Raw genomic sequence first — 55,160 nt, forward strand, 5'->3', positions numbered from 1 at the left:
CCACGGTCTCCACCAGTCGAAACGGCAGGTCCTCCGTCCCCGGACGGCGTTGAGAGCCCAGTTGGTCCAGCGTGTCCGACGCGATGGCCGCATACAGGCCCATGAGCAAGTATCGATGGTCGCGGAAAGTCTCGAAGCGTTCGCTGCGCAGCTCGGGCAGCAGATAGAGCGCGCCGAGATTCCAGGTGGACGCACCGAGTTGGCCGGAGTCGAAGTAGGCGAGTGCGTACATCTGGGTCGCGGGCTCGGCCTGTGAGTCTCGGATGCGCTGCGCGACGGCCAGCGGTGCGTCGACCGTTCCGCTGAGCAGTGCGTCGAGGATGTCGTCCTTGGTCGCGAAGTGGTGGTAGAGCGAGGCCTGACGTAATCCGACGGCCTCGGCGATGACGCGAGTCGAGGTGTTGGTGAAGCCGCGAGTGGTGAACAGTTCGGCCGCGGCGTCGAGTATCTCCTCGCGAGCGGTGTCGCCGGGCCGCTTCTTCGTACTCAGCCTTGGCCTGCCTGCTCCGGTCATGACTGCATCTTGTCAGGTCGATATGACGGTGAGATTTCTGTCATCTGATCAAAATAGACGAAACGAGCTTGTTGCACGACGGACACGATCCGGGAACGACCGTGCCGAAAACTATCAACTGACAGAAAACCCGCCTCGGCGATGCAGCGGGGTCACTCATCCACCCACCTCGCCCGTAGGAGATCACATGAGCTCGACCACACTGCCCGCGTCGGGTCAGGGGTCCGAATCACCCGCCACCTCGGATCATTCGGACCTGGCCGCCCTGGGCTACGACCAGCAGCTCCATCGCAGCCTAGGCAAGTACGCGTCCTTCGCGGCCGGCTTCTCGTTCGTCTCGATTCTGACCACCATCTTCCAGCTCTTCGGCCTCGGCTTCAGCTTCGGCGGCCCCGCCTTCTTCCTCACCTGGCCGCTGGTGTTCCTCGGCCAGTTCATGGTGGCCCTGAACTTCGCCGAACTCGCTGCCCGCTATCCCATCTCGGGCGCGATCTACCACTGGTCGCGGCGCATGGGTGGTGAGCTGGTCGGGTGGTTCGCGGGTTGGTTCATGATCATCGCGCAGATCGTCACCGCCTCGGCCGCCGCCATCGCCCTGCAGGTGGTACTTCCCAGCATCTGGGGCGGATTCCAGCTGATCGGCGAGGACACCGCACTCACCTCACCGAGCGGTGCCGCCAATGCCGTTGTGCTCGGCTCGATTCTGCTGGTGCTCACCACCACCATCAACTGCATCGGCGTGAACTGGATGTCGCGGATCAACAGCATCGGCGTCACCTGTGAGATCGTCGGAGTCATCGCCCTGGTCCTGGTGTTCTTCACCCACGCCGAACGTGGACCACAGGTGGTGTTCGATACCGGAAGTGCCGGGGCCGATCCCGGCTACATCGGGGCTTGGATCGTCTCGGGCCTGATGGCCGCCTATGTCATGGTCGGCTTCGGCTCGGCAGGCGAACTGGCCGAGGAGACCCGCAATCCCCGACGCGTCGCGCCCCGCACCATCCGCCTTGCACTGTCCGCCTCGGCACTGGGCGGTGGCCTGATGATCGTCGGCGCCCTGATGGCCGCACCGAGCCTGACCGACGGTCAGCTTGCGACACAGGGGCTTCCGTACGTCATCGACTCGATCCTCACCTCACCGTGGGGCAAGGTCCTGCTGATCGACGTCGCCATCGCCGTGTTCATCTGCACCCTCGCCATCCAGACCGCGGCATCGCGGCTGATGTTCTCCATGGCCCGGGACGGACGACTGCCCGCATCGGCAGCGCTGGCGAAGGTCAACTCGCGCACCGGAACTCCCATCGCACCGTCGGTTCTGATCGGCGTGGCCTGCGTGGCGATCCTGGCCGTCAACGTCGGCAACTCCGCGATCTTCACCACGCTGTCCAGCGTCTGCATCGTGTTGATCTACCTCGCCTACATGATGGTGACCGTCCCGTTGCTGATCCAGCGGCTCAAGGGATGGCCGCACGGCGGAGTGCAGAAGGACAGCGACGGCGAGAAGCTCTTCACCCTCGGCCGCCTCGGCCTGCCCGTCAACATCGCAGCGGTCCTGTACGGCGGACTGATGGTGATCAACCTGTCGTGGCCCCGCGCCGAGATCTTCGACCCCACCGGCGAATTCCCCATCCTGCGATGGGCCGCACCACTGACCGTCCTCGCCGTGATCGTCGTGGGCATCGCCTGCCTGCCCCGCGGCAAAGCCCACCCCAAGCCCGTCACGATCGGAGCCTGAATCACCATGAGCACGGCAACCGCAACCACCCACTCGGCCAAGGAACACGCACGCTCCCAGGCCACCGTCGCGCCTGCACCCACTGCGCCGGAGGGCATCTCGGAACTCACCTGGGCCGAATCGGTCCCCGGCGGAAGCTACACCACCAAGGTCCTCGCTCGCGGAACCCGGCTGCGCCTCGTCGACGTGAACGGTGACGCCTGCGCCAATCTGCTGCTGTACCGCGCCGACGCACCATGGGAACGGCTCAACACCGCCGACACCGTCAAGGTGCCGTGGCAGGCGTATCTGAGCTCGGGTCATCCCCTGCTCTCGGACCAGGGCCGTGTTCTGGCCACCGTCGTCGGAGACACCTCCGGCCGCCACGACGCACTGTGCGGCACCACCTCGACCGCTACCAATGTCGCCAAATACGGAGACAGCGGACCACATTCGTCGGCTCCGGCCGGTCGAGAACTGTTCACCCTCGCCGCGGCCAAGCACGGACTCGAACCGCGGGACGTCGCGCCGTCCCTGTCGTTCTTCCACGGCGTCACCGTCGCCGCCGACGGCGCTCTGGTCAGCACCGGATCCGCAGGAGCGGGCAAGTCGGTGGATCTGCTGATCCACCTGCCGGTGATCGTGTTGCTCGCCAACACCGCTCACCCACTCGATCCGAGGTCCGAATTCCCCACCACCGCCCTCGACGTGTTGGCCTGGCGGGCACCCGAGGAGCTGCTCACGCTCGACAACACCGAACCCGAATACCTACGCGCAGTGCAGAACACCGAGGACGCATGGAAGGCAGCACAGTGACCACCAGTGCAGTGATCGTGAAAGACGAGATCGCCCCCGCATTCGGTCCGTGGTCCGCGGTCGTCGAAGCCGGTGACATCCTGACGATCGTCGACCTGTACGGCAATCAAGCCGTCGACACTCTGCTGTACAGCGCGCACGATCGTTCCATCCGATACTCCGCCGCCGCGACGGTCTCCGCGCAACAGAACCTGTTCCTCACCACCGGTTCCGTTCTGCGCAGCGATGACTCGACGCCGCTGATGACGATCGTGGACGACGAGGTCGGCAACCACGACACCGTCGGCGGAGCGTGTTCCAAGGAATCGAACACCCTGCGCTACGGCCACCACACTCAGCACCAGCACGCCTGCGTCGAGAACTTCCTGATCGAAGGATCCAAGTGGGGCCTCGGCAAGCGAGATCTGGCACCCAACATCAACTTCTTCATGAACGTGCCCGTCGACGCCGACGGGACCCTCGGCATCGTCGACGGTCTCTCGGCTCCCGGGAAGAAACTCTCACTGCGTGCCGAGATCGACACCCTCGTGCTCGTCTCCAATTGCCCACAGATCAACAACCCCTGCAACGGATTCGACCCCACTGCGGTCCGGATGATCGTGACGCGAGAGTCGGCGGGGGCATGAACGCGACCAAGATGACAGTCCACCGGCCGGGAATGCTCACCACGGTGCAGGACTGGCCGGGCCGCATCGGGTACTGGAAGGTGGGCGTACCGCCATCGGGACCGATGGACGACCTGTCGTTCCGGCTCGGCAACGTCGCCCTGGGCAACCCCGAGGGCACTCCGGGACTCGAATCCACCATGGCCGGGCCGGCATTGACGTTCGATGCCGACACCTACGTCTGCGTCACCGGTGCCGCGGTACCGGTGCGCATCGACGGCCGCGCGGCCCCACAGTGGAAGCCGGTCCTGGTACCCGCCGGTGCCACCCTCGACGTCGGCACCACCACCGGTTCGGGTCTGCGGGTCTACGTGCTCGTCCAGGGCGGCTTCGATGTCGACGACTACCTCGGCAGTGCAGCGACGTTCACACTCGGCAAGTTCGGCGGACATCGCGGCGGCGTGCTCGGCGAGGGCGACGTCATCGCACTGGCCGGCCGCTCCGACAACCCCGCCGTTCTCGGTCCGATTCCCATGGAACACCTGCCGGTGCTGACGTCGAGCTGGGACATCGCCGTCACCGAGGGCCCACACGGCGCACCGGAGTTCTTCACCCGCGACGACATCGACACCCTCTACGCCACCCGCTACGAGGTGCACTTCAACTCCGATCGCACCGGAGTCCGACTGATCGGACCGAGGCCACAGTGGGCTCGGCCCGACGGCGGCGAGGCCGGACTGCACCCGTCGAACATCCACGACAACGCCTACAGCGTCGGGGCGTTGGACTTCACCGGCGATACCCCGATCCTGCTCGGACCCGACGGTCCGAGCCTGGGCGGCTTCGTCTGCCCCGTCACCGTCGTGGCCGCCGAACGCTGGAAGCTCGGTCAACTGAGGCCGGGCGACACCATCCGATTCGTGCCCGTGAAGGCCGCGTCCACGGCGCCGCTGGGTTCACTCGGTCTCGCTCGCCGCGCGTCTCTGCCCGCGGTGTTCTCCGCAGGCGGCGACGGCGACGACGGAGTGATCGCTCGACGCGACGCCGATACGTGCGTCACCTACCGTCGCTCGGGCGACGACAACGTGCTCGTGGAGTACGGCGACATGAAACTCGATCTGGCCCTGCGCGCCCGGGTGCACGCCCTCCATCAGCGCGTCGAGGCCCTCGCGCCCCGTGGCCTGGTTGACCTGACTCCCGGGATCCGCTCGTTGCAGGTGAAGGTGAATCCCGATGTGCTGTCCATCGATTCGTTGATGGGTCTGCTGTCCGAGGTCGAGAACGAACTACCCGCGGCCTCGGAGCTCGTGGTCCCCAGCCGCCAGGTTCGGCTGCCGCTCTCGTGGGACGACCCCTCGACCCGCGAGGCCATCCAGCGCTACATGCACGGTGTGCGCGCCGACGCCCCGTGGTGCCCCTGGAACATCGAATTCATCCGGCGGATGAACGGACTCGATTCGGTGGCAGAGGTGTTCGACACCGTCTTCGCCGCCGACTACATGGTCCTCGGTCTCGGTGACGTGTACCTGGGCGCACCGGTGGCGACACCGTTGGATCCGCGGCACCGACTGGTGACGACCAAGTACAACCCGGCGCGCACGTGGACGCCGGAGAACGCCGTCGGTATCGGCGGAGCGTACCTGTGCATCTACGGCATGGAAGGTCCCGGCGGCTACCAGTTCGTCGGACGAACCACGCAGGTGTGGAACCACAGTGCCGCCTACAGCGGCGGACCGTTCGAGGAAGGCACCCCGTGGCTGCTCCGGTTCTTCGACCGAATCTCCTGGTACCCGGTCGAACCCGAGGAACTGATGGACCTGCGCGCAGATCTGGCGGCCGGCCGCGGCGGCGGAGTGCAGATCACCGACGGTGAGTTCTCCCTCGCCGAGCACGAGAACTTCCTGGACACCAACGCGGACTCCATCGCCGAGTTCCGCGCGACGCAGGCCGTCGCCTTCGGTGCCGAACGCGACGCATGGTCGGCAGCAGGCGAATTCGATACGACGAAAGGCAGGACCGATGCAGCCTGAGGTACGAGAACGAGTTCTGCAGGCATACAAGCGAATTGCCGAGGTCGATCGGCCGGAGGTGTGGATCACCCTGCGTGACGAGGACGACGTGCTGGCCGAGGCCGTCGCCCTCGACGAGGCGGTCGCGGCCGGTGCGGATCTACCGCTCGCCGGAGTACTCGTCGCAGTCAAGGACAACATCGACGTCGCCGGCCTGCCCACCACCGCAGCATGCCCCGAATTCGCCTACACACCCGGCATTTCCGCCGTCGCCGTCGAGCGACTGACGAGCCAGGGCGCACTGGTGCTCGGCAAGACCAACCTGGACCAGTTCGCCACCGGACTGGTCGGCACCCGCAGCCCCTACGGCGCGGTCCGCTGCGCCTGGGATCCGACACTGATCTCGGGAGGCTCGAGCTCCGGTTCCGCCGTCGCGGTGGCACTGGGCATCGCGGACATCGGAATCGGCACCGACACGGCCGGATCGGGTCGAGTGCCCGCAGCCTTCCATGGCCTGGTGGGCATCAAGAGCTCACTGGGTATCGTGCCGAACACCGGCGTCGTGCCCGCCTGCGCCGACTACGACTGCGTCACAGTTCTCGCGCGCGATCTGGACAGTGCCACTGCGGCGATGAAAGTCATGACCGGGCCCACCGCCACCGATCCACGCAGCCGGGCCTGGCCTTCCGACGTACGGCTCGCCGCGTCCCCGCAGTCCCGCGTCGCCGTCCCACGAGGTGAGGATCTGACATCGCTGAGTCCGGCGTACCGTCGGGCATTCGAGGCGACGGTGGCCGGCCTGGCAGAGAAGGGTATTGCCCACGCCGAGGTCGACATCTCGACGCTGCTGGACGCGGCAACACTGCTGTACGACGGAGCGATTGTGGCCCAGCGGTATTCGGCCGTCGGAGAGTTCCTCGACACCGCGCCTGCCGGTGCCGATCCCACGGTGTCCGCGATCGTTCGCTCGGCGGCAACGCCGTCCGCACACCGGTACGTCGACGATCTCGCCGCTCTCGCCGGAGCCGAGACCGCGGCCCGCGCACTCCTGAACGGGTTCGACGGCCTGCTGTTGCCCACCACCACCGAGCATCCGAGCATCGCTGCGGTGCAATCGGATCCGGTCGGCATCAACCGACGCCTCGGTACGTTCACCAACTTCTGCAATCTGCTCGACATGGCCGCGGTGGCCGTTCCCGGAGCCTCGACGCACGACGGCAACCCGTTCGGCGTCATGGTCGTGGTGCCGGCATTCGAGGATCAGATCGCGATCGACCTCGCTGCACAGCTGAGCGGCGTCGCGTCACCCTCGCTGATCGACGACGGTATCGAGGTGTTGGCCGTCGGAGCGCACCTGCGCGGCTTTCCCGTGCACCACCAGCTGACCGATCGCGGTGCACGCTTCATCGGCGAGGTGACGACCACGGCGGACTACCGACTCGTGGATCTGCACACCACCCCGCCCAAGCCCGGTCTCGTGCGGCGTGCGGGCCACGGCGCTCCCATCTCGGGAGAGTTGTATCGCATGTCCGCCGCCGCCCTCGGAACGTTCCTCGCGGGATTGCCCGCGCCGATGGGTCTGGGTCCGGTCGAGTTGTCCGACGGTCGCTGGGTCACCGGATTCTGCTGCGCGCACGACGCAGCCGAGAACGGCACCGACATCACCGAATTCGGCGGCTGGCGCGCATACAGGGCTCAAGCCGGGACCGGTCTGCCTCCGTCGGTCGCCACGCGCACGGCGAGCAGTCCGAGTACCGTGCCCATGACGTAGCGCTGGACCCTCAGCCACGTGGGCCGAACGGCCAGGAACTGAGCGATCGATCCGGCCAGCACCACGATCGCCAGATTGACCGCTACTGCCACGGCGATCTGTACGCCACCGAGCGTGAATCCCTGCAGCAGAAGGTGTCCGGCCGCGGGATCGACGAACTGCGGGATGACCGAGATGTACATGATCGCGATCTTCGGGTTCAGCAGGTTGGTCACCAACCCCATCGTGAACAGCCGACGGGTCGAATCCTGTTGCAGCTCGGTCGGTTCGAAGGCCGACACCGAACCGCGCAGCGCCTGCACAGCCAACCAGGCGAGGTAGGCGGCACCGGCGAGCTTGACCGCGGTGTACAACGCAGGCACGGCCGAGAAGACCGCTGCCAAGCCGAGATTGGTGGCGGTGAGATAGACCAGGAAACCGAGCGCGACGCCGGCCAACGACACCAGTCCCGCCCGCTTCCCTTGCGAGATGCTCCGCGAGACGAGGTAGATCATGTTGGGCCCCGGGGTCAGAACCAACGCGAGAGCCACGGCGAACACTCCGACAACAGCAGAAATCGAGACCATGCGGACAACTCTTCACGCCGACGTACCGACCGAGAAGAGCCAGTTACGGTGTCGTGGTCTCTATCCGGCACGCACGAGGGTGGCCACCCCGTCGGCGATCGCTGCCATCCCGGCTGCCGTCGGGTGCAACGGTGCCGCGGGATTCTGCGGGACGACCCCCTCGAAGTACCGCTGATCGGGGGCCACGCACACGTCGTGGCCGACACTCAGCGCCTCGGTGTCGACGAACTCGGCACCGTGCTCTTCGGCCTGGGTCCGCAGGGCCTCGTTCATCGCGGTGATGCTGCCCTGGATGTAGTCGGCGTCCTCGGGGAGCATCGGTTGGGTGGGGAAGCAGCCGCCGTCCGGCAGGTAGGTGCCGTAGCCGACCACGAGAATCCGCGCATCGGGCGCACGCTCGGCCACCGCGTCGAGCATCGCACCCCAGCTCGGTGCGCTGTCGGCGATCGCCGCGGCCACGGTGTCGACGCCGCCTGCGGTGAGGCGGTCCCTGCAGACGTTGGTGGCCGAGGTGTCCGCGAACGTCAGGCACTGCACGGCCGTCGAGACCAGCCCGATGTCGTTACCGCCGATCGTGACGGTCACCAGATCGGTGTCCGGGCTCAGTGCATCGAGTTGCACCGGTACCTCACCGCTGGACGTGCCCTGCGGAGTGGAGACGATGTTCTCGGTGACGGCACCCGAGCAGGTGACGTCGACGAAGGAGCCCACGGCCAATTCCTCGGCGAGCACGTGCGGATAGTTGGCGTCGGACTGCTGACAACCCGGTGCGCCGACCTGGTCGGGGATCCGTGGGCCGGACGCGGCCGAATCACCCAACGCGACGTAGTTCACCGGCACCGCCGCATCGGACGACCCAGCGGATGCTTCCGACGATCCAGCGGGCGCTTGCGATACCGGTGAATTCGAGGAGCAGCCCGCCAGTACGCAGGCCGACACAGCAAGACCGACGATAATTCCCTGGCTCCTCACAGCTTCGACGCTACAGCTGCCGGTAATCTCGACCGGGTTGTCCGGGACATACAGTCCATCGCATCGAACAGAGGAATTACATGATCACCGCGTTCATCAACCAGATCCTCAGCGGCTTCGGCTCCATTTCCGCTGGTAGCAGCGGCTTCGAGCTGGCACCGGGAACGCTGCCCTTCGGGCTGTAGAGACCACCGGAACGCTCGCCCGCGCGGGGCCGACGATTGTTTCGGTGCCGCGCGGGTACCCCCGCATCATGACTACCCAGAACGACGACCAGAAGAACGCCGACACTGCCCCCGAGGCAAAACCGGATGTGACGTCCGATCCGGCCGCAGCGGCCGAGGACAACGATTGGTCGAGCGAAGGCGGAGCCGTCGAAACCGGTCCGGCAACCGACGACGAGCGAACCGCAGGCAACTAGCCGATCAGACGGCGGGGAGCGGCCCGCAGCGTGCGAACGTCGCCGTCGGCAACGATGTGTTGCACCGTCTCGCCTCGGGTGCGCATCGACTCGTCGACGGCGAAGTTCACGCGAGCATCGCCGAGCCAATCGACGCCGACGACGATTCCCACGGTTCCCTTCGGGATTCCGCTGCGCCACCGCACGTGGCCCAGATTGCGGACCGTGATCACGGTCTCTCCGATCTCGAAGTGCCCCATACGCCCCCCCGGCTCGATTCTTGCCGACCAGTAGACCTCGAGCGAACACCCTGTTCAAGCGGTGCATCCGCGCTTATATCGACCTCTCACAGCCTCGACGCCAGTCGGCACGATCACAATCCGGCGATGTACCGATTTCGGGCGATCTTTCACGCCGAGCGGTATTTTTTGGTTTCATCATTTGCCGCTATGGCAATATTTCTTGCCAACCAACAGCCTCGGTCGGACACTGTCCAGATGACTACAGACACCGATCGACACACTCCGGTCGACGCGATCATCATCGGCGGCGGAGTCGCCGGACTCAGCGCCGCCGTGGCTCTCGGCCGTTCCCGACGCTCCGTTGCCATCGTCGACGCGGGCGATCCCCGCAACGCTCCGGCAGCGCATTCCCACAACTACCTCACCCGCGACGGGGAGTCGCCTCTCGAGCTGGTTCGACTCGGCCGAGACGAGGCGCGGCACTACGGCGCGCGCATCGTCGAGGGCATCGCGACGTCCGCGAATCGCACCGACACCGGGTTCGAGGTGAGTCTCGCCGACGGTTCCGTCGTCCGCGGCCGCCGCCTCCTGGTCACCACCGGTCTCACCGATGTCCTGCCCGACATACCCGGCCTGGCCGGTCGCTGGGGGCGCGACGTGTTGCACTGCCCGTACTGCCATGGCTGGGAGGTACGCGATCGCAGGATCGGCATCATCGGCAGCGCCATGGTCGGGCACCAGGCCCAGATGTGGCGTCAGCTCACCGAGCACGTCACCGTGTTCGCGCACACGGCAACGGAATTGGCGCAGGCAGATCTCGAGCGACTTGCCGCCCGTGGCATCGAGGTGGTCGACGAGGAGATCGCTCGGGTCGATGTCGACAACGACGCCATCGTCGGAGTGACCCTCGCGAGCGGCACGCAGATCCGGCTGGACGCGCTGGTCGTGGGCCCCAACTTCACCTCCCGCGCAGACATCCTGGTGTCGCTCGGGATCGGCACGACCGAGATGGTCATGAACGATCACGTCCTCGGCACGTATGTCGAGGCCGATCCCGTCGGTGCCACATCGGTGCCCGGGGTGTGGGTTGCAGGCAACGTGGCCGCGCCGATGGACACCGTGGTGGCGGCGTCCGCGGCCGGAGTCAAGGCAGGTGCCGCGATCAACGGTGACCTGATCGAGGAAGAGGTCCGCATCGCCGTCGAACGAGCGAAGGCCATCGCTTCCTAGCTACCGAGGGCCGCCACCAGGCCCTCCTCGATCGCCCGCTTGCGAACTCCGAGCTCGGCGAGGTTGGCGTCCTGATCCCGCGTCGAACGGGATAGTTTCACGGCCACTGCCTCGGGTTCACCGAGCAGGCCGAGAATCAGGTGCCCGGTCGTGATTCGGTCGTTCGCTGCGGCCCGCGCCTCGTTCTGCGCGCCGACGACCACGTTGCGAGCCCTCGGGGTGAAGCGCGAGAAACCCTGATCGGCATCGAAATCGGCGGGATCGTCGCCCCCTTGGCGACGAAGCGCTTCTGCACCGCCTGCTTGCCGACCCCCATGAACGCACCGATGGCAGTCCAGGACGCCCCGGAGCGACGCGCTCGGTCGACGAAATGTCCGATCAGGTGATCGGCAACCTCACCGAGGGCCGGTGAAAGCACAACATCTGTTGAAGTTCTTCGCCCGCCAGGTCCGACTTCGTACCCGAACACGCTGCGCAAAGACGTATATTCACCGATGAAGGTGCCGCGAACAGCCATGCGAACGCCACGCGCGAGAAGGAAGTAGGTCCTTCGATGAACACGAAGGTCGCTGCGCCCTTCGCCATGCACACCAAACGGGTCGCCGGACTGGTGGCAGTGGTCGTCGTCGCGAGCACCGTCTTCGTTCTCGGCGACGCCGGAGTGCGGGCCGGTGTCCTCGCGACCGTCGCCGTCGGTTCGGTACTGGCCATCAGCGCCGCGATCCGTCGATACCGTCCCGACGACTCGCGCTGTTGGTGGGCACTGTTCGGCGCCTCGGTGCTGTTCATGTTCGGGGTCTCGCTGCGCAGCGATCCCACCGCACTGAGTCATTCGTTCCCGCTGCTGCCGGATCTGTTCACACTGACCGGGTACGCACTCGTCGGGTACGCACTCTCGCGGTGGATCCGAGATCGTCAGTCGATCGACGACATCACTCCGCTCGTCGACGCCGGCCTGATCTTTCTCGGCACCCTGTTCCTGTCGTGGTTGCTGTTCATCTCCCCGGCCCTCGAATCTCCTCGTTCATCGGCATCGACGGTGGTCAACGGTTTGTATCCGGCGATCGACGCAGCGCTGATCACCTTGACCACCTACCTGCTGTTCTCGTCCAAGCCCCGTACCGTTGCGCTGCAGTGGGCCCTGATCGCACTCGTCGCGACACTGGTCGGCGACGTCTCGTACGCCTTCGCGGCCACCACCGACGACGCACCGTCCTCGGGATTGCTCGACGGCATCTACCTCTTCGCGTATCTCTCCCTGGCGATGGCCGCCCTCGATCCGTCGATGCGCACCGTCTCGCAGCGGCAGACTCCTGCACCGGCGCACAGCAGCCGCCGCGTCGTGTTCGTGGTGACGCTGCTGGTCGTCTGCGCCACGGTGCCGCTGCTGGGCTCGGCAGTGTCCACCGGAGATCTGATCGTCCGGTCCCTGTTGCTCGCATCGATCCTGGTGGGCGCATTCCTACGCGGCGAGCGTGCGCTGACCCGAGTGCAGGTCGGCGAGGAGCACGCGAAGTACCTGGCCGCTCACGACCTGTTGACCGGCCTACCGAACCGCACGATGCTCGACGAGGAGTTCACCCGGCTCGAGCGGACCCAGACTCCGGGACGCACGTGCGTCCTGTTCGTCGACCTCGACAACTTCAAGATGGTCAACGACTCGTACGGCCACCGCGTCGGCGACGAACTCATCGTCGCCGCAGCGGGACGCATCCGCGCCGCAGTCGGTGCCACCGACACCGTGGTCAGGTACGCCGGTGACGAGTTCGTCGTGCTGACCCGCCGCGATCGCGGTGGAGCGGAAGCGTTGGCCCGACGCATCATCGATCGGACGAACGAGCCGTTCCCCCTGAGCGCCGCGACGGCATACGTCACGGCCTCGGTGGGAATCGCAGACGCGGACCGATTGCACGACGCCATCCGCGAGGCCGACACCGCGATGTATCACGCCAAATCGCTCGGTGCGGCGCGGTACGCGTTCTTCGACGAGTCGCTGCGTGCGCGAGCGACGTCCGCGATCGAGACCGCCACCGCATTGCGCGGCGCGATCAGACGCGGCGAGCTCGAGGTGTACTACCAGCCGATCATCGAGACCACCTCGCGTACCACCGTCGTCTACGAGGCACTCGTGCGCTGGAACTGGCAGGGGCGAGTGCGCACCCCCAACGAGTTCATCCCGATCGCCGAATCGACCAATCTCATCAAGGAGATCGGCGAATGGGTGCTGCGCACCTCGATTTCGGATCTGGTGACACTGCGTTCCAACGGGCAGAAAGTCACCATGTCGGTGAACGTGTCCCCGCTGCAGCTTCGAGACGATTCGTTGCCGGTCATCGTCGCCCGACTGCTCGACACGTACGGCCTCCACGGAGCAGATCTGGCCCTCGAGATCACCGAGAGCGTCCTGATCGACGACATGGGCACGGCGAAGAGCGTTCTCGACCGACTCGCCGCGATGGGTGTGCTCATCGTTCTCGACGACTTCGGTATCGGCTACTCCTCGCTGAGCAGGCTGCGCGCGATGCCGATCGCGCTACTGAAGATCGACAAGTCCTTCGTTCACGAGATCGGCAGTTCGGAATCGGACACTCAGCTGATTCGCGCCATCGTAGCCATGGCGTCGGCGCTGCCGGTGGCCACGGTGGCCGAGGGCGTCGAGACCGAGGAGCAGGCTGCGATCATCGAGGCTCTCGAATGCCGCTTCGCGCAGGGCTTTCTGTTCGGTAGACCTGCACCCGTCGCACACTGGCTTCTCGAATCCGCCGAGACCCGTCCCGGCAGGTGATCCGGATGTTAGCGTCGGGCGGTGTCTGCAATAGGAGTGCACCGCTCGACTGTCCTTGCCTGTGCCCTGCTGCTGGTGCCGCTCGCCGCGTGCAGTAGCGGCGAGAGCACCGATCCCGACTCCGCGGCCGAGAACAGCTGTGTCCTCGGTGCCAGTGGAGGTACGCCTGTGAACTCGACGCCGAGCGCGAGTTCGGGCGACATCTCCACCAATCCCGAAGTGGCGACCGGGTATCGATCGAACATGAGCCCGGTGGAGACGCCTTCGTACTCCGTCTCGACGGCCAACCCGGTCTCCACCGAGGCCGCGTGTGCGGTTCTGCGCGACGGCGGCACCGCGGCCGACGCCCTGATCGTTGCGCAGACCGTGCTCGGCCTCGTCGAGCCGCAGTCCTCCGGCATCGGCGGCGGAGCCTTCCTGATGTACTACGACGCGGCCACCGGTGAAGTACAGAGTTACGACGGCCGCGAGACCGCTCCGATGAGTGCCACCGGGGACTATCTGCGGTATATCGACGACGTCAATCGCTCTCTGCCGCAACCCGATGCCCGTTCCAGTGGGCGGTCGATCGGCGTTCCTGGAGTGCTGCGCATGCTCGAGCAGGCCCACGACGACCACGGGACCAAGCAGTGGGGCGACCTGTTTCAGCCCGCAATCGGTCTCGCCGACAACGGAATCGAGATCAGCCCGCGCATGGCGTCCTCCATTGCCGACTCGGCACCGAAGCTCGCCCTCGATCCCGCGTCCAAGGAGTACTTCCTGCAGCCGGACGGCACCGGCAAGCCGGCCGGGACGGTTCTGAACAACCCGGCGATGTCGAAGACGCTCTCCGCCATCGCAACCGGCGGTGCCGACGCCTTCTATACCGGTGACATCGCGCAGGCCATCGTCGATGCGACCGCCGACACCACCGCTGGCCGTACCCCCGGACAGATCACGCTGGAGGATCTCGCCGCGTACGAGCCCAAGACCCGTACGGCCGTGTGTACCGACTACCGCGATCACGACATCTGCGGAATGCCCGGCCCGTCCTCGGGCGGTATCGCGGTGGCGTCGACGATGGGCATCCTGTCGAACTTCGATCTGGCGCAGTACGCGCCGACGGGGATGGACGCCAACGGCGGAACCCCGACGGCCGAGGGCGTGCACCTGATCGCCGAGGCCGAGCGCCTCGCCTACGCCGATCGTGACAAGTACGTCGCCGATCCTGACTTCGTTCCGCTGCCCGGTGGGTCGCCCGATGCACTGCTCGATCCCGAATACCTCAGCGAGCGAGCAGGACTGATCGACGAGGGCAGGTCCATGGGCACAGCGCAGCCCGGCGACTTCGGCCCGGTGCAGTTCGCCTCGTCCACCGATCCCGAGTACGGCACCAGCCACATCTCCGTCGTCGACAGCCAGGGCAACGCGGCCTCGATGACGACGACCGTCGAGTCGGCCTTCGGCTCGTTCCACATGGTCGACGGCTTCCTGCTCAACAATCAGCTCACCGACTTCGCGGCATCACCGGTGGCCGAGGACGGCACGCCGGTGGCCAACCGCGTCGAGCCGGGCAAGCGTCCGCGCAGCTCGATGGCTCCGACGCTGGTCTTCGACCGGGGCGACGACGGTGCGCGCGGCGATCTGGTGCTCGTCGCCGGCTCTCCCGGTGGTTCGGTGATCATCCAGTTCGTCGTCAAAACATTGGTGGGACTGCTCGATTGGGGCATGGATCCGCAGCAGGCGGTGTCGATGGTCGACTTCGGTGCGGCCAACACACCGTCGACCAATTACGGCGGCGAACACCCGAACGTCTCGGGCGAGAACGATCCCGTGGTCGCGGCGCTCCGCGAGATGGGCCACCAGGTGTCGGTCGCAGACCAGTCCAGTGGACTGAGCGCGCTACAGCGAACCGACGGTGGCTGGATCGGTGGAGCCGACCCCCGCCGCGAGGGTGAGGTACTCGGCGGATAGCCGCGAGCGCGGGTAGCGCTCAGGGCACGAATCGGTAACCCATACCGGTTTCGGTGATGAGGTGCACCGGGGAGGCCGGGTCACGTTCGAGTTTCTGTCGCAGTTGGCCGAGATAGATTCGTAGATAGTGTGTTTCGCGCTCGTGGCCGGGTCCCCATACGGTGCGCAGGATGTCCTTCTGCGACACCAGCTTGCCCTCGTTGCGTACCAGCAGTTCGAGTACACCCCACTCGGTGCGGGTCAGGTGCACGTTCGCACCATCTCGCACAACGGTTTTGGTAGCGAGATCGACGGTGAAGTCCGCGGTGACGACGACGGGGTCGGCGACGGAGTGCGGTCCGCGGCGCAGTGCTGCGCGCAATCGGGCCAGCAGCTCGTCCATGCCGAAGGGCTTGGTGACGAAGTCGTCGGCACCGGCGTCGAGCGCTTCGACGGTATCTGCGGAATCGGTGCGCGCCGAGAGCACCAGGATCGGTACGTCGCTCCAGCCGCGCAGCCCGGCGATCACGTCGATTCCGTCGATGTCGGGCAGTCCGAGGTCGAGAATCACGATGTCCGGGTGGAAGTTCGCGGCCACCCGCAGCGCCTCACCGCCGCTCGCCGCGCTGACCACCTCGAACCCACGCACATTGAGATTGATTCGCAACGCCCGCACGATCTGCGGCTCGTCGTCGACGACGAGCACCCGCACCTTCACCTGCCCGCCGCCTTCAACTCGACCGTCATCGTCAGCCCGCCGCCGACGGTGTTCGATGCCGTGACGGTACCGCCCATCGCACGCACGAATCCCCGCACCACCGACAATCCGAGCCCGACGCCCACCGAGTTGTCCCGATCACCGAGACGTTGGAACGCGTCGAACATCGTGTCCTCGGCACCCTCGGCGATGCCGGGTCCGTGGTCGGCGACGGAGATACTGGCCCACTCACCGTGTGCGGCGGCACTGACGGTGATGTCGCCGACGGGGGCGTAGCGGGCACTGTTGTTCACCAGATTCGCGAGCACCCGTTCGAGCAGGCCCGGGTCGGCCAGTACCTCCACATCGCCCACCTCGACACGCACTCGGTCGTCCGCTCCGACCAGTGCGCCACCGAGCACGTCGTCGACGAACACCGGACGCAGGCTCGGCTGCACGACGCCTGCCTGAAGCCGCGAGGAATCGAGCAGATTGCTCACCAGAGCGGTCAACTGATCGGCCGATTCGTCGATGGTCGCGAGCAATTCGTCGGTGTCCTCGGGCGAGAACTGAACGTCGGTGCTGCGCAGAGACGAGGATGCCGCCTTCACCGCCGACAGTGGTGTCCGCAGATCGTGGCTGACGGCCGAGAGCAATGCTCGACGCAACGCGTCGGCCTCGGCGAGAGCGTTGGCTCGGCTGGCCTCCTCGGCGAGACGGCCCTGCCGAACCATGCCGGCGGCCTGGTTGGCCACCGCCGCGAGTACTCGCCGATCGTGCGCGTGTGTGCGTTCGCCGACGAGCAACAACGTGAAGTCGCCCGCGTCGACCTCGGTGTCGGCCCCGGCACGATCGACGGGAGCCTGCGCACCTGCGCTACCGACGATGGACCCGGACTGGTTGTCCCACAGAGCCACTCCGCTCTGGCGATACGTTTCGCGGGCGCGTTCGAGCAGGGCGGTCAGGTCGGCTCCGCGCAGCACCGATCCGGCGAACAGCGTCAACAGTTCGGCTTCCTGGGTCGCCCGCCGTGCCTGACGCGTGCGTCGGGCTGCCGCGTCGACGAGGGCAGCGACGGCGACGGCGACGAGGAGCAGCACGACGGTAACAACGAAGTTGTCGGGCTCGGCGATGGTGAGGCTGTATCGGGGGGTGGTGAAGAAGTAGTTGAGCAGGAAGCCCGCGATCAGCGCCGACAGTGCCGCCGGCGCAACCCCTCCCAGCAATGCGACGCACAGCACCACCATGAAGAACAGAGCGCTCTCACCGCTCGAGTCGAAGTCCGGACCGACCGTGCTGAGCACTGCCGCGGCCAGGCAGGGCACCAGAACAGCGGCGACCCACGCCAGAATGCGGCGCCGTCCCGAGTCGACCTGCACCCCCCATCGCCGGGCCTGCTCGGCGTGAGTGACCATGTGCACGTCGATCTTTCCCGAGTTCTGCACCACTGCCGCGCCGATACCCTCGTCCAGGATTCGGGCGGCACGTGACCGTCTCGAGGTGCCGATCACCAGCTGGGTCGCGTTGACACCGCGGGCGAAGTCGAGCAGGGTCGACGGCACGTCGTCGCCGACGACGCTGTGGACGCTGGCCCCGAGACCGGCGGCGAGCTTGCGCACCGAACCCATCTGCGGTGCCGACACACCCATCAGCCCGTCACCGCGGACGATGTGCAGCACCATCAGCTCCGCACTGGACTTCGAGGCGATCCGACTCGCTCGGCGGAGCAGCGTTTCCGATTCCGGTCCTCCGGTCACTGCCACCACCACGCGCTCGCGTGCCTCCCACGTGTCGGTGATGCGATTGTCCTTGCGGTACTTCACCAGTGCCGCGTCGACCTGATCGGCGATCCACAGTAGTGCGAGCTCTCGCAGGGCGGTGAGGTTGCCACCGCGGAAGTAGTTGCTCAGTGCGGCGTCGACCTTCTCGGCGGCGTAGACGTTGCCGTGTCGCAACCTGCTGCGCAGCGCCTCGGGGGTGATGTCGACCAACTCGACCTCGTCGGCGGCTCGAACGACGCTGTCGGGCACCGTCTCCCGTTGCGGCACTCCGGTGATCTGCTGCACCACGTCGTTGAGCGATTCGAGGTGCTGCACGTTGAGGGTGGAGATGACGTCGATGCCCGCGTCGAGCAGTACCTCGACGTCCTGCCACCGCTTGCCGTGCACACTCCCCGGCGTGTTGGTGTGCGCCAGTTCGTCGACGAGCACCACCTGCGGCTGTCGGGCCAGGACGGCGTCGAGGTCCAGTTCCTGCGCCGAGGACCCGCGATAGTCGACGGTCGCCATCGGCAGCACTTCGATGCCGTCGAGTGCGTCTATCGTCCGCGCGCGGCCGTGGGTCTCGACCACCGCGGCCACGACGTCACAACCCCGGCTCCGCAGTCGGTGCGCCTCGCCGAGCATGGCGTAGGTCTTGCCGACGCCGGGTGCCGCGCCGAGGTAGATCCGCAGCTCACCCCTGTCCGCCACAGCCTGTCTCCTCACCCGGCCGGTATGTGTCCCGTAGTGCCAGGTTCAACTCCGGAACGTTCACCGCTTCGGCACCGAGTACACCGTACTGCGGTCCGTGGGTGTACTCGGCGACCAGAGCCTCGACATCGGTCACCGACGCTCCGTTGACCTGCGCCACGCGCGCGACCTGGATGGCCGCATACGCGGGACTGATGTCGGGATCGATACCCGAGCCGGAACCGGTGACGGCGTCGGGCGGTACCGCCGACGGGTCGACGTTCTCGCGGTCGGCGATGGCGACGCGGCGTTGCTCGACGAACGACGCCAGGACCTCGCTGGACGGTCCCTGGTTGGTCGGCAGCGCAGCCGCGGGATCCCCGGGGGCGAACGGGTCGTCGTCCGACACCGACCCGGTGACGCGGGTGTGGAAGTACGGATCCGGCTCTCCCGGAGCGACCTGCGGATCGACGCCGATCAGCGAGCTTCCGACGACGCAGCCTTCGGCGTCGCGCAGCGGCGAACCCTCGGCGGAGTCGGTGCCGATGCGGCTGATGCCCCAGACCACGGCCGGGTAGCCGATGCCGAGAATGACGGTCAATGCCAGCAGCACTGCGAAGCCTGCCACGACCTGGCGGAGAAATCCCTGTACGAAGCGCATGGTCAGCCTATCCCTGGAATGTGTCGAACGAGTAGATCGATGAGCCAGATCCCGACGAAGGGGCTGATGACGCCGCCGACGCCGTACACCAACAGATTTCGGCGCAGCAGTGCTGCCGCCGAGGCCGGGGTGTACCGAACACCTTTGAGCGCCAACGGAATCAGTGCGACGATCACCAGCGCATTGAAGATCACCGCCGACAGGATCGCCGATTCCGGCGTCGCCAGATGCATGATGTTCAGTCCACCCAGCTGCGGATAGACGGTGGAGAACATCGCCGGCAGAATCGCGAAGTACTTCGCCAGATCGTTGGCGAGGGAGAACGTCGTCAGCGCGCCACGGGTGATGAGGAGCTGCTTGCCGATCTCGACGATCTCGATCAGTTTGGTCGGGTCGGAATCGAGGTCGACCATGTTGCCGGCTTCCTTGGCCGCAGAGGTGCCGGTGTTCATTGCGACACCGACGTCGGCCTGCGCCAGAGCCGGGGCGTCGTTGGTACCGTCGCCGGTCATCGCGACCAGCCTGCCGCCCTCCTGCTCCTGCCGGATGAGCGTGAGCTTGTCCTCGGGGGTCGCCTCGGCCAGGTAGTCGTCGACGCCTGCCTCGGCGGCAATGGCCTTGGCGGTGAGTGGATTGTCGCCGGTGACCATCACCGTCCGAATTCCCATGGCGCGCAGTTGAGCGAACCGCTCGGCGATGCCCGGCTTGACCACATCGGAGAGTTCGACGACGCCGAGAGCGCGGGCAGCAGAACCGGTTTCGCGGACGGCAACCACCAGCGGGGTACCGCCGTTCTGGGCGATGTCGTGCACGGTGGCGTCGAGGTCCGCTGTGCCGCCGCCCTCACGAATCCAGCCGTAGACCGAATCTGCTGCACCCTTGCGGATCTCCATGCCCGGTAGATCCAGACCGCTCATCCGGGTCTGCGCGGTGAAGGCCACGAACTCGCCGCGCCCGGATTCGCTTTCTGCCGTTGCGGATTCGAAGTCACGCTCGACCAGTTCGACGATGCTGCGCCCCTCGGGGGTACCGTCGGCCAACGACGACAACCGGGCGGCGCGCGCCAGCTCGACGGCATCGATGCCCGTAGCCGGGTGCAGTCCGGTCGCGCGCCGATTACCGAAGGTGATGGTTCCGGTCTTGTCCATCAGCAACGTGTCGATGTCGCCTGCCGCCTCGACGGCGCGTCCGGACATCGCGAGCACGTTGCGTTGCACCAACCGGTCCATTCCCGCGATGCCGATCGCCGAGAGCAGTGCCCCGATGGTCGTCGGAATCAGGCAGACCAACAGCGCGATCAGCTGGATGGGATCCTGCTGCTGCCCTGCGTAATCGGACATCGGACCGATGGCCACCACCGCGAAGAGGAACACGATCGTCAGCGAGGCGAGCAGGATGTTCAGAGCGATCTCGTTCGGCGTCTTCTGCCGAGCCGCGCCCTCGACGAGGGCGATCATCCGATCCACGAACGTCTCGCCCTGGGCTGCAGTGATTTTCACGACGATCTCGTCGGAGAGCACGATGGTGCCGCCGGTGACGGCGGATCGATCGCCGCCGGACTCGCGGACCACGGGTGCCGACTCGCCGGTGATCGCTGATTCGTCGACGGTGGCGATGCCCTCGATGACGTCACCGTCACCGGGGATGACCTCGCCTGCCGAGACGATCACCTCGTCGCCTACATTCAGTTCCGCGCCGGCCACCTCGGTGACGACGAATTCGGCACCGGAGGGAGTGCGTCGTCGAGCAACGGTGTCCTGCTTCACTTTCCGTAAGCTTGCCGCCTGCGCCTTGCCGCGCCCTTCGGCGACGGACTCGGCGAGGTTGGCGAAGAGCACGGTGAACCACAGCCACCCGGTGACAAACCACGCGAACACCGACGGTTCGGCGATCGAGAGGACGGTGGTGACGATGGAGCCGAGGAAGACGACGAACATGACCGGGTTGCGGGCCAAGTGTCGTGGATCGAGTTTGCGGAACGCTCCGGGTACGGCCGTTCTCAGTGACAGGTTCATTGCATGGCCTCTGCTATGGGTCCGAGAGCAAGTGCGGGGAAGAAGGTGAGGGCGGCGACGAGGATCGCGGTACCGATCAGCAAGCTGCCGAACAGCGGACCGTCGGTGGGGAGGGTTCCTGCGTTCGGTGCGCTGCGTTTGGTCGTCGCGAGTGAGCCGGCCAGCGCCAGTACGAAGACGATCGGCAGGAAGCGGCCGAGCAGCATGGCGATGCCGAGGGAGATTTGGAACCAGTCGCTGGTCACCGTCAGTCCACCGAAGGCGCTGCCGTTGTTGTTGGACGCCGACGCATACGCGTAAAGAACCTCGGTGAACCCGTGGATGCCGGGATTGCCCTGATAACTCGTGGTGGATTCGAGAATCACGGTGATGGACGTGCCGACGAGCACGAGGATCGGCATCACCAGTACCGACAACGCTGCCATCGTGATGGCGCGTCGGCCCAGCTTCTTGCCCAGGAATTCCGGGGTCCGACCGACGAGGAGCCCACCGACGAAGACGGCGATGACCGCGAGCACGAGCAACCCGTACAGACCGGTGCCGACACCGCCGGGCGCGATCTCGCCGAACAGCATGTTCAGCAGCACGGCACCGCCGCCGAGCGCGGACATGCTGTCGTGCGCGGAATTGACTGCGCCGGTGGATGTTCCGGTGGTGGAGACGGCGAACAAGGCCGATGCCGGGATACCGAAGCGAACTTCCTTGCCTTCCATCATCGCGCCCGCAGCCGTTGCTGCGACTCCCCGAGTACCGGACTCGGCATAGAGGGTGACCGCCAGCAGGACTCCCCACAGTGTTGCCATCACCGCAAGCAACGTCAGACCCTGCTTGCGGTTGCCGATCATGGTGCCGAAGGTGCGGGTGAGTGCAACCGGGATCAACAGCAGAGAGATGATCTGCACGATGTTGGTCAGCGGGGTCGGGTTCTCGAAGGGATGCGCGGAGTTGGCCGCGAGAATGCCGCCGCCATTGGTGCCGATTTCCTTGATCGCCTCCTGGGAGGCAACGGGCGCAAGCGCATTGGTGACCGTCTGTCCGTCCAGGCCGGTCGAGGTGAAGCCGGTGGAGAAGGACATGATGGTGCCCTGCGTCAGTAGGATGACGGCCACCAGCAGCGAGAGCGGCAGCAGAATGCGCAGCGTTCCGCGGGTGAGATCGACCCAGAAGTTGCCGAGTTCACCGCCTGTGGACACACGCACGAAGCCGCGGATGACTGCAATCGCGACGGCGAGACCGACTGCGGCGGAGACGAAGTTCTGCACCGCAAGGCCCAGCGGCTGCGTCAGGTTCGACAGCGTGGTCTCGGGGACGTAGGACTGCCAGTTGGTGTTGGTGACGAACGACGCCGCGGTGTTGAAGGCCATCGCCGGGCTGACCCCCGACAGGCCCCCGTTCAGCGGCAACACGCCTTGGATCCGCTGGAGTACGAACAGGAACACGACGCCGGCGAACGAAAACCCGAGCAGGCTGGTGGAGTATCCGACCCACGTCTGTTCCGAGGACGAATTCACCCGGGCCACCCGATAGAGCAGGCGCTCGACACGCGTGTCGTGGGACGAGTCGAACACCCGGGCCATGTAGTCGCCGAGCGGCACGTACGCCACGGCCAGGACGACGATCACAGCGCAGATCTGGAAGAACCCAACCACGTCAGAACCTCTCCGGATCGAGGAGAGCGACGAACAGGTACACCGCGACGAACGCGGCCACCGTGAGACAGAGCAATTCGGTCATTGCTCGATCCTGAATCCCGCCACCGGCCACAGCCGGTTTCCTTACGCTTTCTTACGACCGCAACCAGCGGCTATGACGCAATATTTACGCCTACCGCTCCTCGATGTCGTCGACGCGTATCTCCACCACATCGCGATCGAGGGTGACGCCGAGCAGATCCGAGACGACATCGATCGCGATGGTCGCCAGCTCGTCTCCCGCAGCCTGCAGATCGTCGCCGTACACCCCGATCACCGCGACGAACAGACCGATGCAGGCGTGGTCGTCGAGATGGAGGTCGATCTCGGTCGGCTGCGCACCGTGAACGTCCGCCAGAGCACGACGGAGCGTGGTCTTGACGATGTGGTCGCTGACCTGCAGCGAGTCCTGCGGATCGGCGCCGGAGCCGGCAGGAAAGGCGCTGTCGACGGGCCACGTACGCCTGGTCGTATTGCGGACCTTCGAGATGATGGATGCGCTGATATCCACCCAATTCGGTTCCTGAGGTGCGTCCCGAAGTTCGGTGGCAGCACGCGCGAGAACCGAATCCGGCTCTACTGGGTTCGCCATGTTGCCAACCTTTCGCTCAATGTTGCTCGTGCTCTGGTCAACTGACCACGTACCGCTCCTGCGGACAACGTCATGATCGCGCCGATCTCCGGGTGAGTCAGGCCCTCGACCTCGCGGAGCAGCCAGCAGGCTCGCTGGCGGTAGGGCAGTTCGGCCAGTGCGACTCCGAGTTCGGCCATGAAGCTGTCGGCCTCGACATCCGCCTCGGGATCACTGCCCGCCCCGGTGCTCTTTCGCTCGAATACCCAATCTTCTGCGGGAGGAACGCTGCGACGTCGTCGATGATCGATCACTTTGTGCGACACCAACGAGAACAACCATGTTCGCAGAGCCGAGTCGCCTCGAAAGTTGTCCAGCCCCTTCCACGCTGCGACGAACGCGTCCTGCACCACCTCCTCGGCCGCACCCTGATCGGACAGCATGTTTCGCGCGTACCGAAACATCTCCGGACCGTAGCGCCGGACGATCTCCTCGAACGCATCCGTCTCGCCGAGCGCGGCTGCGCCGACGAGTACGCGGTCCGATGCATCAACCCACTCCATCGGGCCCCCAGTTCACGTAGCGGTCATCGATCACGCATGTCTTCGATACCGGTTTACCAGCGGACGTAATCTATGACGTAGATCACTTTATTCGGACGTGCGTTTCGACCACCGAGCTACGACCAACTTCTGTCACACACTCTGCACGACATCCAACGAAGAGAGGCATTCATGAGCTCCACGACGGACACCAAGGCAACCGTATCCGCAGCAGGCGAAGGAAAGACCGACATCACCACCAAGTCGGACTCCGTGCTCGTCAGCTCGCAGGGCCGCACCACCATTGCCGACACCGTCGTCTCCAAGATCGCCGGTATCGCCACCCGTGAGGTCCAGGGCGTCCACGCCGTCGGCGGCGGAGCGAGCCGCGCGATCGGTGCCCTGCGCGAGCGCATCCCCGGTGCCCGCGTCAACCAGTCGCAGGGCGTCTCGGTGGAGGTCGGCGAGCGTCAGGCCGCAGTCGACATCGACATCGTCGCCGACTACGGCGTCTCCATCGCAGACCTCGCAGCGGGCATTCGTCGCAACGTCATCAACGCCGTCGAGCGGATGACCGGTCTCGAGGTCACCGAGGTCAACATCGTCGTTCACGACATCTACCTCGACGACGGCTCGGACGACGAGGAGACCACCGAGGCTCCCTCCACCCGAGTGCAGTGACCGATCCGCACATGACGGAGCGTGACAGGTCCGAGGACATCGCCGACGCCGTACTGGCGGTCGACGGTGTCGTCGGGCTGCACGGCGGCATGTTCGGCGAGGCAGCTACCTACCTTCCCGGACGACGCATCGCCGGCATCCGGATCGGCGACGAAGGTACCGAGGTTCACGTCACTCTCGAGTTCGGGGTTGCGGTACGCGAAACCGCCGACGCCGTGCGCAGCACAGTGGCAGCGATGGTCGACGGGCCCGTGCACATCACCGTCGAGGACATTGTGCGAGTCTGACCAGGTGAACGAGCATGCAGCGCAGGACCGAGCCGCCGCCTACAAGGCGGCTCGGCGCGCTGTGGCGCGCGAGCACCACCCGGATCTCGGTGGAGATCCGGCTCGTTACATGGCCGAACTCGCCGAGGTCGACCGACGCTTCGCCGTACTTCCCTCGACTCCGACCAATGCGGCGAGCGCGCCGACGGCATTCCGCGCCTCGCCGATTCCGTCCCCGCTACGCACTCTGCCCAAGCGGATCGCTCGGATCCGCAAACGCGTCACCAGGCGCAACTACTTCGAACTCTGAGTGGAGATCAACACCATGACCACTGCAACCATCGGTTTGTTCGTGGGACTTCTGCTGGCCATCGCCGCAGCGGCCGGCGGTTTCACCGGCTTCCTCATCGCCATCGTGCTCGGCGGCCTCGGATTCTTCGTCGGCCGCTACGTCGACGGCGAACTGGACCTGAACTCGATCATGCGTGGTCGCGGTCGTGACTGAGACAGCTGCTGTAGACCCCGGTGAGCGCGGCTCTCTGGAGATCAAGCACAAGGCCGTCGAGCGACTCGCCGTCCTCGCTGCCCGCAGCACCGACGCGGTCGCCGGACCCCAGCCCGGACTGCGGGTCCTGGGTGGGCGTGACCTGCCCAAGGCCGACGTGACGATCAGCGGCTCCCGCGTTCGCGCTCAGGTCGCGGTAGCGGTCACCTGGCCCTCGCCGCTGGCGAAGGTCGCCGCCGACGTTCGCGCCGCAGTCGCACGAGACCTGTCCGAACTGGGCATCTACACCGTCGACCGAGTCGATGTCACCGTCCAATGTGTACCCGCCGAGACCACCCGTGAAGAAGGGAGAGTGCAATGAGCGAGAAGGCAAGCAAGAAGCCGGTAGCCAATCCCACCGCAGCCGTACCCGCAATCCTGTTCGCGCTCGTCCTCATCGGTGCCGGCGTGGTCCTCGGCCGCGAGGCGCTGCTGAACCTCGGTGCCATCGACGGCCCCGAGTGGGTCGGCCCCGCCGCCACGAGCCTGGACGGACTCACCGCGCAGCCGTGGATGCTGCCGGGAGGAATCGCCGCAGTCGTGGTCGGGTTCGTTCTCGTCATCGCTGCATTGCGTCCTCGGCGACGCACCCACCGAGCCCTCTCCGAGCAGGACGTCTGGCTCCGAAAGGGCGACGTCGCAACCGTTGCCCGCACCGCCGCACTCGACAGCGTCGGCGTCGATTCCGCAACCGCCAAGGCCGGCAACAAGAAGGTCACCGTCGCGGTGGCCACCGTCGCCGGCACGGACACCGCGGAGCTGAAGTCCTCGGTCGTCACCTCCGTGGACGACGGCCTCCGCCCACTCGCGTCGGCTCCCAAGGTCCGCACCCGAGTGCGAACGACAGGACAAGCATCGTGAAACGCGCAACCGCTTCGGTCGACCGAACCAGCACCGCCGTCGTCGGCCTCGCCCTGATCGCCCTCGGCGGCGGAGCAATTGCCTGGGAGCAAGGAAGGTTTCCCGGCCGCGAACGTCTCGACGCGGCCTTCGTCGACACCGCCGTCGACGCAGGCTGGTGGCCCTGGGCTCTCGCGGCAGCCGCCATCGTCCTCGTGCTGCTCGGTCTGTGGTGGCTCCTCGCGCACCTGCCGCGACGTTCGGTCGGCACCGTCGCCTTCGCGTCGTCAGCGGATGCAGATGTCGACGGCCGACTCAGCGTCGACCTGGGAACCGCTGCCCGGAGCGCCGCGAAATCCCTGGCCGCTCACGAGGGCGTCGTATCGGCGACCGGCCGTTCGGTGTCCGATCGCGGTCAGAGAGTCGTCGAGATCACCGCGACGCTCGACCCCGCGGTGACGTCCCTCGACAAGGTGGCAGGCGCAGCGGCGCAGACGCGCAACGACATCGTGACGTCCCTCGACGGAACACCGGCGGCCGTCCGAATCCTGCTGCAGTGCGGCAAGTCTCGGAAACAGGTCGTTCGCGTCAGCTGACGCCTGCGGAGAACTCGATCTCCCCGATCAACCCATGGTGGTCCGATCCGGGGAGATCGATTCGTTCCAGAGAACGAGCACGACCGGTGTTGGTGAGAATGTGGTCGATCCCGACGACGGCGGGTGTTCCCTTGTCGGTGGGGTACGTGGGAATCAGTCCCTTCCCCAATTGCGCTGCGGCGTCGGAATATCCGGCATCGAGTAGGTTGCGGAACTTCTTGTGCGAATACGTCGTGTTGAAGTCGCCGCTGACGATCACCGGTCCGGTGAGCGACGCCGCCGCCAGATCGTCTCGGAGCGTGTCCAATTCGGCGGTCCAAATGTCGGCCGGGGTGACGTAGGCGGGCCCGGGATGCACCGCCAGCAGCGTGACCGGCTCGGAACCGGGGACCTCGACCTCGGTGGCCAGATTCACCGGACCGTATCCGTCGAGTTCACGGTTGCCCGAGATCGGGTAACGGCTGTAGATTCCGGCTCCGCCGCCGCCTGTCACGTACGGCTGGAGGTAGCTGTAGGGGAAGAGCTCCTCCATGCCGGCGTCGCGGAGGCCGACCACCGACGCGTCGGTCAGTTCCTGGATCGTGACGACGTCGACGGAGTGATCGCGGGCCTGACCGACCACGACAGTCGGATCGGCCAGCCCGATCATCAGGTTCGCCTGCATCACGCGCAGCCGCACGCCCTCGCTGCCCGTCGCGTCCTCGGGTGCCGCGTCCGCCACGTAGAGCGGTGCGTAGGCGAATGCGCCTGCGGCAAGCACCAGCGCAGAAACTCCCGCCAGAACCCAGCGCCGACCGATCAGCGCCACCAGGGCACCGACCACGACAGCGATGAACATCAACGGAACGAACGACGCCAGCGCGATCAGGACGTTGACCCGGGTGTCGGTGTAGTAGACGCCCAGTGCGACGAGCCCGGTCACGATGCCCAGAATGGCGATCGTTCCGGTGAGAATTCGTATCCAGGTTCGTTGCATCGAACCGAGGGTAGCTACGCCCGGATGCCGATGACCAACGCTGTGATGGTCGTCCAGGTCAGCGACAACAATCCACGCACCGCCGAGAACGAGAACGCCGTGGACCACACCGTACGCGTCGACGGTTCCTCGACCGGAAGTCCGGCGAATCGATCGGCCAGCCAATCCAGCGTCAGTGGCGCACTGAGCGGGTGCAGCGACAGGTGTTCGCTCAGCCGATCCCGTAGATAGGTCACGTGCGCACCGGCCTCGATGTACCGATCCACCTGCCCGTCCACGTCGTCGACGGCGATGATCTGATCGTTCACCGACTGGACGACCAGCAACGGAGCCGTCGGAGCCGTTCGTCCCGGCTGGATATCCAGGAACACCTGCACGATCTCGGGCAGCGCCAACAGATCGGCCAGCGGAACGTCGATGTAGTGGTCCAGGTCGTGTCGAGCCAGTTTGCTCACCGCACGCACGGTCGTCATCGACTCGACGGAATCGAGAATGCGCATTCCGTCCTCGTTGACGTGCTCGCGAATCACCCGATCGAGCTCGGGGTAGGTGCGCCGTAGGCCCGCCACCACCAGCGTCGGCAACGCTGCGTGCAGCGTCGCATTGAGCCGGGTGAACGCCGACCCCGGATCTCCGACGGGTGAGCCGAGAGCGGCACCGACCACCTCTATCTCAGGCGCGTACTCCGGTGCCATCTCCGCCGCCCAGGACGTCGCGAGTCCGCCGCCCGAGTAGCCCCACAGCGCAACCGGCGTGCTCGAATGCAGGTCGAGCGGCTCGAACGACAACGCCGCGCGAACGGCGTCGAGCGTGCAGAACCCGGGTTCCTGCGGTGAACCCCAATGTCCGTCGGGACCCTCGTGATCCGGGATCGAGATGGTCCACCCACGGCGCAAGGCATGAAGTACCAGCAGGAACTCGAACTGCGGAACTGCACCTAACGCCCGGGAACCACGCCGAAGCGCGTACGACGGGAAACACGAGGACGCGACGCCGTCGATCGCACACTGATACGACAACAGAACCGGTTCTGCGTTGCGCGGACGCAACACCGTCGTGACGCTGGCCTGGGGAAAACCGCCGAGATCAGCGGTGCGATAGAGCAGCTGCCACGCGTCGACTCGCTGGCGTACGCGACCGAACATCGCGACCTCGACCGGCCGCACCTTCAGAATCGTCCCGGGTGGAGCTGCCTCGTATCCCTCGGGCGCTGCATAGAAGGGATCGTCCTCGGGCCTGGTCGCGTCACTGCAGCTCGGTGCTCGTTCCACCGGCCAGGGCTGTTCGTCCCCCAATGATCTGTCGACGCTCATGTCCCACCGCTTCTTGTCCGAGTCTCGTCGTCACACTAACTTGCCCTCGACGACACCGTTTCATGCAGCCCGCTGCCAATTGGTGATCAGGACATCGGTCGCGTAGCTGAGGTCGAGGCCTTCGCCACCCCAGTCCGGAACGATGGCGTCGGGTGCGATACCGCCGTACTGTCGCCTGATTTCGTCGGCGTCTCCCGACATCGCGGGAGCGTGGATGATCTCGGTTCCCGAGGGATGGCGAAACGAGAAGCGTTGATCGCCGAGGGCTTCGATGAAGAAATATCCGTCGTGCAGCGCACGGTGGTGTTCGCCGCACAGCAGGACCAGGTTGTCGAGTGACGTCGCACCTCCCCGTGAGCGATAGGTGACGTGGTGAGCATGCAGAGATCGGGTGCGTCCGCACCCGGGTACCGTGCAGCATCGATCCCGAATGATCAACTGACGCAATTGGGTTCGGCTCGGGACTTTCGCCGTCGAACTCCACCGCACAGTTCTACCCAGCCGGCCGTGGCCGACGGTCCGCATGACCGCGGAACACAGCACCTGAGCGAGGGTCTCGTCGTCGAGGCCCGGCCCGTCGTCGAAATGAGCGTGGTCGGACCCTGCTTCGTCGACCCCACCGATGTGCACCAGCACCTCGGCAGCAGGAGAGACGACCGGTGAATCCAGCGAAGCGCAGACCATCTCGGCCATGGCAATCATCGCCGGCACCGGGTTGGGCGGTGCCGGGGCCGCCCGGTCACCCTCGGATTCGCCGTCGGTCCTGGTGCGCTCGTACTCCGCCCCGGTCAATGCAGCGAGAAACCGCTTGCCGTCCTCGGGCCGAAAGCGGGCCGTCAGCACGAGCGAGCCGTCGTCCTCGTCCCAGCGCCACCGCCCAGCGCACGGGTCGAGGTCGACGCCGTTTCCCTTGGTCGGACGCATCGCCTTCTTCAGACCACGGCAGAGGCGTTCGATGTGCGCAGCCGGGGCGTCGAGCGCCTTCTGCAGCAACGACGCCTCGTTCTCGGCCGTCGCAACGCGAGTCATCGCGCGCACCTTCGAGTACGAGATGGTGCCGCTCCGATACGCCGAGGTGATCAGCGGCAGCTCTCGCATGGCCTTGGCCACGCGCACCTGCTCACGAGCGGTGTGCAGATCGACCCCCGCACGCCACGACAACCAGTGCGCACAGGACCGCACTTCCCAACCCGCCCATCCGCGTCGCGCATCGAACTCGCCCACCAGAATCAGATACTGCGCCGACGCCGCCGCGATCCGACCTGCCAGAGCGCAGATTTCGGTCTCGATTTCCTTCGTCTCGATCCGCCCCGCCTCGGATCCCGCGTCGACCATGTCGATCATGAACGCCCCCATTCATCGAATACATGTTCGAGAAATGTACGACGGGGCACCGACAGAAACCTTCCCACGATGCCCGACGCGTCCCCGCGGGGACGTTGTCACGAGGCGATGCGCCGGGCACGGGAGTCGGCCGCGACACATCCGGCACCCTCTGGGCAGCGAATGCCCTACATGGCCGAAGCACGCATGTCTCTCGCGCGCTTTCCCAGTCCGCTGCGCGGCACGTGGTTGACGTCGCTGTTCGGCGCAGTTCTGCTCGTCGCGCTGCCGATAGTCATCGTGACGGGATTGCTCTCGTACAGCGCGTACGGTCCACAGTTCGGCCAGGCCAGGCCGGGTGCCGTCGGGTGGCTGCGCTTGCCGTTCTTCGACTGGCCGACGAATCCCGCATGGCTCTACCAGCTCACGCAGGGTCTGCACGTCGGACTCGGCCTGATCATCGTGCCGCTCGTCATCGCCAAACTGTGGTCGGTGATGCCCAAGCTCTTCGAACTACCACCGGTGCGATCGCCGGCACATGCGCTCGAACGACTGTCGCTGCTGGCACTGGTCGGGGGCCTGCTGTTCGAGATCGTGACGGGTGTTCTCAACATTCAGTACGACTACGTGTTCGGTTTCGACTTCTACGCCGCTCACTACTTCGGTGCCTGGGTGTTCATCTCCGGATTCCTCGTACACCTCGCGCTCAAGGTCCCGCTGATGTGGAGGACCCTGAGGTCGGAGTCGTTGATGGACGTACTGCGCGCCAGGAACGAAGCTCCGGACGAGCAGAAGAACGATGACCGACCGGTGACCATGGGTCGACGCGGTGCCATCGGATTGGTCGCTGCCGGAATGGGTTTCGTTGCCGTGTTGACGGTAGGACAGACGGTCGGCGGAGTGCTGCGCAAGGCCGCGATCCTGCTGCCCCGGGGACGCTCGTACGGCGACGGCCCCAACGACTTTCAGATCAACCGAACGGCCGAAGCGGCCGGGATCACCGAGGCGCAGACCGGGCCCGACTGGCAACTGACGATCAGCAGCGCGGCCGAGGACGCCGTCCCGATCGTGCTGTCCCGCGGCAGGCTGCTGTCGATGCCGCAGCGCACTGCCGAACTGCCGATCGCGTGCGTCGAAGGATGGTCCACCACGCAGACGTGGACCGGTGTCCCGTTGGCCGAACTCGCTGCGCTGGCGGGCGTACCCGCACCGCGATCGGCTGAGGTGAGCTCGCTGGAGCAGAACGGAGCCTTCACTCGTGCGGTGTTGCAGGGAAATCAAGCGGCGCACCCGAATTCGTTGCTGGCCTTGAAAGTCAACGGTGTCGATCTCTCGCTCGATCACGGATTTCCCGCGCGTGTGATCGTTCCTGCCCTTCCGGGTGTCCACAACACCAAGTGGGTTGCTCGCATCGTGTTCCGTTCGTGACTTCCAGCTGTGGCTGTTCAAACCTCCGTCGATGGTAAAGAATCGGTGATCGGCGGCCCGTGGGGTCGCCGACGAGGGTCACTCCCTCGCCTGGATGAGTTCCGAAGGTCATGACATCATGCTTGCTTTGTCCAGAAGCCTCCTCGTCGCAAGTGCAGCTCTCACGCTGCTGTTCGCCGCAGGCTGTTCATCGTCCGAAGCCGGCAACGCCGTCGCTGCCGACACCACAGCCGCCTCGACGTCCGCCGCTACCAGCACCACCGACGGCGTCTCGGGCCAAGAGGGCATCGACGCCGGCGGCTCCACCGACATCGATGTCGAGATCGGTCAGTGCGTCCAACTCGGCGGGACGATGACGGCCGCCACCATCGACAACGCCGAATGCGGCAGCATGGAATCGAACTACAAGGTGATCGCCAAGGCCGAGCAGAACGAGCAGTGCCCCACCGACGTCAATCAGACCTACTACGAGACGCTCGACGGTGTGGAACAGGGCGCACTGTGCCTCGACGTCGACTGGGTGGTCGGCGGCTGCATGAGCGTGCCCACCGTAGGTATGGACGAGCCCTCACGGGTCGACTGCGGCGACCCCGACGCCACCGACGTCGAACAGGTCACCGAAATCAAGACCGGTACCGCCGATCCCAACGAATGCCCCGAGGGCGGATTCGCCTACGACGCCAGGCAATTCGTCGTCTGCACCACGACGATCTCCTAGTCGAGCTGCGCCGTCACCATCTGCGTGACGTAGCGGTAGTCCACGTAGCCGTGGCGGGCGATGGCCGCGTGCACTGCGCCCAGGACCTCGCCGCGGCGCCGGTCGTCCAGGGCGAGATGGCTCGAGTACGTGGCGGCCATGGCGCAGAACTCGTCTGCGGAGTAGCGCTGGACCCACTCGTACGTCGAGGTCGTCCACGGACCGAAGCCGGCAGCGCGCGCCACGTTGGACTCCGGTTGCGTACCGAGAGAACGCACCAACAGGTGCGCCACTTCGGGCTCGGTTGCGTCGTAGGCCGCCCTGACCGCTTCCCATGCCGGGCCATCGAGGTCGCCCGGCATGTTCCACCACAACCGAAGGGCACCGCCGGGGACCAATGCGCGGGCCGCCACTGCAGCTCCTTGCTCGTGGTTCACCCAATGCCAGGATTGGGCGGCAACGACTACATCGAACGCCGCCGCCGGGGCTGCACAATCCTCGAACCGCGACACCTGCACTTCGACGTCGAGGTTCTCGGTGCGCCGCCGAACCAGCTCTGCCATAGCCGAATCCGGTTCCACCGCAACAACGGACGCGCCGAGTTCAGCCAACGCAACAGTGGCTTTGCCGGTACCTGCCCCTGCCTCGAGCACTCGCATCCCGTCGCCCGCCGCGATGTCCGCGTACAGCTCGGCCGGGTAGCCGGGACGGGCCCGGTCGTAGTTCTCGGCAACCTTGCCGAAGCTCAATGCACGCGATGACTGCTGTCCGTCGGTCACCGCATCGACGGTACCGAGGGTCGACTTGCCAGGAACCGTGCGTTTCGTAAAGAGTGAGACAGGTCACTGAGTAGACCCCGCACGCGAGGAGAATCGATGACCGAGACCACTGCACCTCCGAAGTGGAAGGTGGTCGGCCCCGGACTGGTGGTCGCCGCAACCGGCATCGGGGCCGCCGACCTCGTCGCGACTCTGGTGGCGGGCTCGCGCTACGGCTACGCCCTGCTCTGGGTCATCATCGTCGGTGTCGTCATGAAAGTCGTTCTGGTGGAAGGTGCCGGCCGCTACACGTTGGCGTCGGGCAACACGATCTTCCAGGGCTGGCGTTCGCTGGGGAAGTGGACGACGGCGTATTTCGCTCCCTACATCGTGATCTGGGGGTTCGTCTACGGAGCGGCAGCGATGTCGTCGAGCGCGTTGCCGATCGTCGCACTGTTCCCCGCTTTGGATCTCAAGGTCGTCGCCATCGCGTCCGGACTCCTCGGCTTCGCGCTGATCTGGCTGGGGAGCTACGGATTCTTCGAGAAGATCATCACCGTCTTCGTCGGCATCATGTTCGTGACCGTGATCGGTGCTGCGGTAGTGGCGGTTCCGAACGTCCCCGCGATCGTCAAGGGCATCGTCCCCACCATTCCCGACGGCTCCATCGTGTACGTCCTCGGCCTTGCCGGTGGCGTCGGTGGCACCATCACGCTCGCCGCGTACGGCTACTGGCTGCGCGAGAAAGGCTGGATCACACCGAAATTCATGCGCGTCATGCGTATCGACAATTCGATGGCCTACGTCATCTCCGGCATCTTCGTCCTCGCGATGCTCATCGTCGGTGCCGAACTGCTGTACTCGTCGCAGATCGCGATCTCCACCGGCGATCAGGGCTTGATCCAACTCTCCGACGTGCTCGCGGACCGCTACGGGACGGTGTTCGGCTACGTGTTCCTCATCGGATTCTGGTCGGCGTCGTTCTCGTCGCTGATCGGGGTGTGGAACGGCGTGAGCCTGATGTTCGCAGACTTCGTCGGCAATCTGAAGGGGCTCGAACAGGGTCACCCGAAAACACGAGTGGGAGGCAAGTACTTCAGGTGGTATGTCGCGTGGCTGACGTTCCCGCCCATGGCGTTGCTGTGGCTCGACCAACCGATCGGGCTCGTGCTCGCCTACGGCGTACTCGGCGCGGTGTTCATGCCGTTCCTGGCGGTGACACTGTTGGTACTGCTCAACAGTGATCGCGTGCCGAAGCAGTGGCGCAACGGCTGGTTCACCAACCTGACGCTGGGTGTGTGCGCATTCCTGTTCGCGTGGCTCGCCGTCGACCAGGTCTTGGATGCTCTCGACAAGTACGTGTACTAGTCGGCCGCTTCCAGGCGTGAGCGCAGTGTCGACTCCGTGTGCTTGATCGCCTGACCCACAACGGGTTCCACAACAGCGCCGAGCACCTTGCCCGCGATTCCGCCGGGCAGGCTGTAGCGGAACACAACGTCCAGACGGGTTCCGCCGTCTGCCGTATCCGAGAACGACCACGTGGACGAGTTGGACAGGCCTTCGACCGACTCGAGCGTGAGCCTCTCGTTGTGGACCCATTCGGTGACGTGCACCACGGAGGTGAGGGCCTTCGGACCGATCTGCATCGTCGCGTCGTACGTGGCACCGAGTCCTGAAGTGACCTCGCTCGTCGGCTCGAAACGGGTGATGCCGAACATCCATTGCGGGACGTTCCTGAAGTCGTCCATGTAGGCGAACGCCGCCTCGCGACTGGTCGACGCAACGGCCGAACGATTGATTTCACGCACTCGTGCACCTTAGTACACGCTACGGCGTGTTACGCATACTTTGGTCGTCCGTTTCAGCGGCGTACGTACCCCACCTGCTTGTCCACCACGTTCACCAGAGCCGAACCACGGACATATCGATGGAGGTTGTCCTCGAACAGCGCCCACAGGCGCTCGGCGAAGTCGTCGGCGTCGCCCGCCAGATGCGCGGTCAGGATGACGTTGTCCATGTGCCACAGCGGACTCGTGTCCGGTAGCGGCTCGACCTCGAACACGTCGAGCACGGCCCACCCGATGCCTCCGTCAGCGAGGGCATCGCACAGGGCTCGTTCGTCGACGACCGGTCCGCGGGCGATGTTGACCAGGCCTGCATCGGAACGCATGGCCGAGAGAACCTCCGCGTCGACCAGTGCGCGGGTGGCGTCGGTCAACGGTGTCGCCAGCACGATCACGTCGTACTCACCCGCATACGACGGCAATCGTCGAACATCGCGGATTCGTCCGAACTCCGAGTCACCGGACCGCTCCGACGTTGCCGCCGCATCGACGCGCATACCGAGTGCGCCGAGGACCCGGCCGATCTCGCGGCCGATCGAACCGGGACCGACGACGAGAGCGGCGCGACCGTGAATACCATTGGTAACTCTGTGTTCCCAGACCCGCTCGCGCTGACGAGCAAGCGCCAGCGGCAGCTTCTTGACCGACGCCAGAATGCCGCCTGCGACGTACTCCGCAATCGCCCTGTCGAGGATTCCGCCGGAGTTCGTCAGAATCCATCGGCCCTCGCGCAGAACCGGATCGAGCAGTCGATCGACGCCGGCACTCGATGCGTGGATCCAGCGAAGATTCTCGGCATTCGGCCACACGGTTCGCAGATCGGCGGTCTCGAACGTTCGGAACAGCAACACCTCTGCCCACGACACCACACCGGCGAGCTCGTCCATCGTGCAGCTTCGGAAGTCGACTTCGTCGATCGCGGGCAAGGACCCTCTGTCCGAACCACTTTCGACCACAAGCACGTTCACCACAAGACTCGCCACCTCCGTACGATGGCACCGTGCTCACCGTAGAACTCGCAACTGCCGCCGACGCGGCAACGATACTCGGCCTGCGGCACGCAGCCGAGGACTGGCTCTTCGCTCGAGAAATCGACCAGTGGACACCGCGCGAGGTACCCCTGTCCACTGTCGCGGCGCACATCGAGGCAGGAGAGTTCTACGTCGCCCGGCGCGATCCGAGTGGCCCGATAGTCGGTGCGCTGAGACTGATCTGGGCCGATCCCACAATCTGGCCCGAAGAGGATGGGCTCGCCGGGTACGTGCACGGATTGGTGATCGACAGAAGCGAAGCGGGCACCGGGCTCGGCGCGGCTTTGCTCGAGTGGGCGTCGGAGCAGACCCACCGGGAAGGACGCGCGTTGCTGCGTCTGGACTGCGCCGAAACCAACGGTGCGTTGTGCAATTACTACCTGAATCAGGGTTTCCGCCACGTCGGCCGACACGAGTTCGCCGACGGCAGTGCGTGGTTCAGCGTGGCCCTGTTCGAGAAGTCGACCGATCGGTAGCCTGTCGTCCATGGGCGAGAACCGGGATCGGATGCTGCGCGGAGAGCTGTACCGAGACAGTGATCCCGACCTGGTTGCGTCCCGGGTGGCGTGCGGAAAGCTGCTCGACCGATTCAACGCAACCGAGGCAGATCAGAACGAAGAACGACGCGAGATTCTCGGCGAGCTGCTCGGATCCATCGGAGCGGATTCGTGGATCATGCCCAGGTTCCAATGCGATTACGGCACATACATTTCCATCGGATCCAACAGTTTCCTCAACTACGACGCCATCCTGTTGGACTGTGCACCCATCACCATCGGTGACGATGTATCGATCGGCCCACGGGCACAACTGCTGACGGCGCTGCACCCCATGGAGGATCACGAGGCGCGCCGAACACGCTGGGAGAGTGCTCTTCCCATCACCATAGGGAACAACGTCTGGCTGGGCGGCGGGGTCATCGTGTGCCCGGGAGTCACGATCGGCGACAACTCGGTGATCGGTGCCGGCAGCGTCGTCACCCGGGATGTGCCGTCGCACACCTTCGCTGCCGGCAACCCGTGCCGGGCTATCCGCGCCCTACCGTGAGATGACCTCGTGCAGGATCTTGTCGGAGTCGCCGACGAGCCTGTCGACCGCCATCCGCGCGTCAGCAGGGCAGCAGAATTCGTTTGCACAGATAAGAGACTAACCGGTATGGATCGGATCGTCACGTGGTACGGATTGACCGCGTCGGTACCATCTGGGCATGAATCGCACGGCAGTGGTGACCGGAGCCTCGTCGGGTATCGGACGCGCGGTTGCGCAGGCGCTCGTCGCCCGGGGATATCGAGTGATCGGTACCTCCCGCAATCCGGCCTCGATGACCGACGCGCAGCGAGCCACCGGTGTCGAGTATCGCGCTCTCGATCTCACCGATGCCGACTCGATCCGCACCTTCGTCGCCGATCTCGGGGACGTCGACGTCCTGGTCAACAACGCCGGTGAAAGTCAGTCCGGGCCCTTCGAGGAGCTACCGACCGATGCCATCGAGCGACTCTTCCAGTTGAACGTCTTCGGCGCAGTGACGCTGTCGCAGGGTGTCATTCCCGGGATGCGCGAGCGTGGTTACGGCCGCATCGTGATGGTCGGATCGATGCTGGCCAGCTTCCCGCTTGCCTATCGCTCGTCCTACGCCTCCACGAAAGCCGCCATCAAGGGCTTCTCCGATGCGGCGCGTCTGGAACTCTCGCCCTTCGGTGTGTGGATGACCACCGTCGAGCCGGGCTCGATCAACACCGGAATCAGTGAGCGCCGAACCAAGTACATCGCACCGGATTCGGTCCATCGAGACGACTTTCACACTGCCATCTCGTCGCTGGACCGCAAGGAGGGAACCGGCATCTCCGCCGAGGACGTCGCCGAGGTAGTAGTGAAGGCCATCGAGGCCGACAAGCCGAAACCGTTGTACGCCAGAGGAAGCAATGCACCGGTCGTGTTTCTCGCGCGGCGGCTGCTGCCTGCGACCTTCATGGAGAAGACGATCGCGAAGATGTTCGGACTGAAGAGGTAGTTTGAACCGCTGACCTGCGGGAATACAGCTGGGTGAACTATCTCCCTCTCGACCTACCGTGGTAGAGACACTCGGTCTCGTCCTGGCAGCCACAGGCCTGATCGTCGCCGCACAGGTGATCTCGAAGAAGACGACACTCCCCGCGGCAGCGTTGTTGACGCTCGCCGGCCTGGCCGTCTCGGCGTCGGCGTTGCCCGACATCGTTCTCGACCCCGAGCTCGTCCTGACCCTGGTGATTCCGCCGCTGCTCTACAGCGCCGCTCTGAACTCTTCCCTGATCGCCATCCGCCGCAACGTGTGGACCATCTTGAGTTTGTCGGTCGCCCTCGTGGTGGCGACGGCTGCCCTCGTCGGCATCGGTCTGTGGTTGCTCGTTCCGGGGATCACACTGGCCGCTGGTATGGCGCTCGGTGCCGCCGTGGCACCACCGGACCCGGTCGCGGCGCTGGCGGTGGGTCGGCGCGCAGGCATCCCACCGAAACTGGTGACCCTGATAGAGGGCGAGGGACTGCTGAACGACGCGACCGCACTGACGATGCTGACCGTGGCGATCGCCGCGATCTCGAGTCAGGACATGACAGCCGCGCATGCCGGGGGATTGTTCGTGCTCGCCGCAGCAGGCGGCATCGTCGTCGGACTGATCGTCGCACTGGCGATTCGGCTGGTACAGCGGTTCGTTCACGATTCGCTGCTGCTCAACATCGTCTCGCTGGCTACACCGTTCCTCGCGTACCTCGCGGCCGAGGAAGTGCATGCGTCCGGGGTGTTGGCCGTCGTCGTCGCAGCATTGGTGATCGGTCACCACACCCGTCACGCCATCTCCGGAGCCAGTCGCCTGCAGACCAGTGCCGTGTGGAGGCTGATCGATCTGCTTCTCGAGGGCTTCGTGTTCTTGTTGATCGGCGAGCAATTGCCCACCGTTGTCGGCGGCCTGTCGGCCTACTCGGGGACGACGATCGCCCTCGCAGTCACGGTGACGCTCGCCGGCGTCCTGTTGCTGCGGCCGCTGTGGCTCCTGACCACCGGGCTGTCGGCCCGCGAGGCGGTGGTGATGAGTTGGGCAGGCACTCGCGGAGTCATCACCGTCGCTGCCGTCTTCACGTTGCCGCTGACCATCGACTCGGGCGAGCCGTTCGAGAGCCGAGATCTGCTGCTGTTCTGTGCATTTCTCGTCGTGCTGGTGACGGTGATCGGTCAGGGACTGACTTTCGCTCCGCTGGTGCGCAGGTTGAACGTCGTGGCCGATCCCGCCGCAGAGGCACGTCTACGCAACGAAGCACGGGAGGGTTCGACGAAAGCCGCTCTGTCACAGTTGGACCGGATTGCGGACGAGGAGAATCTGGACGACGAGGGTCGCGAGATACTGCGCCGCGAGTTGGAGCACCGTATCGACCGCTACCATCGCCGTCTGGATCACCTCGACGAGTCCGAGATCGGCGATGCGGTCATCTCACCCGAGCAAATTGCCGCGATGACCACACGTCGCCGCATACTCGACGTCGAGCGGGAGGAGCTGCTGTGCTGGCGAGACGCCGGCCGGCTGCCGGACAACAGCATGCGGAGTCTCGAGCACGAACTCGATCACGAAGAGCATTCATTCCGCCCGCATTGAGAGACCGACTAGCCGGCGATCGCCGCGTGCATCTCCCACACGATCACTTCGGCTCCGGTCGCGGTGCTCAGCTTCTGACCGCCGCCTCCGCTGACGCGCACGGCATCACCCTCGGCCAGTGGTCCTACGCCCTCGAGCATCGCTTCACCCTGGGCGACGAAGATGTGCACGAACGGGGCGTCGGGTATCTCGACGGGAGCCTGCCCGGCCTGCAAGCGCGCGACGTGCATGGCGGCGTACTTGTTCTTGATGCGAATGGCTGCGTGGTCGGCGTGGTGTGCCATTCCTGATGCCACGGGAACCAGACCGCCACTGAGCAATTCGCCGTCGATCTCGAGCTGCTCGTAGCCGGGGGTGATGCCCTGTTCGTCGGGCACCACCCACATCTGCACGAAGCGAACGGGATCGCCGTGCTTGCCGGAGTACGAGCCGGCGGTCTCCCCGAGTCGCCACGAATCGTTCTTCTCCGAGTGCAGGATTCCCGTGCCTGCGCTCATTCGTTGGGCGAGACCGGGGTAGATGACGCCGGTGTGACCCATCGAGTCCTGGTGCACCAGCGAGCCCTGCAGCACCCAGGTGACGATCTCCATGTCGCGGTGCGGGTGGGTGTCGAAACCCTGGCCGGGAACGACGATGTCGTCGTTGTTCACCATCAACACGCCGTGGTGGGTGTTGCCGCGATCGAAGTGGTTGCCGAAGGAGAAGGAGTGCTTGGAATCGAGCCAGCCGATCTTGGTCTTGAATCGGTCATCGGCTCGCCGGATGTCGAGTGTGGTTGCTGCAGAGGTCATGTCATTGCCTCGAATCTGGAAAGTAGGTGTGTTCTCAGAGAACGTGCGAGCCGTACATCTCGCCGAGTGGATCGGCGATCAGTTCCAGGCGGGCACCGTCGGGGTCGCGGAAGTACAGCGAGACCTCGCTGTGCTCGATCAGTTCGACTCCAGCGTCGATGAGCTTGGTACGCAGGTGCTCCCACCTGGTGGGTTCGACACTGATCGCCACGTGATGAAGGCCGCCGAGCACCTCGGCGTACGGTCCGACGTCGAGTCCGGGAAAGTCGAAGAATGCCAACAGGTTGCTGTTCCCGATATCGAAGAAGAAGTGCGAAGAGCCCGGGTAGTCACGGTTCTCGATGAGCTCGGTGAGCGGGAACTCGAGCAGATCCTGATAGAAGCGGACCGTTGCTTCGACGTCACTGCTGACCAACGCGGTGTGGTGGAGGCCGCGAGCCGACGACGCCGGCCGTTCGCCTGCGGGCTTCAGGTGCTGAGTACGGATACGGTCCCGCTGCTCTTCGTGTTCCTGCGCGCGTCGTGTCTCTTCGGCAGTCATGTCGTCGGTCATCGCTGCACCCTCCGGGTCAAGTAGTTGCTTCGTCAACTACCAAGAACAATACACCCAGTAGTTGCGTTGTCAACTACTATGGACTCATGGATTCCCCACGGTGGCTCAGCCAGGACGAACAGCTGGCCTGGCGCGCATACCTCGACGCCACTCGGCTGCTGCTTCGCGATCTCGACAATCAGCTCACGCGTGACTCCGGGATCTCGTTCACCGACTTCGAGCTGCTCGTGGTCCTTTCCGAAGCACCCGATCGCCGACGCCGCATGAGCGAACTCGCCGAGGCCGTCACCACCACTCGCAGCGGCGTAACCAGGGCAATCAGCCGACTCGTCGACTGCGGTTGGGTCCGGCGCGTCAAGTGCGACGACGACAAGCGGGGCATGTCCGCCGAACTCACCGAAGCCGGACTGAACACCCTCGCCGCAGCCAGTCCAGGGCACGTCGAGGCGGTGCGGAAGAACATGTTCGACCTCGTGGCTCCGGACGATCTTGCGGCACTGACCCGGACTTTCTCGGCCATGCGGAACCACGCGTCGTGATCAGCCACATTCCCGGGGAGCAGCGCCATCACTGGTGGAACGAATGGCTCGATTCCAAACAGTCCTTCCCCGCGACCGGTAACTACGACCTGGCGGCCAACGCGCACGGGTTGCTGATGGTGCACAACGAGGACACCGTCTTTCCCGGCGAGGGATTCGACTCGCACGAGCACCGGGACATGGAGATCCTCACCTGGGTGCTCGAGGGCACCCTCGAACACACGGACTCCGAGGGCAACAGCGGGCTGATCCGCCCCGGACTGATTCAACGCATGAGCGCAGGCACCGGCATCCGCCACACCGAACGCAACGCATCGAGTCTGACCAGCCGCGACAAGCTACGCGTCGTGCAGATGTGGATTCCACCGGATGCCGACGGACGGGTGCCGTCGTACGACGAGCTGGACGTGCGGGACGAGTTGGCATCCGGCGAGCTCGTCTGCGTCGCATCGGGAATGCCGGGCAGGACAGGAGTACGCATCGGCAATCGCTTTGTGTCGCTTCATGTTGCGCGGCTCGCGCCGGGACAGTCGATCACCGTTCCCGACGCACCGTTCGGTCACGTCTTCGTCGCCGACGGTTCAGTGGTGTTCGAGGACATCGGCGATCTCGACCAGGGTGACGCGGTGCGGCTGACCGGTACCGGCGGACACCGTGTGACAGCATCGACGTCGAGCGAGATCATGATCTGGGAAATGCACGCCGAGTTCGCCTGAGGGAGTGTCGTCCATGCCGACCGTCATCACCGACGATGCCGTCACCCTGAACTATCTCGACGAGGGCAGGGGCCAGGCGGTGGTGCTCATCGCCGGCTTCTGCGCGCCCGCGACCACCTGGATGCTGCAGCAGAAGACATTGGTGGCGAACGGATACCGCGTTCTGGCGCTCGATCGACGAGGGCACGGTGCCTCGGAGGCACCGACACACGGCGCGACCATGGAGCGGCACGGACGCGATGTGGCGAACTTCCTGTCGGCGGTGGGTCTCGACGAAGCCGTTCTGATCGGCGGCTCGATGGGAGCGAGCACCATCTGGTCGTACGTGTCGCAGTTCGGCACCGAACGCGTTCGCGCCATCGTGTCGGTGGATCAGACACCGAGAATGGTCAACAGCGCGGGCTGGGCCAACGGGTTCTACGGACTCACCGAGGACAATCGAACGACGTTCTTCGACAACGGAATACCCGATACCGGTCACGGGCGGCCCCAGTGGAAATCCGTACCGTCGCTGCTGAGGCTTGTGCTCGCATTACGTGCGATGCCGAAATTGGCGTCCCCCGACACCCCACCGATGAGGGCTCTGCTCGCAGATCATGCTGCGCAGGATTGGCGCGCAACCATTGCCGGTATCGACAAGCCGTACCTGATGGTCGCCGCGCGTGACAGTCAGTTCTGGCCTGCTGCACATGCTTTCGAGTCGGTGGACCTGAACCCGCTCGGTCGATCGGTCGTCTTGGAGAGCTGCGGTCACGCCGCGAACATGGACCGGCCCAGTGAGTTCAACGCGGCGATGCTGGAGTTCCTCGACTCGATCGCGTGACGTCAAGACCGGTGCCCGCCCAACGCCTCAGCACACGCAACGAGATGGCGATGCAGCACTTTTCGCTCGCCCATCGACAGTGACGCAATCATGGCCTGCTCCACGGCGGCGACCGCGGCCGACGCTTGCCGCAAGCGCTCTCCGCCCGTAGCGGTCACGTACAGGCGTTGGTCACGACCGGTGCCCTCGATCTCCACCAAGCCGTCGCGCGTCAGCCCGGCCAACAGCTGATGGGTTGCCTGCCTGCTGACGAACACCGCGCGAGCGAGTTCGGCGTTGGACAGGCCCGGTGTGTGCGCGAGGTGTTCGAGGCTCGAGTACTGCGAGACCGTGATGTCGAGTTCGCTCAGAGCATCGTCCATCGCCGAACGCAGGGCGGACGTGGCTCGCTTGAGGGCCAGACCGATGGAGGAATCGACGTCCACTTGACTCATGTCAATATCTTGACATACATTTCCCTCGTCAAGAACTTGACGACCACTCGAAAGGACCCATCATGACCGTCGCAGCCGTTACCGGACCGAGCTTCCTCTCACTCCAAGTACGCGACCTCGCCGTCAGCGCGGATTTCTACGAATCGCGCCTGGGTCTCGTCCGCGCACCCCAGGCACCACCCGGCGCGGTCGTCTTCACCACGTCACCGATTCCGTTCGCAGTCCGAAACCCAGCTCCCGGAACAGATCTCGACAATGGTCAGCCGGGACTCGGAGTCGCCCTGTGGCTCTCCTGCAACAATGCCGAGGCGCTGCACGAGTCACTGGCTGCGGCCGACGTGCCCATCCTGACCGCACCCTTCGACGGCCCCTTCGGTAAGACCTTCGTCCTGCAAGACCCGGACGGGTATGCCGTCACCGTGCACAGCAGCTAATTCCGAAAGAACTATTGCGAAATATTTCTTTCGGGTTATGGTTGTCACATGACCCCACCGCCGCCCGACAGGACGCCCCGGAAGCTGACGGACATGTCCGAGCTGAAGGCGCTGACGCATCCCATTCGGCTCCGCCTGCTCTATGCACTCCGCGCCAACAAGTCGATGACGGCGACCCAGCTCGGCGATCTGGTGGACGAGTCACCCGCCTCGGTGAGCTATCACCTGCGCAAACTCGCCGAGCACGGGTTCGTCAAGGAGGTCGAGAACGGATCCGACAAACGTCAACGCTGGTGGTCGGAGGCCAACGAGGGAGGGTTCAGCTGGTCCGAGAACGACTTCTCGGACTCACCCGAATCGCTGTCGGTCGCCAAGGCATCCATGGATTCCTGGCTGGCGCACCAGTGGTCGCGTCTGCACGACTTCGGGCGAACTTCGGAGTCCTGGGGGCCGGAATGGGTGGCGGCGGCGTTCAGCTCCGACGACGTCCTGCGACTCACCGCCGAAGAGACGAAGACCATGGGGACGGAAATGCGCGCCGTCATCGACAAGTGGCGTCGACACGGCGAGCAATCACCATCGGCGGAGCGCGAACACGTCATGGTGCTGATGCACGGATTCCCCACCACACCATAGGAGTTGGCATGTATCCGTTCGATCCGCACACATACCTCTTCATCGCCGATCAGGATCGCGATCGGAATCTGCTTCTGGCCGAGCGCCGCAGACTCGCTGCTGCGCAGAAGCGCCTCCGCCGAGACGAACTCCGCGTTCAGAGGGCGTGGGACGAGTTGACGGCATCCCTCGCCGATGTCTCCGCGTCCGAGCGACGGGTTCTCGAACTGGCTCGACGCTGATCAGAGCAAGATTGTGTGCAGCCACACCTGGGAGGAATGAACGACGGCGAAAGTCGCCGGTACAGCCACTACTTCGCAGCAGCTCGCTTGGCGAGCGCCTTCGAGATTCCCAGCTGCGCAACCACGATGATGCAACCGACGATGGCACCGATGATCGCCGATGCGAGTGTGTTGACGATCCACGCCAGCACTCCGCCGATGCCGGCGACTCCTCGCACCGCTTCTTCGCCGTGGTGGACGAGTTCGTAGATGGGGTGGAAGCCGAGCTCGTCGATACCCACGAGCAGGATGTGCCCGCCGACCCACAGCATCGCTGCGGTGCCGACGACCGAGAGCACCGACATCACCTTGGGCATGCCCTTGACCAGGCCTCGTCCGAACTTCTCTACGAACCCTGTGGAGCCGTCGGCCAATTTCAGTCCGATGTCGTCCATCTTCACGATCAGTGCGACGACGCCGTAGACGACGATCGTGATGACCACGGCGACGACGGCAAGGATGATCAGCCGACTCCAGAAGCCTTCTGCAGCAATGGTGTCCAGCGCGATGACCATGATCTCGGCCGACAGAATGAGATCGGTACGCACCGCTCCGGAGACGACGGCGTCCTCGTCACGCGGCTCGTCCTCGGCGGCCGCGTGATCATCGCCGTGGCCGAAGAGTGCGCCCCATATCTTGTGCGCCGCCTCGTAGCTGAGGTAGCAGCCGCCGAGCATCAGTATGGGCGTGAGCAACCACGGCACGAACTGGCTGAGCAGCAAGGCGATCGGCAGAATGATCAGCAACTTGTTGCGCAGCGAGCCCACGGCAATGCGCTTGATGATGGGCAGTTCACGTTCGGCCGCGAGACCGCGAACGTACTGAGGCGTCACGGCGGCGTCGTCGATCACGACCCCGGCCGCCTTGGCCGTCGCTTTGCCGGTAGCTGCTCCGACGTCGTCGATGGACGCTGCAGCCAGGCGAGCCAGCGCTGCCACGTCGTCGAGCAGGGCTACGAGTCCGCCGGCCATCACAAACCTCCGCGTCGATACGAGAACACCACATGGCTCCTCATGATGCGAGCCCTTGGAACCCTACCGCCCGCGGATGGTCCGTGATCGCCGTCCGGCCTTTCCCTCTGCTACGCGATCTTCCTCTCCTGCTCGTCGTCGAGAACTTTCGCGGGCGGCAGTCCGATGCTCGGGTCGTGTCCACGGAAGTTCTTCAGCCACCAGCTCCAGTCCTCGGGGACCAGCGAGAACGGATCCCCGTGGCCGAGCTCTCGCGCGGCCCAGACCGGCCAGTGCGGATTGGCCAGTGCCGGACGCCCGAGCAGCACGACATCGATCTTGCCTTCGCGGATGACGGCGTCGGCGTTCTCCGGTACGCCCAGATTCCAGCTGCAGGTCACCGGGATATCCAGCTCACGCTTGACGCGTGCGGCGCGCTCGACCATGAAGCCCATGTCCCCGAACGGAGGATCGACCATGTCGTCGGTGTTGAAACCGAGGCTGACGTCGGCCATGTCCAGGCCATGCTCCTTCATCCATCCGATGGCGATCATGGATTCGTCGAACTGCACACCGTCCGGGTGGTGATCGTCCGAGCCCAATCGCATGGTGAGGGGGTACTTCTCGGGCCACACCTCACGCACCGCGTCGAGCGCCTCCAGGTGGAACCGCGCCCGGTTCTCCAGGCTGCCGCCGTACTGATCGGTGCGCTGGTTGGCCAACGGGGAGAAGAAGCTCGCACCGAGATAACCGTGGGCATAGTGCATTTCGAGCCATTCGTACCCTGCTTCGGCGGCCCGAACAGCTGCATCGGCGTAGCTCTGGTGAATGGCCTTGATCTCGGGCACGGTGAGTTCGTGGACGGGGAACGAGTGGTCACCGCCGTAGGGAATCGCCGATGGCGCCACACATTCCCAGCCGTCGGGATGGTCGGCCGGAAGCTGATGTCCGCCCTGCCACGGTGGGACTTCGCTGCCCTTGCGTCCGGTGTGCCCCAGCTGAATGGCCGGGACCGATCCCATCTCCTTGATCATTGCCGTCACGCGTGCGTGTCCCTCGATCTGGTCGTCGTCGTAGATCCCCGCACAGCCAGGAGTCGTACGACCGTCCGGCGTGATCGCAACCTGTTCCGGGAACACCATCCCGAAACCTCCTGCCGCACGCGCACCGAGATACATCAGGTGAAAGTCGTTCATCTTGCCGTCGACGGCGCGGTACATCGTCATCGGCGACATGGCGATTCGATTTCGAAGCGTCACACTCTTGAGGGTGAACGGGCTGAAGAGATCCGGCATGACAGTGGTCCTTTCCTGAGTGATACCACCTCACCACCTGGCACGTTTCGATCGACTACACCGATGCTGCACGTCGGTGACAGTCTTCTCACCGTCCCGATCATCCGAGTGTGAGGGCCCGATGTATGGTTTCCTATACGTATAGCGAGCTATACCTACGATCGGAGCACCCACATGACACTCAGATGGCTGTCGGTCGGCGCAGTCGGCCTTGCCGCCGCCTCGGCAACGGCGTTGCTGGCCTGGCTGGTCTCACCGGTCGCACCGGGGATCGCAGCGGTGGTGTTCGGGTTCACCGCTCTTCCGTTCGGTGCCATGCTGGGCTGGGTGCTCGTCGTTGCCCCGACGACAACCGAGCCGGCGTATGCATCGGGCGAAAGCATCGAATCTCATTGGACGTCGGCCGCATCGAGTGGGATGGCCACCGACCTGGTGTGCACTCTGGGCCTGACGCTGACCGTTGTCTCGATCGCACGAGCCGAACCACCGGCCACCCTCTTGCTGATCGGTCTGCTTCTCGCCGCGTTCGCATCGTTCACCGCGCGGTACACCTACGCGCGACATCGCGCACTGTCCGAGTGAAGAACAGTGTTCGACGGCGTCGCACCGAGCAGGGTTGGTCTCAGCACGAACTGGCCGAGCGCATCGACGTCACCCGACTGACGATCATCTCGATCGAGAAGGAGCGATTCGACCCGAGCCTGCCTGTCGCCTTTCGCCTCGCCGCGGCGTTCGATTGCTCGATCGAGGAACTGTTCGAGCCGGATCAGAGCTGATAGCTACTGCCGATAGGAGCTCATGAAATTGCCCAGGCGGTCGAGTGCCGTCGCGAGATCGTCGACGTTGGGCAACGTGACGAGTCGGAAGTGATCGGGCACATCCCAATTGAAGGCACGGCCGTGACTGACCAGAATTTTCTCGGACTCGAGCAGGTCGAGCACGAACTTCTCGTCGTCGACGATCCCGAACCGTTCGGTGTCGAGTTTGGGGAACATGTACAGCGCCCCCGCTGCCTGGACGCAGCTGATTCCGTCGATCGAGTTGAGCATGCGATGCGCCAGGTCACGCTGCGCGGTCAACCTGCCCGCCGGGAGCAGCAGATCCTCGATCGACTGCCTGCCGCCGAGCGCGGTCTGTATCGCATGTTGCGCCGGCACATTCGCGCACATGCGCATGTTGGACAGCAGTGTGATGCCCTCGATGAAGCTCGCCGCGCGTCGGCGCGGGCCGGTGATCGCCAGCCATCCCGCCCTGAATCCGCACACCCGGTACGCCTTCGACAGACCCGAATAGGTAAGGCACAGAACATCTTTCCCGGTCAGGGTGGCGAGGTTGGTCATCACCGCCCCGTCGTACACGATCTTCTCGTAGATCTCGTCGGCGAGCAGAACCAGATCGTGCTTCCGCGCCAGGTCGACGAATCGCTGCAGTACCTCTCGTGAGTACACCGCTCCGGTGGGATTGTTGGGGTTGATCACAACGATCGCGCGGGTGCGGGGCGTGATCTTGGCTTCGAGGTCATCGAAGTCCGGGGCCCAATCCTGGTTTTCGTCGGACAGATAATGGACGGGCACACCACCGGCCAGGGCCACCGAGCCGGTCCACAGCGGGTAGTCGGGCGACGGGATCAGGATTTCGTCTTCCGGGTTGCACAGCGCCTGCATCGTCATGGTGATCAGTTCCGAGACCCCGTTTCCGAGGTAGATGTCGCCGACGTCGAGATCGGTCAGGCCTTTGGTCTGGTAGTACTGGACCACTGCCGTGCGGGCGGAGAACAGGCCCCGGGAATCCGAATAGCCCTGTGCGGTGGGAAGGTTGCGGATCATCGCCATCATGATCTCGTCCGGTGCCTCGAAACCGAACGGGGCAGGATTGCCGACGTTGAGTCGCAGGATGGCGTGCCCTTGCTCCTCGAGTTCCTCCGTCTTGTCCAGAATGCGTCCACGGATGTCGTAGCGCACGTTCTCGAGCTTGCGCGCCTGGTGGATCGATCTCGTCATTTCGAAAACTCCTCCTGCCGAACGGTCGGCGACATCCGGGTCCGGACCGCCACTGTTGCACACACGATGACCGCCGCTCCACCCACGAGCACCGGCCACGTCAAGCCCTCGCGCAGGATGACCGCGGCCCAGCAGATGGTCAGCACAGGTTGGATCAACTGGACCTGGCTGACGCTGGACATCGGGCCGATCGCCAGTCCCCGATACCAGGCGAAGAACCCGAGGTACATGCTCACCACCGCCAGGTAACCGAAGGCGGCCCACTCGGTTGCCCCCGCTGTCGACGGTTGCTGCCACCACGCGAGCGCAGTCAACGCTCCGGTGACCGGCACGGACACCACCAGCGCCCACGACACCGTCTGCCACGCACCGAGTTCCCGCGCCAGCAGCCCACCTTCGGCATATCCCACCGCTGCGGCGACGACCGCTCCGAGCAGCAACAGATCCGACCACTGCAATCCGGTCAGCTGTCCGCCTTGCAGGGCAGCGAAGCCGACCGCGACGGCGGCCCCCACGCCTGCGACCACCCAGAACATCGGCCGGACCGGTTGCCGTTCGCGGAGAACCGCAGTGGCGGCGGTGGCCGCAGGCAGCAACGCGATGACCACGGCACTGTGTCCCGCCGATGCGGTGGTGAGGGCGTACGACGTCAGTACCGGGAAGCCGACGACGACACCGCCCGCGATCACTGCGAGCCGAATCCACTGCCGTCCCTGCGGGAGCCGTTGTCCCGTAGCAGCGAGCGCTATCGCGGCCAGCGCGGCTGCGACCACGGCACGTCCGCAGCCCACGAAGAGCGGGGACAGGCCTCCGGTAACCGCGACGCGGGTCAGCGGGACCGTGAACGAGAACGCCGTAACGCCCGCCAGGCCCCAGAGCAGTCCGGCGCGCGATAGCAGGCCCGTCCCAGAACGAGTAGCGCTACTATGCTGTGTCATGTCCGACGATAGCAGTTCCCGGATCGTCTCTGCACTGAGAACCTGGATTGCGACTGCCCCTCCCGAAGCCAGGCTGCCGTCCACCCGAGCCCTGGTCGCCGAGCATTCGGCCAGTCCGGTCACGGTGCAGAAGGCCCTGCGCACGCTCATCGCGCAAGGCGTCATCGAGAGCCGGCCTGGCGTCGGCACATTCGTCAGGACGGTGCGCACGGCCCGCCCCAACGACTACGGGTGGCAGACGGCGGCGCTGGGAGCGCCGGACAATCGACTACAACTTCCGGCGGCTCTGCAGTCGACGTCGAGCGATGTGATCGCGTTGCATTCGGGCTACCCGGCCCGGGAGTTGTTGCCGGAAAGGCTTGTTCACGCCGCCTTCACGCGTGCGTCACGGACCGACTCGGTGATCGCCCGACCCCCCACCGCGGGTCTGCCGGAACTGCGGGCGTGGTTCGCGGCCGAGTTGGGGGCGTCGACACCGTTGGGCGTCACGCCACCGTCGGCCAGTGACGTCGTCATCATTCCCGGCAGCCAGACCGGACTCAGCACAGCGTTTCGAGCACTCGTCGGTGCCGGGCGTCCGCTGCTCATGGAGTCCCCGACGTACTGGGGTGCGATCCTTGCTGCCACGCAGGCCGGCGTCCGTGTGGTACCGATACCCAGCGGCGTCGACGGGCCCGACCCCGACGCGCTCGCACGAGCGTTCGCGCACACCGGCGCTCGGGCGTTCTACGCGCAACCCACCTTCGCCAGTCCCACCGGGGCCCAGTGGTCGCCCACGTTGTCCGAGCGGGTCCTCGACACTGTTCGACGCCACGGCGCATTCCTGATCGAGGACGACTCGGCCCACGATTTCGGTATCACCTCCGAGCCGAATCCGCTGGCCGCACGGGACGACGGCGGGCATGTCGTCTACCTTCGCTCACTCACCAAGACGGTCTCGCCCTCGGTTCGCCTGGCCGGCCTGATCGCCCGTGGGCCCGCCCACGAGCGCATCCTCGCCGACACCGGTGCCGAATCGATGTACGTCAGCGGGATTCTGCAAGCCGTCGCCTTGGACGTCGTCACGCAACCTGCCTGGCGAACTCACCTGCGGAGGTTGCGCACTCAGTTGGCATCGCGCCGAGACTTGTTGGCGAACAGCCTCATCGAGTTCGCACCGCGTGGGCACCTCGACGCGGTGCCCCGAGGTGGGCTCAATCTCTGGATGCGGCTGCGCGACGACTCGGACCTGGAACGCATTGTGCAGGACTGCAAGGCAGCGGGTGTCATCGTCGGCGCGGGCGACGACTACTTTCCCGCCGAACCCACCGGCAAGTACCTACGGCTCAACTATGCAGGCCCCAACCCCGGTGAGTTCGCCGACGCGGCGCGCACGATCGGATCGATCATCTGAGACCGTTCAGTCGATCGAATGACAGCAACCTTTGGGGCACAGCATCTTCGGCCCTGCACGATCATCCGAACAAGGGATACTCGACGCGCGATCACTGTGTCACCATCGCTGAGACGGACAGCCCGTCGAATACTTTCGGTGGAGGAATTGTGTCGCGCACGAGTGGAATTCGCAGGAACCTGGTTCGTCGTTCGATGGCAGTCGCCCTGGCAACCGGGGCATGTGCCCTGGCCGTCCCAGCGGCAGCGGTCGCCCAACCCGAACTCGGGCCAATAGTCGACAGTGGCAGCGCGATCGTCGACAGCGGAAGCGCAATCCTCGACGGTGGCAACATCATCGACAACGGTGCCCGCATCCTCGGCAGCGGAAGTGCCATCGCCGGAGGCATTCTCGGCATCGACACCGGTTCGGCCAACGGAGGCATCGCTACGCAGCAGTGCAATGCCTCCACGATGTCGGGTGAGGAGGGCGTGACGGAGACCCTGCACGAGCTGGGCCGAACCGGACCGACCTCGTTCGTGCTCAGCTACGACACCGTCGATGTTCCCGATCAGATCGAGGTCTTCTACCAGGGCGCACTGATCCACAACACCGGCTATGTCGGCGGCAGCACCGGAGTCGGCTCGGTGGTGGTGTCGGTTCCGGCCGGCACCGCGTCCGCTGTGCTGGTCCGCGTCACCGGACCGGTCGGCACAGTCTGGACCTACACCGTGAGCTGCCCGGCCTGACGGGCTGTTCCCGCCCGGCCCCACCAGCTATGTTGATCCCGTGCAGAAGGTCAGGAACGACTACGCCGCGTGGATCGACCTGGGGCCGGGTGGCCTCCCCGCCAACGTCGGTGGCTGGCTGATCACCACTGCCCTCAAACCACTCGCCCGACGCGACACGACGACCGTCGACGGTGCCGGGAGCCCAGGACTGCACTGGCACCTCGATCACCGACCCGGACCTCGTCCGACGATCGCGCCCTACCCGATACCGCACCGGCAACTCACCCACCGTGGCAGCATTGAGCTCATCGAGCGGCTCACGGCAACGGTGGTCGCCGAAGCCCGATCCGGCGGGCCGTTTCACCTCGAGCGCAGTCGATTCGAGCGCAGAGGCGACGCGCTGTACGTCACGGACATCGGTGCCGCTGCGCCCTGGATCTCACGAACGAAGGGTGAAGTTCTGCACGTGCACGACAGTGAGGGCTCGCTGCACGTGGTGATGCAGCCGGACGATGCGCAGACCGTGATCTCCGCGGGTTGGGGTGAACTGCACCCCTTGGCCGGACGCCCGGTTCTCGGACTACCCGAGACCTACGTCTTCGTCTACGCACCCAGAGACGCCGACGACGCAGACCGAATCGAGCAGATCATCTCGCGCGCGACGGCGACTGCAACGACCTGAGCCGAGGACGATGCGGATCTGTTGCTCGACCGGCCACGTACGAAATCGGGTGAACGATCCTGCCGACCGTGTGACGATCGGGACATGACACTCGACGACATCGTGAATCTGGTCCGCAGCTTCGAAGGCACCGTGACGCAGCGGCCTCGAGAGGGAGACGGAACTCCCGAACTCGCCTGGGGCGATGCGTTCTTCTACTACTCGCCCGACGGGTCCATCCCCACGAACACTCAGCCGTTCGCCACGATCGTGACCAAGAACTACCCGGGCGACGAGCTGTCCCGACTGGACCGACCCGACGCGTTCCGCGTCAACATCGTTGCAGGAAAACAAGAATTCCACAGGATGCTGGGAGTGCCGCCCCGCGAAGCGGCCCACGCACCCCAGGCCGACACAGACGATGTCCTCGCTGCCCACCCTCAGTACGGCACCGCAGGCTGGCTGTCGGTGGTCAACCCGTCGTCGCAGACCGAAACGCGTGTCCGGGAACTACTCGACGCCGCGTATCACGGTGCCAAGAGCAGATACGAGCGCCGCCAAGCCTGATCAGCCGAAGAAATCGTCCATCGATCGGGAGAGCCCCTCGATATCCAGGCCGTTGGCCCGATCATGTTGGGCCACCGTGCCGTATTTGCGTCGTTCTCCTGCTTCGACCCCGACTCCCGACACCCGATGACGCGCATCGGCGAGGGCTCTGTTCACTTGCAGCACTGACGTTCCCGCGAGATACGGCTCGACGATCATGACGTCCGGAGCGGTCAACGTCGCCCGCAGCGTTCGGCTGTCGAACGGCCTGATCGTCGACGCATGCAGCACCGTCAGGTCGCGTCCCGAGGCTGCGGCGAGAACCCGGTCCGTCATCGGGCCGACGGAGATCACTGTTCCCGAATTACCCTGTTGCACAATGGTGAACAATCCATCGGGCCGGCCGTATGGACGTTCGTTGCACACCCCGTCGAGCCTGATGTAGACGCGATCGTCGGTTGCCGCCGCGCTCTGCAACATCCACTCGACCTCGTCGACATGCCCGGGAACATGGACCGTCCACCCGTCCAGGGTGTCGAGGAGTGCGACATCTCGCTGACCGAAGTGTGTCTCGCCGCCCTGCGGCCACCCATAGGATCCACTCGAGCTCACCAGGATTGCGCCGACGCTCTGATGGCCCAGATCGAGTTTCACCTGCTCGAAGGGCCGCTCGATCAGGAACGGCGGGAAGGTGTGCACGATCGGACGCATTCCGGCCAGGGCCAGACCACCGGCGACACCGATCATGGCCTGCTCTCGAATGCCGACGTTGATCACCCGCGATCGAATACCGGCGGTGAGGTGCGGTTCGAGATATCCAACTCCGATCTCCGCCAGCACCAACGCTGTTCGCTCGTTCTGCGCCAACAGATCGGGCAGCAGGCCGTAGAAGTGCTCGCGTTGGTCCAGCGTTGCTTTCATCAGCTCTCCTTCTTTTCGACGTGAGCGACCACCACGTGCGGCCCCTGTGGATGATGGAGGCGAAACGCGCGCCTGAGAGCGGTGTGATCTCGGCCGTCGACGTCGGAAGCGGACCACCCCTCGACCGCGAACCGCGACGCGATACCGCCGGGCCATCCCAGGCCGGCGGAGTCGTTGTCGATCACCACCGCGGTCAGATTGCCCAGATTCGATCGCGCAGCGAATTGAACGGCTTCCATATTGCTCCCCTCGTCGAGCTCGGCGTCGCCGATCAGTACGAAGACTCGGGCGATACTGTTCTGAATCCGCAGCGCAACAGCAGTTCCGGCGGCCAGTGCCAAGCCATGACCGAGCGATCCCGATCCGATATCGACCCCGCGTGCCAGCGTGCGATCCGGGTGATTTCCCAGCGGTGAGTCGTAGCTGCCGAACGACGCGAGCTCGTGCGGCGTCAAGA

At 65.2% G+C, this 55,160-nt stretch carries 62 protein-coding genes and 1 pseudogene (2 of these 63 only partly in view); 35 read left to right on the plus strand and 28 right to left on the minus strand.

The annotated features are described in order from the left end of the window. Positions 1–514: the 5' portion of a TetR/AcrR family transcriptional regulator gene (locus tag CH274_RS02225; RefSeq protein WP_094629105.1), read on the minus strand. Its footprint begins 188 nt before the window's first position; 514 of the gene's 702 nt are visible here — the first part of the coding sequence; the start codon lies at positions 512–514; its stop codon lies off the left edge, out of view. 187 nt (positions 515–701) lie between these two features. Between CH274_RS02225 and CH274_RS02230 the strand changes: the two genes are divergently transcribed. From CH274_RS02230 to atzF, 5 genes are read left to right on the plus strand one after another with little or no spacing between them, the layout of a single operon-like run. Further along, complete coding sequence (locus tag CH274_RS02230) at positions 702–2,249, plus strand: amino acid permease (protein ID WP_045197596.1); 1,548 nt, start codon at positions 702–704, stop codon at positions 2,247–2,249. Between the two features lie 6 nt (positions 2,250–2,255). Next, entirely contained in the window at positions 2,256–3,044 is a 789-nt protein-coding gene (locus CH274_RS02235) for an urea amidolyase associated protein UAAP1 (RefSeq protein ID WP_094656620.1), read from the plus strand. Beyond that, the gene (locus CH274_RS02240; RefSeq protein WP_094656621.1) at positions 3,026–3,670 is read left to right on the plus strand and encodes an urea amidolyase associated protein UAAP2; all 645 of its coding nucleotides are present in this window, start codon (positions 3,026–3,028) and stop codon (positions 3,668–3,670) included. Before CH274_RS02235 ends, CH274_RS02240 begins: the two co-directional genes overlap by 19 nt. Next, on the plus strand, positions 3,667–5,679 hold the full coding sequence (locus CH274_RS02245; RefSeq protein WP_094656622.1) for a 5-oxoprolinase/urea amidolyase family protein: 2,013 nt from the start codon (positions 3,667–3,669) through the stop codon (positions 5,677–5,679). The genes CH274_RS02240 and CH274_RS02245 overlap by 4 nt, the downstream gene beginning before the upstream one ends. After that, positions 5,669–7,429: an allophanate hydrolase gene (gene atzF, locus CH274_RS02250; protein WP_094656623.1), complete on the plus strand. Its 1,761-nt coding sequence runs from the start codon at positions 5,669–5,671 to the stop codon at positions 7,427–7,429. Before CH274_RS02245 ends, atzF begins: the two co-directional genes overlap by 11 nt. Here the strand turns inward: atzF and CH274_RS02255 are convergent. Both CH274_RS02255 and CH274_RS02260 read right to left on the minus strand, forming a co-directional pair. After that, positions 7,354–7,995, minus strand: a complete 642-nt coding sequence (locus tag CH274_RS02255) for a LysE family translocator (protein ID WP_032396867.1) — start codon at positions 7,993–7,995, stop codon at positions 7,354–7,356. The genes atzF and CH274_RS02255 overlap by 76 nt on opposite strands. Before the next feature lie 60 nt (positions 7,996–8,055). Continuing rightward, positions 8,056–8,835 carry an SGNH/GDSL hydrolase family protein gene (locus CH274_RS02260; protein WP_256993455.1) on the minus strand — a complete coding sequence of 260 codons (780 nt, stop codon included), beginning with the start codon at positions 8,833–8,835 and terminating at the stop codon, positions 8,056–8,058. Positions 8,836–9,220: 385 nt separating this feature from the next. Here CH274_RS02260 and CH274_RS29050 point away from each other — a divergent pair, with 385 nt between their 5' ends. Continuing rightward, a complete protein-coding gene (locus CH274_RS29050; protein WP_176459194.1) occupies positions 9,221–9,388 on the plus strand; it encodes a hypothetical protein in 168 nt (55 codons plus the stop codon). Here CH274_RS29050 and CH274_RS02265 read toward each other — a convergent pair. Beyond that, a complete protein-coding gene (locus tag CH274_RS02265; protein ID WP_143546515.1) occupies positions 9,385–9,600 on the minus strand; it encodes a hypothetical protein in 216 nt (71 codons plus the stop codon). The genes CH274_RS29050 and CH274_RS02265 overlap by 4 nt on opposite strands. A gap of 264 nt (positions 9,601–9,864) precedes the next feature. Between CH274_RS02265 and CH274_RS02270 the strand changes: the two genes are divergently transcribed. Further along, positions 9,865–10,839 carry an NAD(P)/FAD-dependent oxidoreductase gene (locus CH274_RS02270; protein ID WP_094656626.1) on the plus strand — a complete coding sequence of 325 codons (975 nt, stop codon included), beginning with the start codon at positions 9,865–9,867 and terminating at the stop codon, positions 10,837–10,839. A gap of 92 nt (positions 10,840–10,931) precedes the next feature. On the opposite strand, the pseudogene CH274_RS02275 reads toward CH274_RS02270, so the two are convergent. Continuing rightward, positions 10,932–11,266, minus strand: a pseudogene (locus CH274_RS02275) (Clp protease N-terminal domain-containing protein); the annotation flags it as partial. 126 nt (positions 11,267–11,392) lie between these two features. On the opposite strand from CH274_RS02275, the gene CH274_RS02280 reads away from it, so the two are divergent. Together CH274_RS02280 and ggt are read left to right on the plus strand one after the other, a co-directional pair. Continuing rightward, positions 11,393–13,624: a putative bifunctional diguanylate cyclase/phosphodiesterase gene (locus CH274_RS02280; RefSeq protein WP_094656627.1), complete on the plus strand. Its 2,232-nt coding sequence runs from the start codon at positions 11,393–11,395 to the stop codon at positions 13,622–13,624. Between the two features lie 21 nt (positions 13,625–13,645). Then, the gene (gene ggt / locus CH274_RS02285; RefSeq protein ID WP_094656628.1) at positions 13,646–15,577 is read left to right on the plus strand and encodes a gamma-glutamyltransferase; all 1,932 of its coding nucleotides are present in this window, start codon (positions 13,646–13,648) and stop codon (positions 15,575–15,577) included. A 19-nt stretch (positions 15,578–15,596) separates the two neighbouring features. Here ggt and CH274_RS02290 read toward each other — a convergent pair whose 3' ends face one another. The 8 genes from CH274_RS02290 to CH274_RS02325 are packed head-to-tail and all read right to left on the minus strand — an operon-like array spanning position 15,597 to position 24,204. Further along, the gene (locus tag CH274_RS02290; protein ID WP_032396871.1) at positions 15,597–16,274 is read right to left on the minus strand and encodes a response regulator; all 678 of its coding nucleotides are present in this window, start codon (positions 16,272–16,274) and stop codon (positions 15,597–15,599) included. Continuing rightward, the gene (locus tag CH274_RS02295; protein WP_094656629.1) at positions 16,271–18,724 is read right to left on the minus strand and encodes a sensor histidine kinase; all 2,454 of its coding nucleotides are present in this window, start codon (positions 18,722–18,724) and stop codon (positions 16,271–16,273) included. Before CH274_RS02295 ends, CH274_RS02290 begins: the two co-directional genes overlap by 4 nt. Next, positions 18,708–19,364 (minus strand): potassium-transporting ATPase subunit C, encoded by a 657-nt coding sequence (locus CH274_RS02300; RefSeq protein WP_094629095.1) that lies wholly within the window; start codon positions 19,362–19,364, stop codon positions 18,708–18,710. Before CH274_RS02300 ends, CH274_RS02295 begins: the two co-directional genes overlap by 17 nt. A 2-nt stretch (positions 19,365–19,366) precedes the next feature. Beyond that, the gene (kdpB, locus tag CH274_RS02305) at positions 19,367–21,379 is read right to left on the minus strand and encodes a potassium-transporting ATPase subunit KdpB (RefSeq protein ID WP_094656630.1); all 2,013 of its coding nucleotides are present in this window, start codon (positions 21,377–21,379) and stop codon (positions 19,367–19,369) included. Next, positions 21,376–23,028, minus strand: a complete 1,653-nt coding sequence (gene kdpA, locus CH274_RS02310; protein WP_032396875.1) for a potassium-transporting ATPase subunit KdpA — start codon at positions 23,026–23,028, stop codon at positions 21,376–21,378. The genes kdpB and kdpA overlap by 4 nt, the downstream gene beginning before the upstream one ends. Before the next feature lies 1 nt (position 23,029). After that, positions 23,030–23,143: a potassium-transporting ATPase subunit F gene (locus tag CH274_RS02315; protein WP_256981088.1), complete on the minus strand. Its 114-nt coding sequence runs from the start codon at positions 23,141–23,143 to the stop codon at positions 23,030–23,032. Positions 23,144–23,203: 60 nt separating this feature from the next. Continuing rightward, positions 23,204–23,662 (minus strand): hypothetical protein, encoded by a 459-nt coding sequence (locus tag CH274_RS02320; RefSeq protein WP_045197616.1) that lies wholly within the window; start codon positions 23,660–23,662, stop codon positions 23,204–23,206. After that, the gene (locus tag CH274_RS02325) at positions 23,647–24,204 is read right to left on the minus strand and encodes an RNA polymerase sigma factor (protein ID WP_032396877.1); all 558 of its coding nucleotides are present in this window, start codon (positions 24,202–24,204) and stop codon (positions 23,647–23,649) included. The genes CH274_RS02320 and CH274_RS02325 overlap by 16 nt, the downstream gene beginning before the upstream one ends. A gap of 171 nt (positions 24,205–24,375) precedes the next feature. Here CH274_RS02325 and CH274_RS02330 point away from each other — a divergent pair, with 171 nt between their 5' ends. From CH274_RS02330 to CH274_RS02360, 7 genes are read left to right on the plus strand one after another with little or no spacing between them, the layout of a single operon-like run. Then, positions 24,376–24,864 (plus strand): Asp23/Gls24 family envelope stress response protein, encoded by a 489-nt coding sequence (locus CH274_RS02330; protein ID WP_032396878.1) that lies wholly within the window; start codon positions 24,376–24,378, stop codon positions 24,862–24,864. Between the two features lie 11 nt (positions 24,865–24,875). Next, complete coding sequence (locus CH274_RS02335; protein ID WP_094656785.1) at positions 24,876–25,151, plus strand: Asp23/Gls24 family envelope stress response protein; 276 nt, start codon at positions 24,876–24,878, stop codon at positions 25,149–25,151. A gap of 4 nt (positions 25,152–25,155) precedes the next feature. Next, positions 25,156–25,440 carry a hypothetical protein gene (locus CH274_RS02340; protein ID WP_094656631.1) on the plus strand — a complete coding sequence of 95 codons (285 nt, stop codon included), beginning with the start codon at positions 25,156–25,158 and terminating at the stop codon, positions 25,438–25,440. Positions 25,441–25,455: 15 nt separating this feature from the next. Beyond that, positions 25,456–25,635 carry a hypothetical protein gene (locus CH274_RS02345; protein WP_032397316.1) on the plus strand — a complete coding sequence of 60 codons (180 nt, stop codon included), beginning with the start codon at positions 25,456–25,458 and terminating at the stop codon, positions 25,633–25,635. Continuing rightward, on the plus strand, positions 25,628–25,996 hold the full coding sequence (locus tag CH274_RS02350) for an Asp23/Gls24 family envelope stress response protein (protein WP_158462582.1): 369 nt from the start codon (positions 25,628–25,630) through the stop codon (positions 25,994–25,996). Before CH274_RS02345 ends, CH274_RS02350 begins: the two co-directional genes overlap by 8 nt. Beyond that, on the plus strand, positions 25,993–26,535 hold the full coding sequence (locus tag CH274_RS02355) for a DUF6286 domain-containing protein (protein ID WP_094656632.1): 543 nt from the start codon (positions 25,993–25,995) through the stop codon (positions 26,533–26,535). Before CH274_RS02350 ends, CH274_RS02355 begins: the two co-directional genes overlap by 4 nt. Continuing rightward, positions 26,532–27,110, plus strand: a complete 579-nt coding sequence (locus CH274_RS02360; protein ID WP_094629090.1) for a hypothetical protein — start codon at positions 26,532–26,534, stop codon at positions 27,108–27,110. The genes CH274_RS02355 and CH274_RS02360 overlap by 4 nt, the downstream gene beginning before the upstream one ends. Here the strand turns inward: CH274_RS02360 and CH274_RS02365 are convergent. Genes CH274_RS02365 through CH274_RS02375 form a run of 3 tightly spaced genes read right to left on the minus strand, consistent with a single transcriptional unit; the run spans position 27,103 to position 30,743 of the window. Then, positions 27,103–28,086, minus strand: a complete 984-nt coding sequence (locus CH274_RS02365) for an endonuclease/exonuclease/phosphatase family protein (RefSeq protein ID WP_094656633.1) — start codon at positions 28,084–28,086, stop codon at positions 27,103–27,105. The two genes, CH274_RS02360 and CH274_RS02365, sit on opposite strands and share 8 nt — an antisense overlap. 14 nt (positions 28,087–28,100) lie before the next feature. Continuing rightward, positions 28,101–29,399, minus strand: coding sequence for a lipase family protein (locus tag CH274_RS02370; protein ID WP_094656634.1), 1,299 nt, complete (start codon positions 29,397–29,399; stop codon positions 28,101–28,103). Between the two features lie 60 nt (positions 29,400–29,459). Continuing rightward, a complete protein-coding gene (locus tag CH274_RS02375) occupies positions 29,460–30,743 on the minus strand; it encodes an HNH endonuclease (protein ID WP_179275615.1) in 1,284 nt (427 codons plus the stop codon). A 171-nt stretch (positions 30,744–30,914) separates the two neighbouring features. On the opposite strand from CH274_RS02375, the gene CH274_RS02380 reads away from it, so the two are divergent. Together CH274_RS02380 and lppU are read left to right on the plus strand one after the other, a co-directional pair. Beyond that, complete coding sequence (locus tag CH274_RS02380; RefSeq protein ID WP_373453900.1) at positions 30,915–32,150, plus strand: molybdopterin-dependent oxidoreductase; 1,236 nt, start codon at positions 30,915–30,917, stop codon at positions 32,148–32,150. Between the two features lie 118 nt (positions 32,151–32,268). Next, on the plus strand, positions 32,269–32,868 hold the full coding sequence (gene lppU, locus CH274_RS02385; protein ID WP_045200616.1) for an LppU family putative lipoprotein: 600 nt from the start codon (positions 32,269–32,271) through the stop codon (positions 32,866–32,868). Here lppU and CH274_RS02390 read toward each other — a convergent pair. Continuing rightward, complete coding sequence (locus CH274_RS02390) at positions 32,865–33,626, minus strand: class I SAM-dependent methyltransferase (protein WP_094656638.1); 762 nt, start codon at positions 33,624–33,626, stop codon at positions 32,865–32,867. The two genes, lppU and CH274_RS02390, sit on opposite strands and share 4 nt — an antisense overlap. Before the next feature lie 96 nt (positions 33,627–33,722). On the opposite strand from CH274_RS02390, the gene CH274_RS02395 reads away from it, so the two are divergent. Then, positions 33,723–34,973: an Nramp family divalent metal transporter gene (locus CH274_RS02395; protein WP_094656639.1), complete on the plus strand. Its 1,251-nt coding sequence runs from the start codon at positions 33,723–33,725 to the stop codon at positions 34,971–34,973. Here CH274_RS02395 and CH274_RS02400 read toward each other — a convergent pair. Both CH274_RS02400 and CH274_RS02405 read right to left on the minus strand, forming a co-directional pair. After that, entirely contained in the window at positions 34,970–35,413 is a 444-nt protein-coding gene (locus CH274_RS02400; RefSeq protein ID WP_032396885.1) for an SRPBCC family protein, read from the minus strand. The two genes, CH274_RS02395 and CH274_RS02400, sit on opposite strands and share 4 nt — an antisense overlap. Positions 35,414–35,466: 53 nt before the next feature. Next, a complete protein-coding gene (locus tag CH274_RS02405) occupies positions 35,467–36,336 on the minus strand; it encodes a D-2-hydroxyacid dehydrogenase (RefSeq protein ID WP_143546516.1) in 870 nt (289 codons plus the stop codon). Positions 36,337–36,449: 113 nt separating this feature from the next. On the opposite strand from CH274_RS02405, the gene CH274_RS02410 reads away from it, so the two are divergent. The 4 genes from CH274_RS02410 (at position 36,450) to CH274_RS02425 (ending at position 40,103) form a co-directional block, all read left to right on the plus strand. Beyond that, positions 36,450–36,956 (plus strand): GNAT family N-acetyltransferase, encoded by a 507-nt coding sequence (locus CH274_RS02410; protein ID WP_256993456.1) that lies wholly within the window; start codon positions 36,450–36,452, stop codon positions 36,954–36,956. A gap of 10 nt (positions 36,957–36,966) precedes the next feature. Next, positions 36,967–37,527, plus strand: coding sequence for a sugar O-acetyltransferase (locus CH274_RS02415; protein ID WP_094656641.1), 561 nt, complete (start codon positions 36,967–36,969; stop codon positions 37,525–37,527). A gap of 160 nt (positions 37,528–37,687) precedes the next feature. Further along, complete coding sequence (locus CH274_RS02420; RefSeq protein WP_094629081.1) at positions 37,688–38,491, plus strand: SDR family oxidoreductase; 804 nt, start codon at positions 37,688–37,690, stop codon at positions 38,489–38,491. Positions 38,492–38,549: 58 nt separating this feature from the next. After that, on the plus strand, positions 38,550–40,103 hold the full coding sequence (locus CH274_RS02425) for a Na+/H+ antiporter (RefSeq protein WP_094656642.1): 1,554 nt from the start codon (positions 38,550–38,552) through the stop codon (positions 40,101–40,103). An 8-nt stretch (positions 40,104–40,111) separates the two neighbouring features. Here CH274_RS02425 and CH274_RS02430 read toward each other — a convergent pair whose 3' ends face one another. After that, positions 40,112–40,894 carry a pirin family protein gene (locus CH274_RS02430; protein WP_094656643.1) on the minus strand — a complete coding sequence of 261 codons (783 nt, stop codon included), beginning with the start codon at positions 40,892–40,894 and terminating at the stop codon, positions 40,112–40,114. Positions 40,895–40,928: 34 nt separating this feature from the next. Beyond that, entirely contained in the window at positions 40,929–41,435 is a 507-nt protein-coding gene (locus CH274_RS02435; protein WP_371828385.1) for a VOC family protein, read from the minus strand. Between the two features lie 98 nt (positions 41,436–41,533). Between CH274_RS02435 and CH274_RS02440 the strand changes: the two genes are divergently transcribed. From CH274_RS02440 to CH274_RS02450, 3 genes are read left to right on the plus strand one after another with little or no spacing between them, the layout of a single operon-like run. Further along, positions 41,534–41,986, plus strand: a complete 453-nt coding sequence (locus tag CH274_RS02440) for a MarR family winged helix-turn-helix transcriptional regulator (protein WP_094656644.1) — start codon at positions 41,534–41,536, stop codon at positions 41,984–41,986. Further along, positions 41,983–42,702: a pirin family protein gene (locus CH274_RS02445; RefSeq protein ID WP_094656645.1), complete on the plus strand. Its 720-nt coding sequence runs from the start codon at positions 41,983–41,985 to the stop codon at positions 42,700–42,702. The genes CH274_RS02440 and CH274_RS02445 overlap by 4 nt, the downstream gene beginning before the upstream one ends. A gap of 13 nt (positions 42,703–42,715) precedes the next feature. Beyond that, positions 42,716–43,525 (plus strand): alpha/beta fold hydrolase, encoded by an 810-nt coding sequence (locus tag CH274_RS02450; RefSeq protein WP_094656787.1) that lies wholly within the window; start codon positions 42,716–42,718, stop codon positions 43,523–43,525. A gap of 2 nt (positions 43,526–43,527) precedes the next feature. Here CH274_RS02450 and CH274_RS02455 read toward each other — a convergent pair whose 3' ends face one another. Then, the gene (locus tag CH274_RS02455) at positions 43,528–43,959 is read right to left on the minus strand and encodes a MarR family winged helix-turn-helix transcriptional regulator (protein ID WP_094656646.1); all 432 of its coding nucleotides are present in this window, start codon (positions 43,957–43,959) and stop codon (positions 43,528–43,530) included. A 62-nt stretch (positions 43,960–44,021) separates the two neighbouring features. On the opposite strand from CH274_RS02455, the gene CH274_RS02460 reads away from it, so the two are divergent. Genes CH274_RS02460 through CH274_RS02470 form a run of 3 tightly spaced genes read left to right on the plus strand, consistent with a single transcriptional unit; the run spans position 44,022 to position 45,250 of the window. Next, positions 44,022–44,393, plus strand: coding sequence for a VOC family protein (locus CH274_RS02460; RefSeq protein WP_094656647.1), 372 nt, complete (start codon positions 44,022–44,024; stop codon positions 44,391–44,393). A gap of 48 nt (positions 44,394–44,441) precedes the next feature. After that, positions 44,442–45,029 (plus strand): winged helix-turn-helix domain-containing protein, encoded by a 588-nt coding sequence (locus CH274_RS02465; RefSeq protein WP_045197648.1) that lies wholly within the window; start codon positions 44,442–44,444, stop codon positions 45,027–45,029. Between the two features lie 8 nt (positions 45,030–45,037). Beyond that, on the plus strand, positions 45,038–45,250 hold the full coding sequence (locus CH274_RS02470; protein WP_032396900.1) for a hypothetical protein: 213 nt from the start codon (positions 45,038–45,040) through the stop codon (positions 45,248–45,250). 68 nt (positions 45,251–45,318) lie between these two features. Here the strand turns inward: CH274_RS02470 and CH274_RS02475 are convergent, their stop codons facing one another. Beyond that, positions 45,319–46,260 (minus strand): DUF808 domain-containing protein, encoded by a 942-nt coding sequence (locus CH274_RS02475; protein ID WP_045197652.1) that lies wholly within the window; start codon positions 46,258–46,260, stop codon positions 45,319–45,321. A 110-nt stretch (positions 46,261–46,370) separates the two neighbouring features. Further along, on the minus strand, positions 46,371–47,534 hold the full coding sequence (locus CH274_RS02480) for an NADH:flavin oxidoreductase/NADH oxidase (RefSeq protein ID WP_094656648.1): 1,164 nt from the start codon (positions 47,532–47,534) through the stop codon (positions 46,371–46,373). A gap of 174 nt (positions 47,535–47,708) precedes the next feature. Here CH274_RS02480 and CH274_RS02485 point away from each other — a divergent pair, with 174 nt between their 5' ends. Next, positions 47,709–48,116: a hypothetical protein gene (locus CH274_RS02485; RefSeq protein ID WP_094656649.1), complete on the plus strand. Its 408-nt coding sequence runs from the start codon at positions 47,709–47,711 to the stop codon at positions 48,114–48,116. Further along, positions 48,113–48,310, plus strand: coding sequence for a helix-turn-helix transcriptional regulator (locus tag CH274_RS02490; protein ID WP_032396904.1), 198 nt, complete (start codon positions 48,113–48,115; stop codon positions 48,308–48,310). Before CH274_RS02485 ends, CH274_RS02490 begins: the two co-directional genes overlap by 4 nt. Positions 48,311–48,313: 3 nt before the next feature. Here CH274_RS02490 and CH274_RS02495 read toward each other — a convergent pair whose 3' ends face one another. Beyond that, on the minus strand, positions 48,314–49,534 hold the full coding sequence (locus CH274_RS02495; protein WP_094656650.1) for a pyridoxal phosphate-dependent aminotransferase: 1,221 nt from the start codon (positions 49,532–49,534) through the stop codon (positions 48,314–48,316). Next, positions 49,531–50,472, minus strand: a complete 942-nt coding sequence (locus CH274_RS02500) for a DMT family transporter (RefSeq protein WP_094629070.1) — start codon at positions 50,470–50,472, stop codon at positions 49,531–49,533. Before CH274_RS02500 ends, CH274_RS02495 begins: the two co-directional genes overlap by 4 nt. Between CH274_RS02500 and CH274_RS02505 the strand changes: the two genes are divergently transcribed. The 4 genes from CH274_RS02505 (at position 50,471) to CH274_RS02520 (ending at position 53,803) form a co-directional block, all read left to right on the plus strand. Then, positions 50,471–51,865 (plus strand): aminotransferase-like domain-containing protein, encoded by a 1,395-nt coding sequence (locus CH274_RS02505; protein WP_094656651.1) that lies wholly within the window; start codon positions 50,471–50,473, stop codon positions 51,863–51,865. The two genes, CH274_RS02500 and CH274_RS02505, sit on opposite strands and share 2 nt — an antisense overlap. A 194-nt stretch (positions 51,866–52,059) precedes the next feature. Next, a complete protein-coding gene (locus CH274_RS02510) occupies positions 52,060–52,593 on the plus strand; it encodes a hypothetical protein (protein ID WP_179275617.1) in 534 nt (177 codons plus the stop codon). Between the two features lie 40 nt (positions 52,594–52,633). After that, positions 52,634–53,257, plus strand: coding sequence for a luciferase domain-containing protein (locus CH274_RS02515; protein WP_094656652.1), 624 nt, complete (start codon positions 52,634–52,636; stop codon positions 53,255–53,257). Between the two features lie 84 nt (positions 53,258–53,341). Beyond that, positions 53,342–53,803 (plus strand): DUF6194 family protein, encoded by a 462-nt coding sequence (locus tag CH274_RS02520; RefSeq protein WP_094656653.1) that lies wholly within the window; start codon positions 53,342–53,344, stop codon positions 53,801–53,803. Here the strand turns inward: CH274_RS02520 and CH274_RS02525 are convergent, their stop codons facing one another. Beyond that, a complete protein-coding gene (locus tag CH274_RS02525) occupies positions 53,804–54,703 on the minus strand; it encodes a transketolase family protein (RefSeq protein ID WP_094656654.1) in 900 nt (299 codons plus the stop codon). Continuing rightward, positions 54,703–55,160, minus strand: the 3' portion of a protein-coding gene (locus CH274_RS02530) for a thiamine pyrophosphate-dependent enzyme (RefSeq protein ID WP_094656655.1). It continues 223 nt past the right edge of the window; the window shows 458 of its 681 coding nt (coding positions 224–681); its start codon lies off the right edge, out of view; the stop codon is at positions 54,703–54,705. Before CH274_RS02530 ends, CH274_RS02525 begins: the two co-directional genes overlap by 1 nt.

This window comes from Rhodococcus sp. 06-418-5 (assembly GCF_002258285.1).
In the GTDB taxonomy this organism is placed as follows: Bacteria; Actinomycetota; Actinomycetes; order Mycobacteriales; family Mycobacteriaceae; genus Rhodococcoides.

Bases quoted from the DNA above. Each gene is read 5' to 3' on its own strand.
- CH274_RS02500 (WP_094629070.1), bottom strand. From the start codon at position 50,472: ATGACACAGCATAGTAGCGCTACTCGTTCTGGGACGGGCCTGCTATCG.
- CH274_RS02395 (WP_094656639.1), top strand. From the start codon at position 33,723: ATGACCGAGACCACTGCACCTCCGAAGTGGAAGGTGGTCGGCCCCGGA.
- CH274_RS02365 (WP_094656633.1), bottom strand. From the start codon at position 28,086: ATGCAACGAACCTGGATACGAATTCTCACCGGAACGATCGCCATTCTG.
- CH274_RS02335 (WP_094656785.1), top strand. From the start codon at position 24,876: ATGACGGAGCGTGACAGGTCCGAGGACATCGCCGACGCCGTACTGGCG.
- CH274_RS02230 (WP_045197596.1), top strand. From the start codon at position 702: ATGAGCTCGACCACACTGCCCGCGTCGGGTCAGGGGTCCGAATCACCC.
- CH274_RS02405 (WP_143546516.1), bottom strand. From the start codon at position 36,336: ATGGACGAGCTCGCCGGTGTGGTGTCGTGGGCAGAGGTGTTGCTGTTC.
- CH274_RS02235 (WP_094656620.1), top strand. From the start codon at position 2,256: ATGAGCACGGCAACCGCAACCACCCACTCGGCCAAGGAACACGCACGC.
- CH274_RS02505 (WP_094656651.1), top strand. From the start codon at position 50,471: ATGTCCGACGATAGCAGTTCCCGGATCGTCTCTGCACTGAGAACCTGG.
- CH274_RS02255 (WP_032396867.1), bottom strand. From the start codon at position 7,995: ATGGTCTCGATTTCTGCTGTTGTCGGAGTGTTCGCCGTGGCTCTCGCG.
- kdpB (WP_094656630.1), bottom strand. From the start codon at position 21,379: ATGAACCTGTCACTGAGAACGGCCGTACCCGGAGCGTTCCGCAAACTC.
- CH274_RS02430 (WP_094656643.1), bottom strand. From the start codon at position 40,894: ATGACCTCTGCAGCAACCACACTCGACATCCGGCGAGCCGATGACCGA.
- CH274_RS02415 (WP_094656641.1), top strand. From the start codon at position 36,967: ATGGGCGAGAACCGGGATCGGATGCTGCGCGGAGAGCTGTACCGAGAC.
- CH274_RS02280 (WP_094656627.1), top strand. From the start codon at position 11,393: ATGAACACGAAGGTCGCTGCGCCCTTCGCCATGCACACCAAACGGGTC.
- CH274_RS02440 (WP_094656644.1), top strand. From the start codon at position 41,534: ATGGATTCCCCACGGTGGCTCAGCCAGGACGAACAGCTGGCCTGGCGC.
- CH274_RS02325 (WP_032396877.1), bottom strand. From the start codon at position 24,204: ATGGAGTGGGTTGATGCATCGGACCGCGTACTCGTCGGCGCAGCCGCG.
- CH274_RS02320 (WP_045197616.1), bottom strand. From the start codon at position 23,662: ATGGCGAACCCAGTAGAGCCGGATTCGGTTCTCGCGCGTGCTGCCACC.
- CH274_RS02480 (WP_094656648.1), bottom strand. From the start codon at position 47,534: ATGCCGGATCTCTTCAGCCCGTTCACCCTCAAGAGTGTGACGCTTCGA.
- CH274_RS02370 (WP_094656634.1), bottom strand. From the start codon at position 29,399: ATGAGCGTCGACAGATCATTGGGGGACGAACAGCCCTGGCCGGTGGAA.
- CH274_RS02475 (WP_045197652.1), bottom strand. From the start codon at position 46,260: ATGGCCGGCGGACTCGTAGCCCTGCTCGACGACGTGGCAGCGCTGGCT.
- CH274_RS02240 (WP_094656621.1), top strand. From the start codon at position 3,026: ATGGAAGGCAGCACAGTGACCACCAGTGCAGTGATCGTGAAAGACGAG.
- CH274_RS02245 (WP_094656622.1), top strand. From the start codon at position 3,667: ATGAACGCGACCAAGATGACAGTCCACCGGCCGGGAATGCTCACCACG.
- lppU (WP_045200616.1), top strand. From the start codon at position 32,269: ATGCTTGCTTTGTCCAGAAGCCTCCTCGTCGCAAGTGCAGCTCTCACG.
- CH274_RS02435 (WP_371828385.1), bottom strand. From the start codon at position 41,435: ATGACTGCCGAAGAGACACGACGCGCGCAGGAACACGAAGAGCAGCGG.
- atzF (WP_094656623.1), top strand. From the start codon at position 5,669: ATGCAGCCTGAGGTACGAGAACGAGTTCTGCAGGCATACAAGCGAATT.
- CH274_RS02465 (WP_045197648.1), top strand. From the start codon at position 44,442: ATGACCCCACCGCCGCCCGACAGGACGCCCCGGAAGCTGACGGACATG.
- CH274_RS02375 (WP_179275615.1), bottom strand. From the start codon at position 30,743: ATGATCGACATGGTCGACGCGGGATCCGAGGCGGGGCGGATCGAGACG.
- CH274_RS02460 (WP_094656647.1), top strand. From the start codon at position 44,022: ATGACCGTCGCAGCCGTTACCGGACCGAGCTTCCTCTCACTCCAAGTA.
- CH274_RS02270 (WP_094656626.1), top strand. From the start codon at position 9,865: ATGACTACAGACACCGATCGACACACTCCGGTCGACGCGATCATCATC.
- CH274_RS02495 (WP_094656650.1), bottom strand. From the start codon at position 49,534: ATGACGAGATCGATCCACCAGGCGCGCAAGCTCGAGAACGTGCGCTAC.
- CH274_RS02345 (WP_032397316.1), top strand. From the start codon at position 25,456: ATGACCACTGCAACCATCGGTTTGTTCGTGGGACTTCTGCTGGCCATC.
- CH274_RS02300 (WP_094629095.1), bottom strand. From the start codon at position 19,364: ATGCGCTTCGTACAGGGATTTCTCCGCCAGGTCGTGGCAGGCTTCGCA.
- CH274_RS02455 (WP_094656646.1), bottom strand. From the start codon at position 43,959: ATGAGTCAAGTGGACGTCGATTCCTCCATCGGTCTGGCCCTCAAGCGA.
- CH274_RS29050 (WP_176459194.1), top strand. From the start codon at position 9,221: ATGACTACCCAGAACGACGACCAGAAGAACGCCGACACTGCCCCCGAG.
- CH274_RS02525 (WP_094656654.1), bottom strand. From the start codon at position 54,703: ATGAAAGCAACGCTGGACCAACGCGAGCACTTCTACGGCCTGCTGCCC.
- CH274_RS02470 (WP_032396900.1), top strand. From the start codon at position 45,038: ATGTATCCGTTCGATCCGCACACATACCTCTTCATCGCCGATCAGGAT.
- CH274_RS02510 (WP_179275617.1), top strand. From the start codon at position 52,060: ATGGCAGTCGCCCTGGCAACCGGGGCATGTGCCCTGGCCGTCCCAGCG.
- CH274_RS02420 (WP_094629081.1), top strand. From the start codon at position 37,688: ATGAATCGCACGGCAGTGGTGACCGGAGCCTCGTCGGGTATCGGACGC.
- CH274_RS02520 (WP_094656653.1), top strand. From the start codon at position 53,342: ATGACACTCGACGACATCGTGAATCTGGTCCGCAGCTTCGAAGGCACC.
- CH274_RS02330 (WP_032396878.1), top strand. From the start codon at position 24,376: ATGAGCTCCACGACGGACACCAAGGCAACCGTATCCGCAGCAGGCGAA.
- CH274_RS02485 (WP_094656649.1), top strand. From the start codon at position 47,709: ATGACACTCAGATGGCTGTCGGTCGGCGCAGTCGGCCTTGCCGCCGCC.
- CH274_RS02380 (WP_373453900.1), top strand. From the start codon at position 30,915: ATGGCCGAAGCACGCATGTCTCTCGCGCGCTTTCCCAGTCCGCTGCGC.
- CH274_RS02450 (WP_094656787.1), top strand. From the start codon at position 42,716: ATGCCGACCGTCATCACCGACGATGCCGTCACCCTGAACTATCTCGAC.
- CH274_RS02355 (WP_094656632.1), top strand. From the start codon at position 25,993: ATGAGCGAGAAGGCAAGCAAGAAGCCGGTAGCCAATCCCACCGCAGCC.